This is a genomic window from Streptomyces antioxidans (genome assembly GCF_000968685.2).
In the GTDB taxonomy this organism is placed as follows: Bacteria; Actinomycetota; Actinomycetes; order Streptomycetales; family Streptomycetaceae; genus Streptomyces; species Streptomyces antioxidans.
Genome location: NZ_LAKD02000012.1, coordinates 1 through 45773, shown reverse-complemented (window position 1 = coordinate 45773; position 45773 = coordinate 1). Strand labels below are relative to the sequence as shown.

37 protein-coding genes and 1 pseudogene are annotated in these 45773 nt (G+C 71.2%); 29 read left to right on the top strand and 9 right to left on the bottom strand.

Features of this window, described 5'->3' with window-relative positions:
• The first annotated feature begins 459 nt into the window (after window positions 1-459).
• Together dcd and VT50_RS07135 are read left to right on the top strand one after the other, a co-directional pair.
• Window positions 460-1035 carry a dCTP deaminase gene (gene dcd / locus VT50_RS07140; protein ID WP_020869751.1) on the top strand — a complete coding sequence of 192 codons (576 nt, stop codon included), beginning with the start codon at window positions 460-462 and terminating at the stop codon, window positions 1033-1035.
• 5 nt (window positions 1036-1040) lie between these two features.
• A complete protein-coding gene (locus VT50_RS07135; RefSeq protein WP_046090064.1) occupies window positions 1041-1538 on the top strand; it encodes a phosphoribosyltransferase in 498 nt (165 codons plus the stop codon).
• A 159-nt stretch (window positions 1539-1697) separates the two neighbouring features.
• On the opposite strand, the gene VT50_RS07130 is transcribed toward VT50_RS07135, so the two are convergent.
• Both VT50_RS07130 and VT50_RS07125 read right to left on the bottom strand, forming a co-directional pair.
• On the bottom strand, window positions 1698-2654 hold the full coding sequence (locus tag VT50_RS07130; protein ID WP_046090065.1) for a Yip1 family protein: 957 nt from the start codon (window positions 2652-2654) through the stop codon (window positions 1698-1700).
• Window positions 2655-2879: 225 nt separating this feature from the next.
• A complete protein-coding gene (locus VT50_RS07125; protein WP_053048818.1) occupies window positions 2880-4553 on the bottom strand; it encodes an FG-GAP repeat domain-containing protein in 1674 nt (557 codons plus the stop codon).
• A gap of 458 nt (window positions 4554-5011) precedes the next feature.
• Here VT50_RS07125 and VT50_RS07120 point away from each other — a divergent pair, with 458 nt between their 5' ends.
• Entirely contained in the window at window positions 5012-8119 is a 3108-nt protein-coding gene (locus VT50_RS07120; RefSeq protein WP_240529072.1) for a SpoIIE family protein phosphatase, read from the top strand.
• Between the two features lie 66 nt (window positions 8120-8185).
• Here VT50_RS07120 and VT50_RS07115 read toward each other — a convergent pair whose 3' ends face one another.
• On the bottom strand, window positions 8186-10477 hold the full coding sequence (locus VT50_RS07115; protein WP_046087491.1) for a (Fe-S)-binding protein: 2292 nt from the start codon (window positions 10475-10477) through the stop codon (window positions 8186-8188).
• A 332-nt stretch (window positions 10478-10809) separates the two neighbouring features.
• Between VT50_RS07115 and dnaK the strand changes: the two genes are divergently transcribed.
• The 6 genes from dnaK (at window position 10810) to proP (ending at window position 17317) form a co-directional block, all read left to right on the top strand.
• A complete protein-coding gene (gene dnaK, locus VT50_RS07110; RefSeq protein WP_046087492.1) occupies window positions 10810-12681 on the top strand; it encodes a molecular chaperone DnaK in 1872 nt (623 codons plus the stop codon).
• Entirely contained in the window at window positions 12678-13334 is a 657-nt protein-coding gene (gene grpE / locus VT50_RS07105; protein ID WP_046087493.1) for a nucleotide exchange factor GrpE, read from the top strand. Before dnaK ends, grpE begins: the two co-directional genes overlap by 4 nt.
• Window positions 13335-13379: 45 nt before the next feature.
• The gene (dnaJ, locus tag VT50_RS07100) at window positions 13380-14570 is read left to right on the top strand and encodes a molecular chaperone DnaJ (RefSeq protein WP_046087494.1); all 1191 of its coding nucleotides are present in this window, start codon (window positions 13380-13382) and stop codon (window positions 14568-14570) included.
• 1 nt (window position 14571) lies between these two features.
• Window positions 14572-15045 carry a heat shock protein transcriptional repressor HspR gene (locus VT50_RS07095; RefSeq protein WP_046087495.1) on the top strand — a complete coding sequence of 158 codons (474 nt, stop codon included), beginning with the start codon at window positions 14572-14574 and terminating at the stop codon, window positions 15043-15045.
• Window positions 15046-15277: 232 nt separating this feature from the next.
• The gene (locus VT50_RS07090; protein WP_046087496.1) at window positions 15278-15649 is read left to right on the top strand and encodes a cupin domain-containing protein; all 372 of its coding nucleotides are present in this window, start codon (window positions 15278-15280) and stop codon (window positions 15647-15649) included.
• A gap of 129 nt (window positions 15650-15778) precedes the next feature.
• Window positions 15779-17317 carry a glycine betaine/L-proline transporter ProP gene (gene proP / locus VT50_RS07085; protein ID WP_206269359.1) on the top strand — a complete coding sequence of 513 codons (1539 nt, stop codon included), beginning with the start codon at window positions 15779-15781 and terminating at the stop codon, window positions 17315-17317.
• Window positions 17318-17348: 31 nt separating this feature from the next.
• Here proP and VT50_RS07080 read toward each other — a convergent pair whose 3' ends face one another.
• Window positions 17349-17756, bottom strand: a complete 408-nt coding sequence (locus tag VT50_RS07080) for a pyridoxamine 5'-phosphate oxidase family protein (protein ID WP_046087498.1) — start codon at window positions 17754-17756, stop codon at window positions 17349-17351.
• 118 nt (window positions 17757-17874) lie between these two features.
• Here VT50_RS07080 and clpB point away from each other — a divergent pair, with 118 nt between their 5' ends.
• Both clpB and VT50_RS07070 read left to right on the top strand, forming a co-directional pair.
• The gene (gene clpB / locus VT50_RS07075; protein WP_046087499.1) at window positions 17875-20466 is read left to right on the top strand and encodes an ATP-dependent chaperone ClpB; all 2592 of its coding nucleotides are present in this window, start codon (window positions 17875-17877) and stop codon (window positions 20464-20466) included.
• A gap of 118 nt (window positions 20467-20584) precedes the next feature.
• Complete coding sequence (locus VT50_RS07070) at window positions 20585-21121, top strand: YbjN domain-containing protein (RefSeq protein WP_046087500.1); 537 nt, start codon at window positions 20585-20587, stop codon at window positions 21119-21121.
• Between the two features lie 163 nt (window positions 21122-21284).
• Here VT50_RS07070 and VT50_RS07065 read toward each other — a convergent pair whose 3' ends face one another.
• The 3 genes from VT50_RS07065 to VT50_RS07055 all read right to left on the bottom strand — a co-directional run bounded on the left by VT50_RS07065 (window position 21285) and on the right by VT50_RS07055 (window position 23802).
• Window positions 21285-22457 carry a pyridoxal phosphate-dependent aminotransferase gene (locus tag VT50_RS07065; protein WP_240529071.1) on the bottom strand — a complete coding sequence of 391 codons (1173 nt, stop codon included), beginning with the start codon at window positions 22455-22457 and terminating at the stop codon, window positions 21285-21287.
• A 199-nt stretch (window positions 22458-22656) separates the two neighbouring features.
• Window positions 22657-23124: an SUKH-3 domain-containing protein gene (locus VT50_RS07060; RefSeq protein WP_046087502.1), complete on the bottom strand. Its 468-nt coding sequence runs from the start codon at window positions 23122-23124 to the stop codon at window positions 22657-22659.
• Between the two features lie 87 nt (window positions 23125-23211).
• A complete protein-coding gene (locus VT50_RS07055) occupies window positions 23212-23802 on the bottom strand; it encodes a hypothetical protein (RefSeq protein WP_143645186.1) in 591 nt (196 codons plus the stop codon).
• A gap of 205 nt (window positions 23803-24007) precedes the next feature.
• Between VT50_RS07055 and VT50_RS07050 the strand changes: the two genes are divergently transcribed.
• The 17 genes and pseudogenes from VT50_RS07050 (at window position 24008) to VT50_RS06970 (ending at window position 42098) form a co-directional block, all read left to right on the top strand.
• Window positions 24008-24952 (top strand): DUF5996 family protein, encoded by a 945-nt coding sequence (locus VT50_RS07050; protein ID WP_046087504.1) that lies wholly within the window; start codon window positions 24008-24010, stop codon window positions 24950-24952.
• A 201-nt stretch (window positions 24953-25153) separates the two neighbouring features.
• A complete protein-coding gene (locus VT50_RS07045) occupies window positions 25154-26086 on the top strand; it encodes an alpha/beta fold hydrolase (RefSeq protein ID WP_046087505.1) in 933 nt (310 codons plus the stop codon).
• 294 nt (window positions 26087-26380) lie between these two features.
• Entirely contained in the window at window positions 26381-26545 is a 165-nt protein-coding gene (locus VT50_RS39920) for a hypothetical protein (protein WP_206269358.1), read from the top strand.
• A 376-nt stretch (window positions 26546-26921) separates the two neighbouring features.
• A pseudogene (locus VT50_RS07035) lies at window positions 26922-27437 on the top strand (DUF2617 family protein); the annotation flags it as partial.
• A 260-nt stretch (window positions 27438-27697) separates the two neighbouring features.
• Window positions 27698-29272, top strand: a complete 1575-nt coding sequence (locus tag VT50_RS07030; protein WP_046087506.1) for a polyamine aminopropyltransferase — start codon at window positions 27698-27700, stop codon at window positions 29270-29272.
• Window positions 29273-29510: 238 nt separating this feature from the next.
• Window positions 29511-30407 (top strand): SRPBCC domain-containing protein, encoded by an 897-nt coding sequence (locus VT50_RS07025; protein WP_046087507.1) that lies wholly within the window; start codon window positions 29511-29513, stop codon window positions 30405-30407.
• A gap of 25 nt (window positions 30408-30432) precedes the next feature.
• Complete coding sequence (locus VT50_RS07020) at window positions 30433-31248, top strand: aldose epimerase family protein (protein ID WP_046087508.1); 816 nt, start codon at window positions 30433-30435, stop codon at window positions 31246-31248.
• A gap of 125 nt (window positions 31249-31373) precedes the next feature.
• Window positions 31374-31919, top strand: a complete 546-nt coding sequence (pyrE, locus tag VT50_RS07015) for an orotate phosphoribosyltransferase (RefSeq protein ID WP_046087509.1) — start codon at window positions 31374-31376, stop codon at window positions 31917-31919.
• A 176-nt stretch (window positions 31920-32095) separates the two neighbouring features.
• Window positions 32096-33118 (top strand): class II fructose-bisphosphate aldolase, encoded by a 1023-nt coding sequence (gene fbaA, locus VT50_RS07010; RefSeq protein WP_046087510.1) that lies wholly within the window; start codon window positions 32096-32098, stop codon window positions 33116-33118.
• A gap of 108 nt (window positions 33119-33226) precedes the next feature.
• Window positions 33227-34816 carry an MFS transporter gene (locus VT50_RS07005; RefSeq protein ID WP_046087511.1) on the top strand — a complete coding sequence of 530 codons (1590 nt, stop codon included), beginning with the start codon at window positions 33227-33229 and terminating at the stop codon, window positions 34814-34816.
• A gap of 63 nt (window positions 34817-34879) precedes the next feature.
• Complete coding sequence (locus VT50_RS07000; RefSeq protein ID WP_046087512.1) at window positions 34880-35293, top strand: DUF3151 domain-containing protein; 414 nt, start codon at window positions 34880-34882, stop codon at window positions 35291-35293.
• 218 nt (window positions 35294-35511) lie between these two features.
• Window positions 35512-36354: a tryptophan 2,3-dioxygenase family protein gene (locus VT50_RS06995; RefSeq protein ID WP_046087513.1), complete on the top strand. Its 843-nt coding sequence runs from the start codon at window positions 35512-35514 to the stop codon at window positions 36352-36354.
• On the top strand, window positions 36347-37660 hold the full coding sequence (gene kynU / locus VT50_RS06990; RefSeq protein ID WP_046087514.1) for a kynureninase: 1314 nt from the start codon (window positions 36347-36349) through the stop codon (window positions 37658-37660). The genes VT50_RS06995 and kynU overlap by 8 nt, the downstream gene beginning before the upstream one ends.
• Window positions 37661-37663: 3 nt before the next feature.
• On the top strand, window positions 37664-38557 hold the full coding sequence (locus VT50_RS06985) for an alpha/beta hydrolase (protein ID WP_046087515.1): 894 nt from the start codon (window positions 37664-37666) through the stop codon (window positions 38555-38557).
• Between the two features lie 133 nt (window positions 38558-38690).
• Window positions 38691-40073, top strand: a complete 1383-nt coding sequence (locus VT50_RS06980; RefSeq protein ID WP_075200413.1) for a sensor histidine kinase — start codon at window positions 38691-38693, stop codon at window positions 40071-40073.
• Window positions 40070-40774, top strand: a complete 705-nt coding sequence (locus VT50_RS06975; protein ID WP_046087516.1) for a response regulator — start codon at window positions 40070-40072, stop codon at window positions 40772-40774. Before VT50_RS06980 ends, VT50_RS06975 begins: the two co-directional genes overlap by 4 nt.
• Before the next feature lie 100 nt (window positions 40775-40874).
• A complete protein-coding gene (locus tag VT50_RS06970) occupies window positions 40875-42098 on the top strand; it encodes a cytochrome P450 (protein WP_046087517.1) in 1224 nt (407 codons plus the stop codon).
• 155 nt (window positions 42099-42253) lie between these two features.
• Here VT50_RS06970 and VT50_RS06965 read toward each other — a convergent pair whose 3' ends face one another.
• Window positions 42254-43906 (bottom strand): ABC transporter permease, encoded by a 1653-nt coding sequence (locus VT50_RS06965; protein ID WP_046087518.1) that lies wholly within the window; start codon window positions 43904-43906, stop codon window positions 42254-42256.
• Entirely contained in the window at window positions 43903-44823 is a 921-nt protein-coding gene (locus VT50_RS06960; protein WP_046087519.1) for an ABC transporter ATP-binding protein, read from the bottom strand. The genes VT50_RS06965 and VT50_RS06960 overlap by 4 nt, the downstream gene beginning before the upstream one ends.
• Before the next feature lie 92 nt (window positions 44824-44915).
• Between VT50_RS06960 and VT50_RS06955 the strand changes: the two genes are divergently transcribed.
• Complete coding sequence (locus VT50_RS06955; RefSeq protein ID WP_078840796.1) at window positions 44916-45479, top strand: GbsR/MarR family transcriptional regulator; 564 nt, start codon at window positions 44916-44918, stop codon at window positions 45477-45479.
• Window positions 45480-45773 lie beyond the last annotated feature (294 nt).

Here is a 45773-nt window from a genome sequence, read left to right as displayed (position 1 = left end):
GGTGAGGTGGGGGATGTTTTGAGGGGGAGTTGGTGTGGTTTTGGGGTGGATTTTTGGGGTGTCCGGGGGGTGGAAGCGGCTGTTGGGGTGGGGGAGTTGGGCGTACGGTGGGGGTGCGGAGTGCCGCGTAGAGCAGGGTGTGGTTGATCCCCTAATGTGGCTTTTGTCGTCCACGCCGTCCACGTTCTTGGGGAAGGGACTCATGGAGCGCACCGTTGTCCGTTGTGCTGAGGGACATGTGTTCAGCACCTCCTCGTTCCCGATGCAGCACCTCACCGTCGATCGCATCGGCCCCGGCCGGTTGCTGCGGTGTCCGCGTTGCGCTCGGCTTCGGCACGCGGTGCCGGTAGGAGCCGATAAGCGGTGAGCGGTAGCTGATGAAGTCGCAGGGTGCGGGCCCGGTCCGGTGGGGCCGGGCCTGTGCCGTGGGGGTGTCTGTGATGTGCGTATCCTCTTTGGGTGCTTCTCTCAGACAAGGACATCCGGGCCGAGATCGACGCCGGGCGGGTGCGGATTGATCCGTACGATCCGGCGATGGTGCAGCCGTCGAGCATCGATGTAAGGCTGGACCGGTTCTTCCGGGTGTTCGAGAACCACCGCTATCCGCATATCGACCCGGCGGTGGAGCAGCCCGATCTGACGCGGCTGGTGGAGCCCGAGGGTGAGGACGCGTTCATCCTGCACCCCGGGGAGTTCGTGCTCGCCTCGACGTACGAGGTCGTCTCGCTGCCGGATGACATCGCCTCGCGGCTCGAGGGGAAGTCGAGTCTGGGGCGGCTGGGGCTGCTGACGCACTCCACGGCGGGCTTTATCGACCCCGGGTTCTCCGGGCACGTCACGCTCGAGCTGTCGAATGTCGCGACGCTGCCGATCAAGCTCTGGCCGGGGATGAAGATCGGGCAGCTGTGTATGTTCCGGCTGACCTCGCCCGCGGAGCATCCTTACGGTTCCGCCCGTTACGGCTCCCGCTACCAGGGGCAGCGCGGGCCGACGCCCTCGCGGTCGTTCCAGAGTTTCCACCGGACGAAGGTGTGAGCGGCGTGGGGGAGCAGCGGGAGAACCTTACGTACGAGCGGTTCGGCGCCGCGGTCCGCGAGCTGGCGGAGAAGATCGCCGGGGATGGCTACGAGCCCGACATCGTGCTCTCCATAGCCCGCGGCGGGGTCTTCGTGGCCGGTGGGCTGGCGTACGCGCTCGACTGCAAGAACATCCACCTGGTGAACGTGGAGTTCTACACGGGTGTGGGGACCACCCTCGACATGCCCGTGATGCTCGCGCCCGTGCCCAACGCGATCGACTTCTCCGACAAGAAGGTGCTGATCGCCGATGATGTGGCGGACACCGGCAAGACGCTGAAGCTGGTCCGGGACTTCTGCCTCGGGACGGTCGCCGAGGTGCGCAGCGCGGTGATCTACGAAAAGTCCGCGTCGCTGGTGAAGTGCGAATACGTCTGGCAGCGCACCGACCAGTGGATCAACTTCCCCTGGAGCGTGGAACCGCCCGTGGTGCGGCGGGAGGGGCAGGTGCGGGAAGCCTGACATCGGCCACTGCGCACGAGACGCATGGGATGCATGAGCTGAGGGGCCCGCCGGTGCGGGCCCCTTGTCGTGGTGCCTGTCTTACGGCCTGTGGTGCCGGTGGTGCGGGCCTTACAGCGTCCCCGCCTTACAGCGCTCCCGCCATACTGCGTTCCCGCCTTACAGCGTTCCCAGCTTCAGCAGGCTCAGCAGCGCGATCAGCTGGAGCGCCGACGCGCCCAGCGCCTTCTGCCACGGCAGGTCGTGCGACTTGCTCACCATCGAGGTGAAGAGCGCGCCCGCCGCCAGCCAGGTCACCCAGCCCAGCACCTTCACCAGCGAGCTGTCCCCGCCCAGGAAGAGCGCGAACACCAGCCGCGGCGCGTCCGTGATCGACATGATCAGCATCGACAGGCCGATGGTGGGCGCCCAGGTGCCGTCGCCGCCCAGCTGGCGGGCGAGGGTGTGGGTGACGGCGCCCAGGATCAGCCCACTGATCACCATGGCGACGCCCGCGGTGAGCACCCACGGGATGCTGTTGGACATGGGGGCGTTGAGGACGTCCTTACGGGCGTCATCGAAGCTGAAGACCGCCAGCAGACCGTAGACGAAGGTCACGATCAGCGCCGGGCCCCACACCGCGTAGTCCCGCATCTGCCAGAAGGTGGCCGACGGGCGCAGCACGATGCCGCTCAGCAACTGCTGCCAGTGCAGCCGGGGGCCGACGGGCGGGGCCGTGGAGGAGCCCGCGCGGTACGTCTGCCCGCCGTAGCCGTCGTCGTACGAACCGGGGCCCTGGCCGTACGGGTCGTACGCGTCGGGCGCCTCGCCGACGCTGAACTGCTGCGTATGGCCCGAGTTGTTGTCGGCGTACGTGCCGCCGCCCTGTCCGTACGGTCTCTGCCCCTGGCCGTAGCCTCCGGGGCCGGGGCCCTGCCCGGGCCCGGGGCCGTAGTGGGGGTCCTGGCCGCCGAAATACTCCGGCTCTCCCTGTGAGGAGGGCTGCTGCCACTGCGGCTGCTGCTGACCGCCGTACGGGGCGTTCTGCCCGTATGGCGGCTGCTGCGGCCGCTGCTGCTGCCCTTGTTGCGCGGAGTGGGAGTCCCGTCCGCGTCCGATCCTGAATCCAGCCACCATTCGAACGTACCCGTTCGTCGGGGGGCCGGTGGGGGAGCTGTATGGGCGACCCGGGCATTGCGGCCGAGCTGTGACATCCCCTAGGGGGTCCCTTATGGGTTTTCCGCCGGTGGGGGGTGGGGGTGGCTGGGGGGGTGCCGAGGGCGGCCGGTGGGCATGCGCGGCGCGCCTCCCCTGGTCCGCGTCCGCGTCCGCGTTCGCCGTTCCGAGCCCGCGCCCGCGCTCCTAGTCCGCGTCCGCCTTCGCCTTCGCCTTCGCCGCGAACGGCTTGCTGCTGAAGGCCGTCTTGTCCGTCGTGCCGTCCGTGATCCACCACCACTCGGGACGTTCGCCGTACCGCGAGAAGGCCAGACCGGGGCCCCACGCCAGGACGACCTCGTCCTTACCGTCGCGATCGAAGTCCGCGACGCCGTAGAGCCGGGCCGCGCGTTCGCCCTTACGGATGGTCTTGCCGTCCACGACGGCGGGTGCCGCGCGGGTCAGCAGATGACGTCCGGCGATGCGGGTCGTGGCGGGGTGGGAGCCCCGCAGGGTGAGCAGTTCGACGCCGCCCCGCCCGAGGGAGACGGCCAGTTCATCGGTGCCGTCTCCATTGGTGTCGGCGGCGGCCAGGGTGCCCGACATCCCGGGCACCTTAAGGGGGTGCGGAACCGAACCGGCCGCCTGCGCCGCCCCCTTGTGGTAGACGCTCACCGTCTTGCCGATGTCCGGCCGCTCCGTCTCCACGCCCGGCTCGTCGTCGCGCGTGCCGCTGTCGCCGACCGCGACATCGCGGCGGCCGTCGCCGTCGAAGTCGCCGAAGGTGATCGAGTTGCCCTCGCGCAGCCTGCGGCTCGTATGGCTGAGGCCGTGGGACCCGGCGGTGAGGAGGGCGGAGCCGGACTGGTCGTTGTCGTTGACCGCGTGCACCACCAGATCGGTGGCGCGGGGGCCGTCCGCGGTGTCGGCGATGGTGTCGGCGATGAGATCGCCGATCTCGCCGTGGCCCTCCAGCGGGCTCGCGTACGGCACGGTCCGGGTGGCCTCGCCCGCCCGGTTGAACGGCCCGTACAGCACCAGCAGCGAGTGCCGGTCCGCGCGGACCAGGGCCAGGTCGTGGTGGCCGTCGCCGTTGAAGTCGCCGACGGTCGGGCTCTGGGCGTCCACGCCGTCGTTCGGGCCGGTCAGCTGGACGCGGGCGGCGGAGCGGGCGCGGTGGGGGCCGCCGGGGCCGCCCCAGGAGACGTAGGGGACGGTCCGGACGGTGGCCTGGGTGCGTTCGGTCTCCTGCTTGCCGAGCGGCTCGCCCGCCGTGGTGGTGACGTCGGCGTAGCCGTCGCCGTCGAGGTCGGCCGTGGCCACCTCGGTCGCGCCCGCGACGGTGACGTCCTGGGACGGCAGCCCGAGGTCGCGGTGGCGGAGCACGGTCCGGGTGGCGGGATTCAGCCCGTGGGAGGAGCCGTGGACGAAGGCGATCCAGCTGGGCAGGCCCCCTTTGCCGGACGGGACGGGGACGCGCAGATCGGGGTAGCCGTCACCGTTGACGTCATCCGGCAGCCGACTGCCCTTGCCGTGGGGGACGGGCGCGGTCGCGGTGGGGGTGATGACGGGCCCGGCGGAGCCGTCGCCCTGGCCCTTGGCGCCGTCGTCGGGGCCGCAGGCGGTGAGCAGCAGCGCCAGACAGGCCGTACCGGCGGCGACGGACGTGGCGACGGACGTGGCGACGGAGGTGGTGGAGGTGGTGACGGACGTGGTGACCGAAGCGGCGGCGGAGGCGGCGGCAGGGGCTGTGGGGGCGCCGGGGACGCGGGAGACGCCGGGGATACGGGCGCGGGGGATACGGAGGCCGCAGGGGAAGGAGCGGCGCCGGGGGCCCGGGACGCGGCCGGGTGGTGCTGTGGGGGGATGTGCTGGCGTCATCGGGCCACCTCAACCCATCAGGGCCGCTGACGCCAAGGGGCGCGGCACTTCGTTACGAGGGTGATGCCTGCTGTCCGGGCCGGATCGCGCTCGCTGATCTTTCCGGATGGGGCGGGATCAATCGTTCCGCTTGGCTGTAAAGATGACCTTTAGTGCACAAGGGCCGTCCAGGACATTTACGGATGCGGTGTTGGGCATGATCCTGTAGTGAATTCGCAACGTCGTTGTGAGAAGGGGTACTTCACGGCCAGTATCGGTACGTCCGGCGCGGAACTTCGATGCGGAAAAGCGGGGGCAACCATGTGCTTGACGCACGGTGTGCGGATGATGGGTGGAGCGACGAGACCGGTGAAAGAGGGCACGGGCGGGGTGTAGCCGCGATGTCGGACGGGAGTGCTCGGTCGGCGGCGGATGACGCCGCTCGCCCGCCGCTGAGCGAGGGTGCTAGAAATAACGACATGGCCGGACTCTTCGGTCGACCACGGGCTCCGCTGGCCCGCACGATGACCGACTGGCGCCCGCGCGGTCGGCGTGAGGGGCCCCGTTCGGCATGGGAGCGGCGCGATCAGCGCGGTCAGCGCGATCAAGCCGATGTGCAGGGCTCGCCGGGCCCCGATGACCACTGGGCCCCGCAGGGTCGGCAGAGCACATACGCCCAGCTGAGCCCGCCCGGGCGGCCACCGGTGCGCACCGGCTGGAGGGGCCGCGGATCCAGCCCTGACCGCGGCTCCGGCCCCGGCCCTGGCCGCGGTTCCGGCTCCGGCTCCGGCGGCGGTCCCGGTGATCCCCACGGCCGCGGCTATCGGCGGCGCCCCCGCTGGAGCCCGGTGCGCGGCGTGCGCACCGTGGCCGGGCAGGTCTTCGTCCTGCAGGTCGGCGTCGTGCTGCTGCTGGTCGTGGCCGCCGTCGTGGCGCTCGTCCTGCAGTCCCGCTACGACAGCGAGCGGGAGGCCAGTAACCGCTCCATGGCGGTCGCCGAGAGCTTCGCGAACGCGCCGGGCATGGTGAGCGCGCTGCGCGGCCGGGATCCCAGCGCCGTGCTGCAGCCGCTCGCCGAGCGGGCCCGTAAGGGCTCCGGGGTCGACTTCGTCGTGGCCATGACCCCGCAGGGGATCCGCTACACCCACCCCAACCCGAACCGCATCGGCAAGCACTTCATGGGCAGCATCCGCCCGGCGGCCGAGGGCCGGACGGTCCAGGAGACCTTCACCGGCACGCTCGGCCTGTCCGTACGGTCCGTGGTGCCCGTCAAGGACGGCCAGGGGAAGGTCGTCGGCCTGGTCTCGGCCGGTATCACGATCAAGAAGGTGAGCGGCGCCGCCGACCACCAGCTGCCGCTGCTCTTCGGCGCGGCCGCCGCCGCCATGGCGCTCGCCACGGCGGGCACGGCCCTGGTCAGCAGGCGGCTGCGGCGCCAGACCCACGGGCTGGACCCGTCCGAGATGACGCGGATGTACGAGCACCATGACGCGGTGCTGCACTCGGTGCGCGAGGGCGTGCTGATCGTCGGCGGCGACCGACGGCTGGTGCTGGCCAACGACGAGGCGCGCAGGCTCTTCGACCTCCCGCCGGACGCCGAGGGCCGCCTGGTGTCCGAGCTCGGTTTCGATCCGCACACCGCCGCGCTGCTGGTGTCCGGGCGCCCCGCCACCGACGAGGTCCATACGGCGGGTGAGCGGCTGCTGTCCGTCAGCCACCGCCCCACCGACCGCGACGGCGGCCCGCCGGGCAGCGTCGCCACCCTGCGCGACACCACGGAGCTGCGGGCGCTGTCCGGAAAGGTCGACCTCGCTCGCAACCGCCTCAAGCTGCTGTACGACGCGGGCGTCTCCATCGGCACCACGCTGGACGTGGTGCGCACCGCCCAGGAGCTGGCGCAGTACGCGGTGGCCCGGTTTGCCGACTACGTCTCGGTGGACCTCGCGGACTCGGTGCTGCGCGGTGAGGAGCCCCCGGACGGGGTCTCGGGCACCAGCGCCCAGGAAGCGGGCTCGGGTGACGCCGTGGCGGCCGCGGACGGCGACCGTACGGTGCTGCGCCGTACGGCCCTCAGCGGCATCCGCGACGACGGCCCGCTCTACCCCCTCGGCATGCTGATCGAGTTCGGCCCGAGAGCGCCCCAGGCCCGCGGCTTCCGCAGTGGAGCGGTCACGGTCGAGCCGGTGCTGGGCGACTTCAGCGGCTGGCAGGAGCAGGACCCCGACCTCGCCCGCCGGATCGTGGACTACGGCATCCACTCGATGATCACGATCCCGCTGCGGGCCCGGGGCGTCGTCCTGGGCGTGGCCAGCTTCATGCGCGCGGAGAAGCCGGAGCCCTTCGAGGAGGACGACGTCTCCCTCGCGGAGGAGCTGGTCACCCGGGCCGCCGTGAGCATCGACAACGCCCGCCGCTACACCCGTGAGCACACCATGGCGGTGACCCTCCAGCGCAGCCTGCTGCCCCGGATGCTGCCGGAGCAGAACGCGCTGGACGTGGCGTACCGCTATCTCCCTGCGGAGTCGGGGGTGGGGGGTGACTGGTTCGATGTCATTCCGTTGCCGGGGGCGCGGGTGGCGTTGGTGGTGGGGGATGTGGTGGGGCATGGTCTGCATGCGGCGGCCACGATGGGGCGGTTGCGGACGGCGGTGCACAATTTCTCCACGCTCGATCTCCCGCCGGATGAGATCCTTTCCCACCTTGACGATCTCATCGCGCGGATCGACCAGGACGAGGGTCCGGGCGGGCCGGACGGCGACGGCAGCGGTGGCGGCGGTGGCAGTGAGGGCATCACCGGGGCGACGTGTCTGTACGCGATCTACGATCCGGTGACGCGGCGTTGCACGATGGCGCGGGCCGGTCATCCGCCGCCCGCGCTGGTGCGTCCGGACGGTTCGGTGGAGTTCCTTGACCTGCCCGCGGGGCCGCCGCTCGGCCTGGGCGGGCTGCCGTTCGAGACGTCGGAGCTCGAGCTGCCCGAGGGCAGCCATCTGGTGCTCTACACGGACGGGCTGATCGAAAAGCGCGACCGCGACATCGACACCGGTCTGGAGATGCTGCGCGGCGCCCTGTCCCACCCCGGCCGGACGCCTGAGGACGCCTGTACGGCGGTGCTTGACGCGCTGCTGCCCGATCGGCCGAGCGATGACATCGCGCTCATCGTGGCCCGTACGAGGGTGCTGGAGCCCGGTCTGACCGCCGACTGGGAGGTGGCGTCCGATCCGGCGCGGGTGGCCGGGGTGCGCGCCGCGGTGGCCCGGAAGCTGGCGGAGTGGGACCTGGGCGATGTCGCGTTCACGACCGAGCTCATCCTCAGCGAGCTGATCACCAACGCGATCCGCTACGCGACCGGCCCGATCCGGGTACGGCTGCTCTGCGACCGCAGCCTGATCTGCGAGGTCTTCGACACCAGCAGCACCTCCCCGCATCTGCGGTACGCGGGGACGACGGACGAGGGCGGCCGGGGGCTGTTCCTGGTCTCGCAGTTCGCCGACCGCTGGGGCACCCGCTACACGGCGGACGGCAAGGTCATCTGGACCGAGCAGGCGCTGCCGCCGTCGAAGAACAACGGCAAGCCGAGGCCGTAGACGTACCGTGACGAGGCCCGCCCGCGCACTGCGCGGGCGGGCCTCGTCACGGTCGGCGCGGGGGCGTCACTTCACCGGGGCGGGCTCCGGGGCCTCGGCCGACTCGCCGTCGCCCTCCGGCTCGGCCGGGGTCTTCACCGAGTCAAGGAGCAGCTGCGACACATCCACGACCTGCAGCTCCTCCTTCGCGCTTCCCTCGTTCTTCTTGCCGTTGACGGAGTCGGTCAGCATCACCAGGCAGAACGGGCAGGCGGTGGAGACGATGTCCGGGTTGAGGGACAGCGCCTCGTCCACGCGCTCGTTGTTGATGCGCTTGCCGATCCGCTCCTCCATCCACATCCGGGCGCCGCCCGCGCCACAGCAGAAGCCGCGCTCCTTGTGGCGGTGCATCTCCTCGTTCCGCAGCCCCGGCACCTTGGCGATGATCTCGCGCGGCGGGGTGTAGACCTTGTTGTGGCGGCCCAGGTAGCAGGGGTCGTGGTAGGTGATCAGACCCTCGACCGGGGTGACCGGGGTGAGCTTGCCCTCGTCGATGAGGTGCTGCAGCAGCTGGGTGTGGTGGATGACCTCGAACTCGCCGCCCAGCTGCGGGTATTCGTTGGCGATGGTGTTGAAGCAGTGCGGGCAGGTGGCGACGATCTTCTTCGCCGACTTCGGCTTCCTGGACGACTCGTCCTCACCGTCCTCGCCGAAGGCCATGTTCAGCATCTCGACGTTCTGCTGGCCGAGTTGCTGGAAGAGGAACTCATTGCCCAGGCGGCGGGCGGAGTCACCGGTGCACGCCTCGTCGCCACCCATGATCGCGAACTTGACGCCCGCGATGTGCAGCAGCTCCGCGAAGGCCTTGGTGGTCTTCTTGGCCCGGTCCTCCAGGGCGCCCGCGCAGCCGACCCAGTACAGGTAGTCGACCTCGGTGAGGTCCTCGATGTCCTTGCCGACGACCGGCACCTCGAAGTCGACTTCCTTGGTCCACGCCAGCCGCTGCTTCTTGGCCAGCCCCCAGGGGTTGCCCTTCTTCTCCAGGTTCTTGAGCATCGTGCCCGCCTCGGACGGGAACGAGGACTCGATCATCACCTGGTAGCGGCGCATGTCCACGATGTGGTCGACGTGCTCGATGTCCACCGGGCACTGCTCGACGCACGCACCGCAGGTGGTGCAGGACCACAGCACGTCCGGGTCGATCACGCCGCCCGCGGCGAAGCCGCCGTCGGACGCGGCTTCCAGCGGGCCGATCAGCGGCCGCTCGGCCTCCGCCAGCGCCGCCGCGGGCACACCGGCCAGCTGCTCCTCGCTCGCTTTCTCCTCGCCCTCCGCCGTCTTGCCGCCACCGGCGAGCAGATACGGGGCCTTGGCGTGCGAGTGGTCGCGCAGCGCCATGATCAGCAGTTTGGGCGAGAGCGGCTTGCCGGTGTTCCAGGCGGGGCACTGCGACTGGCAGCGGCCGCATTCGGTGCAGGTGGAGAAGTCGAGGATGCCCTTCCAGGAGAAGTGCTCGATCTGCGAGACGCCGAACTGGGCGTCCTCGTCCGGGTCCTCGAAGTCGATCGGCTCGCCCTCGCTCACCATCGGCTGCAGCGCGCCGAGCGCCACCTCGCCGTCCGCGTTGCGCTTGAACCAGATGTTGGGGAAGGCGAGGAAGCGGTGCCAGGCGATGCTCATGTCGAGGTTGGTGCTGACCGTGATCATCCAGATCATGGTCGTACCGAGCTTGATCATCGCGAAGAGGTAGGTCAGGTTCTGCACCGTGTCCACGCTGAGCCCGTCGAAGAGCTGGACCAGCGGATACGAGGCGAAGTACGCGGGCTCGTAGGCGTCGACGTGGTGGAGTGCGCCCTCGGTGCCGCGCAGCGCCATGATCGCGAGGCCGATGATGAGGATGACGTACTCGACGAAGTACGCCTGCCAGGCGGTGGAGCCCGCGAATCGGGACTTGCGCCCGGCCCGGCTGGGCAGGTTCAGCAGCCGGATCGCCATCAGCGTCAGGATGCCCAGGGTGGTCATCGTGCCGATGAACTCGATGTACAGCTCGTAGGGGAGGAAGCCACCGAGGACCGGCAGCGTCCAATCCGCCTGGAAGAGCTGGCCATAGGCGTTGATGATGGTCGGCGGCAGGGTCAGGAAGCCGATCGCCACGAACCAGTGGGCGACGCCGATGACGCCCCACTTGTTCATGCGCGTGTGCGCGAGGAACTCGCGGACCAGGGTCACGCTGCGCTGCCAGGGATTGTCGGTCCTGGCCCCCGCCGGGACCGGCGCGCCGAGCTTGAAGAAGCGCACGAACTGCGCGACGGCCCGGCCGAGCAGGGCAACGCCGACCGCGGTGAGGACCAGCGACACGATGATCGCGGCGAGTTGCATAAGGGGCTCCTCGAACCTGCGAGAGCTGGATTACTAAGCAATACCTGATTACTAAGCAGTAACTTAATGTGGCTTGACCGAGATTACCCGCCCGGACGGGAACCCATGTAGTCGACCAGCCGGTGATCTGCGTCGCTCACATGGCCCCGCGCCACCTCTTCCACCCCTCCTCCACCCCCTCCCACGCCTCGTCCGTGCCTCGTCCGCGCCCGCTTGGGCATAAGCCTCATATAAAAGTTGAGCCCTGTCGACTCAGGTCTGTTGACAGCGGTGGAGCGGCTGATGCACGCTTGAGCCTGTTCCACTCAATGCTGTAGCTGGAGGATCCCGAAATGGCACGTGCGGTCGGCATCGACCTGGGTACGACGAACTCCGTCGTCAGTGTTCTCGAAGGCGGTGAGCCCACCGTCATCACCAACGCCGAGGGCGCCAGGACCACGCCGTCCGTCGTCGCGTTCGCGAAGAACGGCGAGGTGCTGGTCGGCGAGGTCGCCAAGCGCCAGGCGGTCACCAACGTGGACCGGACCGTTCGGTCGGTCAAGCGCCACATGGGCACCGACTGGAAGATCAACCTTGACGGCAAGGACTTCAACCCGCAGCAGATGAGCGCCTTCATCCTGCAGAAGCTCAAGCGGGACGCCGAGTCCTACCTCGGTGAGAAGGTCACGGACGCGGTCATCACCGTCCCGGCGTACTTCAACGACGCCGAGCGCCAGGCCACCAAGGAAGCCGGTGAGATCGCGGGCCTCAACGTCCTGCGCATCGTCAACGAGCCTACCGCCGCCGCGCTCGCCTACGGGCTGGAGAAGGACGACCAGACCATTCTGGTCTTCGACCTCGGTGGCGGCACCTTCGACGTCTCGCTGCTGGAGATCGGCGACGGAGTGGTGGAGGTCAAGGCCACCAACGGTGACAACCACCTCGGTGGTGACGACTGGGACCAGCGCGTCGTCGACTACCTGGTCAAGCAGTTCAACAACGGCCACGGCGTCGACCTGTCCAAGGACAAGATGGCCCTGCAGCGCCTCCGCGAGGCCGCTGAGAAGGCGAAGATCGAGCTCTCCAGCTCGTCCGAGACCACCATCAACCTGCCCTACATCACGGCGTCCGCCGAGGGCCCGCTGCACCTGGACGAGAGGCTCACCCGCGCCCAGTTCCAGCAGCTCACCTCCGACCTGCTGGAGCGCTGCAAGACCCCGTTCCACAACGTCATCAAGGACGCGGGCATCTCGCTGTCCGAGATCGACCACGTGGTCCTGGTCGGCGGCTCGACCCGGATGCCCGCCGTCGCCGAGCTCGTCAAGGAGCTGACCGGCGGCAAGGAGGCCAACAAGGGCGTCAACCCGGACGAGGTCGTCGCCATCGGTGCCTCCCTCCAGGCCGGTGTCCTCAAGGGCGAGGTCAAGGACGTCCTGCTGCTGGACGTCACCCCGCTGTCCCTCGGCATCGAGACCAAGGGCGGCATCATGACCAAGCTGATCGAGCGCAACACGACCATTCCGACCAAGCGCTCGGAGATCTTCACCACGGCCGAGGACAACCAGCCGTCCGTGCAGATCCAGGTCTACCAGGGCGAGCGCGAGATCGCGGCGTACAACAAGAAGCTCGGGATGTTCGAGCTGACCGGTCTGCCCCCGGCGCCGCGCGGCGTGCCGCAGATCGAGGTCACCTTCGACATCGACGCCAACGGCATCATGCACGTCGGCGCGAAGGACCTCGGCACCGGCAAGGAGCAGAAGATGACCGTCACCGGCGGCTCCGCGCTGCCGAAGGACGACATCGACCGCATGATGCGCGAGGCCGAGCAGTACGCGGAGGAGGACCACAAGCGCCGCGAGGCCGCCGAGACCCGCAACCAGGCCGAGCAGCTGGTCTACCAGACGGACAAGTTCCTCAAGGACAACGAGGACAAGGTCCCTGGCGAGGTCAAGACCGAGGTCGAGGAGGCCCTCACCGAGCTGAAGGCGAAGCTCGAGGGCGAGGACACCGCCGAGATCCGCACCGCGACCGAGAAGGTCGCCGCGGTCAGCCAGAAGCTGGGCCAGGCCATGTACGCCAACACCCAGGCGGACGGCGCGGGCGCGGCCGGTGCCACCGCCGGTGACGCCGGCGCCGAGGGCCAGGCCAAGGCCGATGACGATGTGGTGGACGCCGAGATCGTCGACGACGACAAGGCCGACAAGGGTCAGGGTGGTGCCGCGTGACGGAGGAGACCCCGGGCTTCGAGGAGCAGCCCGACGTCCCCTCCGAAGCCGCGCAGACCCCCGACGACGCGGCGAAGGGCGCCGGGTCCGCCGACAAGGCGGGCCCGGCAGCCCCGGCCGGGGACCTCGAGCAAGTGGCCCTTCAGGCACAGCTGGACCAGGTCCGTACCGCGCTCAACGAGCGGACGGCCGACCTCCAGCGGCTCCAGGCGGAGTACCAGAACTATCGGCGCCGGGTCGAGCGGGACCGGGCGACGGTCAAGGAGATCGCGGTCGCGAGCCTCCTGTCCGAGCTGCTGCCCGTGCTCGACGACATCGGCCGCGCCCGTGACCACGGCGAGCTCGTCGGCGGCTTCAAGTCCGTCGGCGAATCGGTGGAGTCGGTGTCGTCCAAGCTGGGCCTCCAGCAGTTCGGCAAGGAGGGCGAGCCCTTCGACCCGCTGATCCACGAGGCCCTGATGCACTCGTACGCGCCGGATGTCACCGAGACCACGTGCGTGCAGATTCTGCAGCCGGGGTATCGAATCGGCGAGCGAACGATCCGCCCGGCGCGGGTCGCCGTCGCCGAGCCCCAGCCGGGGGCCTCCTCCGGCCAGGACGAGGGCGAGACCGCGGCGCCGGACGAGGAGAGCGGTGGCCCGGAAGAGGGCTGACGCGACGGTGACCGCGAGAGCAGCAGGAGAGGAGGGACGTCGGGGATGAGCACCAAGGACTTCGTGGAGAAGGACTACTACAAAGTCCTCGGCGTCCCCAAGGACGCCACCGAGGCGGAGATCAAGAAGGCGTACCGGAAGCTCGCCCGCGAGTACCACCCGGACGCCAACAAGGGCGACGCCAAGGCCGAGGACCGGTTCAAGGAGATCTCCGAGGCCAATGACATCCTCGGGGACCCCAAGCGGCGCAAGGAGTACGACGAGGCCCGCGCGCTGTTCGGCAACGGGGGCTTCCGCCCCGGGCCGGGCGGGCCGGGCTCCACCGGCAGCTTCAACTTCGACCTGGGCGACCTCTTCGGCGGGGGCGCGCAGGGCGGCGGCGGTGGCGGTGGCGGCGCCGGTGGCTTCGGCGGCGGGCTCGGGGATGTCTTCGGCGGGCTGTTCGGCCGCGGCGGGGCCACCCGTGCCCAGCCGCGCCGGGGCCAGGACATCGAGTCCGAGGTGACGCTCAGCTTCACCGAGGCCGTCGAGGGGGCCACGGTCCCGCTGCGGATGTCCAGCCAGGCCCCGTGCAAGGCGTGCTCGGGCACCGGCGACCGGGACGGCACCCCGCGCGTCTGCCCGACCTGTGTCGGCACCGGCCAGGTCAGCCGGGGCGGCGGGGGCGGCTTCTCGCTCACCGACCCGTGCGTGGAGTGCCGCGGCCGCGGGCTGATCGCGCAGAACCCGTGCGAGACCTGCAAGGGCAGCGGACGGGCCCGTTCCGCCCGCACCATGCAGGTCCGGATCCCCGCGGGGGTCAGCGACGGCCAGCGGATCCGGCTGCGCGGCAAGGGCGCCCCGGGCGAGACCGGCGGCCCCGCGGGCGATCTGTACGTGGTGGTGAATGTGGACCCGCATCCGGTCTTCGGCCGTAAGGACGACAACCTGACCGTCACCGTGCCCGTCACCCTTCCCGAGGCGGCGCTCGGCGGCGAGATCAAGGTCCCGACCCTGGGCGGCCCGCCGGTCACCCTGAAGCTGCCGCCCGGCACGCCCAACGGGCGGACCATGCGCGCCCGGGGCAAGGGCGCGGTGCGCAAGGACGGCACCCGCGGCGACCTGCTGGTCACCGTCGAGGTCACGGTGCCGAAGGACCTGAACGAGTCGGCGCGGGGCGCGCTGGAGTCGTATCGCGAGGCGACCGTGGGGGAGGACCCACGGGCGGAGCTGTTCAAGGCCGCGAAGGGAGCATGAGATGGACGGCCGAGGAGGATTCGGAGGCAGGGCCGCTGGCCGACCCCGCAACCCCTATGAGCTGACTGAGGATTCGCCGGTCTACGTCATCTCGGTGGCCGCCCAGCTCTCCGGGCTGCACCCGCAGACCCTGCGTCAGTACGACCGCCTCGGCCTGGTCTCCCCCGACCGTACCGCCGGGCGCGGCCGCCGGTACTCCGCGCGCGACATCCAGCTGCTCCGCCAGGTCCAGCAGCTGTCCCAGGACGAGGGCATCAACCTCGCCGGGATCAAGCGCATCATCGAACTGGAGAACCAGGTCGCGGCCCTCCAGTCGCGGGTCGCCGAGCTCCAGGCCGCGGTCGAGGGCGCCGCGACGGCCATGCAGCAGCGCGAGGCCCAGGTCCACGCCTCCTACCGCCGCGACCTGGTCCGCTACCAGGACGTCCAGCAGAGCAGCGCCCTGGTGGTTTGGCGGCCCAAGCGCCCGGAGTAGCGCCCGGCGCACGGCACCCGGCGCCCTGCGCACGGGGCTTGTGCGCGGGCTGATCGCGGGCCCGGTGACCGTCCTCACGGTCACCGGGCCTTTCGCACGCCGGGACCCATGCCGGGCACGGGCCCGGACACGCCAGGGACCGGCCCGGTGACCGCCCGGCGGGCCTCCTGGCCGGGCGCGCCGAAGGGGGCCGCCGGGCGCACCATGGAGATATGTGGGAGGAGGTATCGCCATGGTGGAAGTCAAGATGATCGAGAAGCCTGATGAGCGGCGTGATTTTCCCGGGGGCCACATTGAGGCCCTGCACCTGACCGGGCTGGATTTCGCCGTGGGCACCTTCGAGCCCGGATGGCGCTGGCGGGAGTCGGTGCGGCCGATCGTGGGGACGGACCTGTGCGAGGTCCACCACCGAGGGATCGTGGTCCAGGGCCGGATGCGGCTGCGCGCGGCCGATGGCGCCGAGGCCGAGGTGGGGCCCGGGGACGTCTATGTGGTGCCGCCCGGCCATGACGCCTGGGTCATCGGCGATGAGCAGGTCGTGGTGTACGACGTCGGCGGGCAGATGGCGGAGACCTATGCGAAGTCCAGTGACGCCGGGGTCTGAGCCCGGGGGCGGGGGCGGCGTCAGATAGCGGTTCAGCCGGCGGCAGGGGACGAGATGACTACTGGTCCGAGACCACCGCGCGGCCCCCGCCGCGGAGGTTGGCCGCACGGCAGCGCCCGTACCGACCAGTTGATCCGCACCCTGCTGCGCCGCCGCAAGGAGCCGCTGGCGATCGAGGACGTCACGGTCGTCGACAAGTCGGGCATGCGCCGCGCCGTCGCGGCGACGGCGATCGGCAACACCATGGAGTGGTTTGACTTCGGTGTCTACGCCTATGTCGCCGTCACCTTGGGCAGGGTCTTCTTTCCCGCCGAGGACCCCGCCGCCCAGGTGGTCTCCACGTTCGCCACCTTCGCGGTGGCGTTCCTGGTGCGGCCCCTGGGCGGCCTGGTGTTCGGGCCGCTGGGCGACCGGATCGGACGGCGGCTGGTGCTGTCGACCACCATGATCATGATGGCGGCCGGCACCTTCGCGGTGGGCCTGCTGCCCGGCTACTCCCAGATCGGCTTCGCCGCCCCGGTGCTGCTGCTGGTGTGCCGGGTGGTGCAGGGCTTCTCGACCGGCGGGGAGTACGCGGGGGCGACCACGTACATCGCCGAGTTCGCACCGGACCAGCGCCGTGGCTTCCTCGGCAGCTGGCTCGACTTCGGCACCTTCATCGGCTATTCGCTGGGCTCCGGCCTGGTCACCGTGCTCACCGCCGCCATCGGCGAGGCCGGGATGGTGGACTGGGGCTGGCGGGTGCCGTTCCTGGTGGCGGGGCCGCTGGGGCTGATCGGTCTCTATATGCGGCTGCGGCTGGAGGAGACCCCGGCGTTCCAGCAGGTGGCCGAGCGGGCGGCCGAGGAGGCCGAGGCGGCGGAGGCGCGCGGTGAGACCCTGCCGATCGAGGAGGCGCGGCAGTCGGGGCGGGGGCGGCTGAAGGAGATCTTCACCCGGCACTGGCAGGCGGTGCTGATCTGCATGGGGCTGGTGCTGATGTACAACGTCACCAACTACATGGTGACGTCGTACCTGCCGACGTTCATGACCTCCACGCTCGGCGATGACGCCACCAAGGCCCAGGTGCTGGTGCTGGGCACGATGCTGTTCGTGGTGCTGGCGATCACGGTGGTCGGGCGCACCTCCGACCGCTGGGGGCGGCGGCCGCTGTTCCTGTTCGGCAGCGTGGGCATGATCGTGCTGGCCATTCCGGCGGTGCTGCTGATCCGGGAGGGCGGCGTCCTGAGGCAGGCGATCGGCTGTCTGATCCTGGGCGCGATGCTGGTCACCTTCGCGGGGACGAGCGCAGCGACGCTCCCGGCGCTGTTCCCGACCCGGCTGCGCTACGGGGCGCTGTCGATCTCGTACAACCTCTCCGTTTCGCTGTTCGGCGGGACCACACCGCTGCTGGCCTCGTGGCTGGTGGCCACCACCCACAACACGCTGGTGCCCGCCTTCTACCTGATGGTGGCGGGCGCGATCGGGCTGGTCTCCACGGTGTTCCTGCGCGAGACGGCGGGGAAGCCGCTGCGCGGTTCCGGGCCCATGGTGGAGACCGAGGAGGAGGCGCGTACGGCGGTGGCCGAGAGCCGCACGGAGGCCGGGCGGCACGCCCGCGACGTCTGGATCCGGTTGCGCCACCCGTGGGCGGGGGCGGGGCACCGCCAGGAGGAGGACGAGGGGTGACCGGGGCCCCGGCTCAAGTCCTGTCCGCGGCTCAGGCCCGGCCCATGGCCCGGGTGAGCGCGATCTCGATGACGACGCGGTCCGGGTTGGGGCGGGGAGCGCGCTGATAGCGCTCCGCATAGCGGCGTTCGGCGTCCGCGATCAGCTCGGGCTCCTCCCGAACCACCGCGACCCCCTCCAGCGTGGCCCACCGCCTGCCCGCCGTCTGGCAGACCGCGACCCGCGCACCGCCCGCGCCCGCCGCCGACAGGACATGGGCGACCTTACGGCTGTGACGGCTCGCGATGACGCGGGCGAGCCCGGCCTCCGGGTCGTAGGTGACGCCGACCGGTACCACGTGCGGGGTGCCGTCCGGGCGCGGAGTGGTCAGGGTGCACACATGGCGTTCGCGCCAGAAATCGAGGTACTCGGGATCGGGGTCGCGAGGATCGACGGACATGGTCCCGAACCTAAGGCCAGAGGAGTGGCGTTCGCGAGGTTGAGTGGAATAGACTCAACTTTACGGAGGTTGGGTAGGGCAGGGATGGAAAGATCGGAGCGAGGAGGAGCACAGGGACGTGGATGCCGAGCTGACCAACAAGAGCCGGGCGGCGCTGAGCGCCGCCAATGACCGGGCGGTGTCCTCCGGGCATGCGGACATGACGCCCGCGCATCTGCTGCTCGCCCTGCTGCAGGGCCGGGACAACGAGAACGTGATGGATCTGCTGGCCGCCGTCGAGGCCGACGCGGCCCTGGTGCGCGACGGCGCCGAGCGGCTGCTCGCCGCGCTGCCCAGCGTCCAGGGCTCCACCGTGGCCCCGCCGCAGGCCAGCCGCGACCTGCTGGCCGTCATCGCGGACGCCACCCAGCGGGCCAGGGAACTCGGGGACGACTATGTCTCCACCGAGCACCTCCTCATCGGCATCGCCGCCAAGGGCGGCCAGGCCGGGGAGCTGCTCGGGAAGCAGGGGGCGGGCGCCAAGAAGCTGCTCGCCGCGTTCGAGAGGGTCAGGGGTGGACAGCGGGTGACGACGCCCGATCCGGAGGGCACGTACAAGGCCCTGGAGAAGTTCGGCACGGACTTCACCGCCGCCGCGCGCGAGGGCAAGCTGGACCCGGTCATCGGCCGGGACCAGGAGATCCGCCGGGTGGTGCAGGTGCTCTCCCGGCGCACCAAGAACAACCCGGTGCTGATCGGCGACCCGGGCGTCGGCAAGACGGCCGTCGTCGAGGGGCTGGCCCAGCGGATCGTCAAGGGCGATGTGCCCGAGAGCCTGCGCGACAAGCGTCTGGTCGCCCTCGACCTCGGCGCGATGGTCGCGGGCGCGAAGTACCGCGGTGAGTTCGAGGAGCGGCTGAAGACCGTCCTGGCCGAGATCAAGTCCAGCGACGGCCAGATCATCACCTTCATCGACGAGCTCCACACCGTCGTCGGCGCGGGCGCCGGCGGCGACTCCGCGATGGACGCGGGCAATATGCTCAAGCCGATGCTGGCCCGCGGTGAGCTGCGCATGGTCGGCGCCACCACCCTCGACGAGTACCGCGAGCGGATCGAGAAGGACGCCGCGCTGGAGCGCCGCTTCCAGCAGGTGCTGGTGGCCGAGCCGACCGTCGAGGACACCGTCGCCATCCTGCGCGGGCTCAAGGGCCGCTACGAGGCCCACCACAAGGTGCAGATCGCCGATGGCGCGCTGGTGGCCGCGGCCGCCCTCTCCGACCGGTACATCACCTCCCGCTTCCTGCCCGACAAGGCCATCGACCTGGTGGACGAGGCGGCCTCCCGGCTCCGGATGGAGATCGACTCCTCGCCCGTGGAGATCGATGAGCTCCAGCGGTCGGTGGACCGGATGCGGATGGAGGAGATGGCCCTCGCCCGGGAGACCGACGAGGCCAGCAAGCAGCGGTTGGAGAAGCTGCGCCGCGACCTCGCCGACAAGGAGGAGGAGCTGCGCGGCCTGACCGCCCGCTGGGAGAAGGAGAAGCAGGGTCTCAACCGCGTCGGTGAGCTCAAGGAGAAGCTGGACGAGCTGCGCGGCCAGGCCGAGCGCGCCCAGCGCGACGGCGACTTCGACACCGCCTCCAAGCTGCTGTACGGGGAGATCCCGGCCGTCGAGCGGGAGCTGGCCGAGGCGTCGGAGGCCGAGGCCGAGGTCCAGGGGGACCGCTCGACGATGGTCAAGGAGGAGGTCGGCCCGGACGACGTGGCCGATGTGGTCGCCTCCTGGACCGGTATCCCCGCGGGCCGGCTGCTGGAGGGCGAGACAAAGAAACTGCTGCGCATGGAGGACGAGCTGGGCAAGCGGCTGATCGGCCAGACCGAGGCCGTACGGGCCGTCTCGGACGCCGTGCGCAGGACCCGGGCGGGCATCGCCGACCCGGACCGGCCCACCGGCTCGTTCCTCTTCCTCGGCCCCACCGGCGTCGGCAAGACCGAGCTGGCCAAGGCGCTCGCCGACTTCCTCTTCGACGACGAGCGGGCCATGGTCCGCATCGACATGAGCGAATACGGCGAGAAGCACAGCGTGGCCCGGCTGGTCGGCGCCCCGCCCGGCTACGTCGGCTACGAGGAGGGCGGCCAGCTCACCGAGGCGGTGCGCCGCCGCCCGTACAGCGTGGTGCTGCTTGACGAGGTGGAGAAGGCCCACCCCGAGGTCTTCGACATCCTGCTGCAGGTCCTCGACGACGGACGGCTCACCGACGGCCAGGGCCGGACGGTGGACTTCCGCAACACCATCCTGGTGCTCACCTCCAACCTGGGCAGCCAGTACCTGATGGATCCGCTGCTCGGCGAGGAGGAGAAGAAGCGACGCGTCCTGGAGACCGTGCGCACCTCCTTCAAGCCCGAATTCCTCAATCGCCTGGACGACCTCGTGGTCTTCTCCGCGCTCAGCGGCCCGGAGCTGGCCCGGATCGCCGAGCTCCAGATCGCCATGCTGGCCCGCCGCCTCGCCGACCGCAGGCTGACCCTCGACGTCACCCCGGCCGCGCTGGAGTGGCTGGCCGAGGAGGGCAACGACCCGGCGTACGGGGCGCGCCCGCTGCGCCGCCTGATCCAGACGGCGATCGGCGACCGGCTGGCCAAGGAGATCCTCGCCGGGGAGGTGCGGGACGGCGACAAGGTCCGGGTGGACCGGGTCGGCGACGAGCTGCTGGTGGGCCCCGAGCAGTAGATCCATCCCCTGTTCACCCGGCCCCGTTCGACCGGATCGGGCAATGCACGGCCGGGGTTGCACGGCGGGGGCGGGTGTGAGGGAGGATGGCGGTATTCCATACGAAGGGAAATCCACGGTGAGCATCGACCCGTCCTCGATTCCGAATTTCGGGGGTCAGCCCGAGCCCGAACCGACGGGTCCGAGCGGCCCCGTGCTGCCCGACCAGGACCTGGTCAAGCAGCTGCTGGAGCAGATGGAGCTGAAGTACGTCGTCGACGAGGAGGGGGACCTCGCCGCGCCGTGGGAGCAGTTCCGTACCTACTTCATGTTCCGCGGGGAGGAAGAGCAGCAGGTCTTCTCCGTCCGCACGTTCTACGACCGGCCGCACGGCATCGATGAGAAGCCGCGGCTGCTCGAGGCGATCGACGACTGGAACCGCCGCACCCTGTGGCCGAAGGTCTACACCCACACCAATGACGACGGCACGGTCCGGTTGATCGGTGAGGCGCAGATGCTGATCGGCACCGGCGTCAGCCTGGAGCACTTCGTGTCCAGCACGGTCAGCTGGGTACGGGCTTCGATCGAGTTCGACCGCTGGCTGGTCGAACAGCTCGGTCTGGAGGCCGACATCGAGTCCGACGGCGAGGAGAAGCCGGGCGACGACGAGGCGTAGGCGGCCGAGCCGCATACCGGTCGGGGAAGCCGTACGGCGCTCGCGAAGGCCGTACCCCGGTCGGGCCCGCCCCAGCTCCATGGAGGCGGCGTAGAGACAGGAGAGCCCGGCCGCGCACCGCTGCCCACCAGGGGAGGCGGCGCGCGGCCGGGCTTTTGCCGCGTCAGCCCTGGCCGAGGGTCTTGAGGCGCGCCACGGCGTCCGTAAGGATCTCTTCGCGCTTGCAGAAGGCGAACCGGACGAAGGGGGAGCCCTGGTCCTGGTGGTCGTAGAAGACCGCGTTCGGCACCGCGACCACGCCGCAGCGCTCGGGGAGCGAGCGGCAGAAGGCGAAGCCGTCGGTCTCGCCGAGGGGCCGGATGTCGGTGGTGATGAAGTACGTGCCCGAGGGGCGGAAGACGTGGAAGCCCGCGTCGGCCAGGCCATCGGCCAGCAGATCGCGCTTGGCGCGCAGATCGTCCCGGATGCCGTGGAAGTAGGCGTCGGGAAGGGCCAGCGCCTCGGCGACCGCGTACTGGAAGGGCCCCGCCGAGACGTAGGTGAGGTACTGCTTGGCCGAGCGCACCGCCGTGACCAGCTCGGGAACGCCGGTCACCCAGCCGACCTTCCAGCCCGTGAACGAGAATGTCTTTCCGCTGCTGCTGATGGTGACCGTCCGCTCGCGCATCCCGGGGTAGGAGACGAGCGGGGTGTGCCCGGTGCCGAAGACCAAGTGCTCGTAGACCTCGTCGGTGACCACCAGCAGATCGCGCTCGACGGCGAGCTCGGCGACCGCGGCCAGCTCATCGTGGGTGAGCACGGTGCCGGTGGGGTTGTGCGGGGTGTTGAGCAGGATGAGCCGGGTGCGGTCGGTGACGGCGGCCCGCAGCTCGTCCAGGTCCAGCCGGAAGGTGTCGCCGTCGGGACGGAGGGTGACGGGCACGCGGACACCGCCCGCCATGGCCACACAAGCGGCGTACGAGTCGTAGTACGGCTCCAGCGCGATCACCTCGTCGCCCGGCTCCACCAGCGCCAGCAGCGACGCCGCGATGGCCTCGGTGGCGCCCGCGGTGATCAGCACCTCGGTGTCGGGGTCAAAGCCCAGGCCGTACCAGCGCCGCTGGTGCTCGGCGACGGCGGCGCGCAGCTCGGGCACGCCGGGGCCGGGCGGATACTGATTCCCCCGGCCGTCCCGCAGCGCACGGACCGCGGCCTCGCGAACCTCCTCGGGGCCGTCGGTGTCCGGAAAGCCCTGCCCCAGATTGATCGCGCCGGTGCGCACGGCGAGGGCGGACATCTCGGCGAAGATCGTGGTCCCGAAGGCGGCCAGTCGGCGGTTGAGCGGCGGTCGTCCCATGGCGCCCATACTCCGCCGAACCGTCGGCCGCCATCAACTCTCCCCCTGACTCCCCTGCCCGTGCCGGGTCAGGGCCAGACCTTGGCCTGCGCCCGTCTCGATGTCCCGAGCTGGACGTCCTCGCCGAGCACGTGCGGACCGTGACCGCTGCCCACGTGGTCACCGGCCTGCAGGGCGACCGACTGCCAGAGTGACCTGGTCAGCGGGCGCGATCCGACCGTCTGGGTTCGTCCTCGATCCTGCGGGGCAGCACGCCGAGGATCAGATTCTCGAGGGCGTGCGGCATGGGACCGAAGCTGGCGACCCAGGTCTCGACGAGGTAGATCTCACTGCCCTCGTCGATACCCAGAAAGAACCGTCCGTGATCGAGCTCGCCGAGCGGGAACAGACGTATTCCCAAGGAGTCGCTCCACTCGGAGAACCGGTCATCCTCTCCACAAGCCAACTCCGGGTCCAGTGCGAACGGTTCCCGGGCGCAGCTGAGCCCCGGGCCACCGATGCGTACGGACAGCCCCCCGAACTCCTGGAGGAATGTCTCCGCGGCGTCGTGCATGACGATGCCGACCGCTTCGAACATGGACCGCCAGTGGGCCGTGTCGACCCGCCTGCCCGCTGTCCATCCCGAAGCCGCCAGGACCTCACGTACCTCCGGCGACCACTCGCTCATGACAGGCCCTGCCCTCCGTCGCCGGGTTCGGGCAGTACTCGACGATCGCAGACGCGGAAAATGGTGCTGAGAATTGACACGGTCAGTTCAGACCAAGCTGTTGAAACCATAAAAGACGATGCGTTGGTCGTCGTTCAGTTCCTCCTCCAGTTCCTCGATGTGCTCGTCGAATTCTTCCTCTGCCAGTCCCTGGCCCACGTGGTGGGCGGTACCGTCCGCGAGATCGATGAGCACACAGGCGTCCTTGGAGAGCAGTGGAGGTTCGAGCTGGGGCCATGCGAGGTCGTCCCAGTCGATCGTCACCCGCACCTCCTCAGGCCGCTTGTTCACCAGCTCGGGGAGCACGGCTCCCTCGAGGTCGCGCTCGGAGAAGCGCTCGTAGCCGCTTCCCGGCTCGGGGAGACCACCGAGCATTCGCCCTTGATCGTCGAAACGGAACTCGGTGAAGCCAGGGATCTTCACCGTCGTCAGCGGATAGACGGACTGGTCCCAGACCAGTTCACCGTGCTGGTACACGCGGATTTCGCAGGTGTCAAAGGGGCCGCCGATCCACTTGCCTTCCCTGACGTAGCGGGCAGCCGCCCGCATGACATCAGCCCGATCACGGCTGACCTCGATGAATTCCCAACCGCCGCCACCTTGTATGAGCGATCCTTCGAACAAGTAGAAGCTGGACAAAAAGTCTCCCGACTCCGGACCGACCGTCAGTGGTGTGAGATTAGCCCGCGGCGTCCTGGGCTGCGGTTCGGGTGACGCGGCGGTCGTCCCTTGCCGTGCCGGATTTTTCCGCGTCCGTTTTGGGCGGTGGGAGGGGCGGGTACTCGGCCGGGTCGGACGCCGTCGACTACGCGCCGCCGAGGTGGTGCGTCCCGCGGGAGGCGAGATGGCCGAGCAGAAGACACGGGAGGCCGGTGCCTGGCCGCGGCTCCGGCTGGAGGACTGGGCCGAGACCCGGGACACCCTGCACATGTGGACCCAGATCGTCGGCAAGATCCGGCTGGACCACGCGCCACCGGCCAATCAGTGGTGGCAGGTGACCTTGTATGTCACACCGCGCGGGCTGAGTACGTCCACCGTTCCGTATCGGACCGGGGCATTCGATATTGAGTTCGATTTTATCGACAACCGGCTGGGGATCAGGGTCAGCGACGGGAGCCGGCGCGAGCTGGTGCTGGAGTCCAAACCGGTGTCGCAGTTCTACTCGGAGATCATGGGTGTGCTGGGGGAGCTGGGCATCCAGACCCGGATGTACCCCCGGCCGAACGAGGTGCCCGTGGCGATCCCGTTTCCGGAGGACCACCGGCACGCGGCGTACGATCCGCGCGCCACCCGGCTCTTCTGGGAGCAACTGCTCAACGCACAGCGGGTGTTCGGGGAGTTCCGGTCCCATTTCGTGGGCAAGGCCAGTCCCGTGCACTTCTTCTGGGGGGCGATGGACCTGGCCGTCACCCGCTTCTCCGGCCGCACCGCGCCGCCGCATCCCCCCGGCGGGGTGCCGAACCTGCCGGACCGGGTGACGCAGGAGGCGTACTCCGTCGAGCTCTCCAGCTGCGGCTTCTGGCCCGGCGGCGGTGAGGAGGGAGGCTTCTACTCCTACGCCTACCCCGAGCCCGCGGGCTTCGCCGACCAGCCGGTCCGGCCCGCGACGGCCTCGTACCGGCGGGACGTCGGCGAGTTCGTACTGCCCTACGAGGCGGTCGCCACCGCGCCCGATCCGGACCGGACGCTGGGCGAATTCCTGCACAGCACGTATGAGGCGGCCGCCGAACTGGCCGACTGGGACCGCGCGGTCCTGGAGGCCGACCCCGTGCACTGGGAGCACCGTTAGGGGGGCCCGGCGGATCGTGACGCCTGCGGTGGGCTGATCTCCTCCCCGCCGCGGTTGTGGGCTCCTGGCTGAGGGGGCTGTCCCCCGGGCGAGCTACGGGCAGGTGTCCTCCCTGCGGTGACGATTCCGGGGCTCCGGGTCCCTAGCGTCTGAGACGCCCGCGCGTTGCGGGTGACCCAGACTCTCCCAGGGGGAAGAACGATGATCCGCAGTGCCAGGGTGTCCGCTGTGATCGCGCTGTCCTGCGCCGTGGCCGGTGTGGGGCTGGTCGGCTGTGAGGACTCCTCGAAGGCGGAGTCGGAAGCGTCCGCCACCGCGTCCGCCACCTCGTCCGCCGCCGGTTCCAAGCAGGCGGGCGATCAGGCCTTGCTCACCGGCACCAAGAAGATCGAGGTCGGCGGCCGGTTGGTGAACGTGTCCTGTTCGGGGACTTCGGCGGACGGCAGGCCGGTCATCATGCTGGTGGTCGGTGGCGGCGACGGCCTGGAGAAGATGGCCGGGCTCCAGAAGACCCTGAGCGAGAAGAACCGGGTCTGCTCCTACGACCGGCTCGGTGAGGGCGCCAGCGACAAGCCCGACGGGCCGCAGACCCTCAAGAGCACGGGGAAGGTGCTGACCGCGGTGCTCGACCGGGTCGCCGGTGACGCTCCGGTCGTCCTGGCCGGGCATTCGCTGGGCGGGCTGATCGCCGCCCGGTACGCCCCCGACCACCAGGACAGGATCAAGGGGCTGGTCCTGATGGACGCCACCTCTCCGACCCAGACCGCCGACCTCAACAAGGGAATCCCCGAGTCCGCCACCGGCCCGGCGGCCGAGCTGCGTGATCAGACCCTCGCGATCCTTCGCGGAGGGGAGCCGGAAAAGCTCACGGTGCCCGACGGGAAGGTCCGTTCCGCCGGGGACATCCCGGTGGAGGTGATCCACCACGGGAAGCAGTACCTCGCGGAGGTGCCCGACTACGGGCCGGGCCTGGAGCGGGCGTGGACCAACGGCCAGCGCAAGTGGCTCGCGGTCTCCAGCCGCTCCAAGCTGAGCCCCGCCAAGAACAGCGCCCACTACATCTACGTCGACCAGCCTGACGTCGCCGTGCGCGCGATCGAGCGCGTCACCTCCCAGGCCGCGGACCACGCCTAGGACGCGTGCTGGACCGCGCGTGAGGCGCGCGCCGAACCTCTGGACTTCCTCAACTCCGCTTTGACCCCCCATGAGGTCGGGCATGGGACCCGGCAGGTACGAAGCTGTACCTCGCTACGGGGGTTGGAAGGAGAGTGAGGACCATGGGTCCTGTTGTCATCTTCATCGTGCTGGCGTTCACGGTCACGGCGCTCGCCGCGCTGGGTGCCGGTCGGTCGAAGGGATACAGCGGGCGGCGCAGGCGGTCCTGGGGGGCAGGGTCCAGCGGGGCCGCGGGTGGCGGCTGGTGGGCCGGTGGCGACAGCGGTGGTGGTGGCCATCACGGGGGTGGTCACCACGGCGGCGGTGGCTGCGGCGGCGGAAGCGGCTGCGGTGGCGGAGGTGGCTGCGGTGGCGGCGGTGGTGGTGGCGGCGGTGGCTGTGGCGGGGGTGGCTGACCCGCGGTTCCCGCGGCCCTGACGGCTGCCGTCTCGTTCTTACGGCCGCCATGACCTTCTTACGGGAGGCGTCACGCCGTCCTTACGGTCGCCATGACCTTCTTACGGTTGCCAGGCCGTCCTTACGGTCGTGAAGCAAAGCAGTGAGCCAGCGCCCGGCGCGCCAACGTGCGCCGGGCGCTGGCTTGTTGAACACTTGACCTAAGGAGCGCCCTAGAGGGTGGAAACCCGGCGAAGGTGGGTAAAAACGATGTGGCGCCCAGCATTTCATGATTCCGTATACCACCAATCGACCTTACGGCCCCACGTGGGCACGAGCCGCCGTATGCGCATGCCCCTGGTCCCCCGCGGGGCGAGCTGGCCCATCTCTTTCCACTGCGTGCTTGCGGAGCCGATCCATGCTCACGACCCTCAAGACTGCCTACACCGATACCCGCGCCGCTGACCTCGCCTGGGGGCTGGGACGGGAGCCGCTTCCCGCCCTCGCCGTGCTCGATCTTCAACTCCACGACTTCGCCATCCAGTTGCGGCTTCTGGGCGCCTCCCACCAGGTCCTCCTCGAAGGGGAGGGCAGCCGTTGCTCGGAGACCGTGGCCTGCATGTCCGGCAACAGCACCCCGCTTCCGCTGGGGGTTTCCACCCTCGTCGACGGCCGCGAGTACGAATTCGCGGCGCGCGTCGAGGAGTTGTCGCAGGGCGCCTTCTCCGGGCGCGCGCAGGAACTGCTCGCCCTGGTGGCCGACCATCCGCACGGTCTGGCCGGTACGTTCCCCGGCAGTCCGAACGCGTTCACGGCGCTGCTCGCGCAGTGGAACGAGGGGACGGTGGGGTGGCGGACCTGGCATGCCTACCCCCAGGAGGGGCGGTTGGTCACCACCCGCACCTGTGTGGGGGCCCGGGTGCCGCCCGCGCTCAGGCCGCCGGGCGCGGGCGGGCTCGATATGGGTGACCTGCCAAGTGACCTGCCGGGCGGTCTGCCGAGTGGCCTGCCGAGTGGCCTGCCGGGCGGTCTGCCGGATGGGTTGCCGGCTGGGGCGTCGGATGGGCTGTCAGGTGGGGCGTCGGGTGGGGGGCCACCCCAAGTCCCCTGCGCCTGAAGGGCGCAATGCACTCGTGTGGGGGACGAGACGTAAGCGATATGTGACGTAGCGTTCCCTTTGTGATCGATTCGCCCATGCCCGTCGTCTCGGATGCGCCGTCGTCGCCGGAATCCGGCCCTCCGGTGTGGCTGCCCGTGCGGGCGGGGCTCGGCCGCTTCCTCGTGCTCGGCACGGTCTTCGTCTGCGCCGCCTGCGGCCTCGTCTACGAGCTCGAACTCGTCGCCCTGGCCTCGTACTTGGCGGGTGACTCGGTCACCCAGGCCTCCGTCGTGCTCTCCGTGATGGTCTTCGCCATGGGCGTCGGCTCGCTGCTGGCCAAGCGGCTGCGCTGCCGGGCCGCCGTGGGCTTCGGCGCGGTCGAGGCGGTGCTCGCGCTCGTCGGCGGCTGCTCGGCGATGGCGCTGTACGCGTGCTTCGCCTGGGGCGGTCACTCGCGCTCCGCGCTCGTCGGCTTCTCGTTCGCCATCGGTGTGCTCATCGGGGCCGAGGTGCCGCTGTTGATGACCCTGATCCAGCGGGTGCGCCGACAGGACGCGGGCGGCGCGGTGGCCGATCTGTTCGCGGCGGACTATGTGGGTGCGCTGGTCGGCGGGCTCGCCTTTCCCTTTCTGCTGCTGCCCGCGTTCGGCCAGCTGACCGGCGCGCTGGTCACCGGCGCGGTCAACGCGGTCGCGGGCGGCGCGCTGGTGCTCTGGCTGTTCCGCCGCGATCTGAGCGTACGGGCGCGGTGGACGCTGATCGTCGCCAATGGGCTGGTGCTCGCCGCGCTGGCCGCCGGTGCCGTGCTGACCCCCTCCTTCGAGCGGGCCGCCCGGCAGGCGGTCTACGGACCGGGGGTGCGGGTCGCGCTGAGCACGGGCGAGCAGGAGATCGTGCTGGTGGGCGGGGGGACGAGCGGGCGGCCGCTGTCCCTGTTCCTCAACGGGCGGCTGCGGGTCAGCGGGCGCGACGAGGTCCGCTACCACGAGGCGCTGATCCACCCGGCCATGGCCGCCGGACCGCATGCCCGGGTCCTGGTGCTGGGCGGCGGCGACGGGCTCGCGGTGCGCGAGGTCCTGCGGTACGCCGGGGTCCGGTCGGTGACCGTCGTGGAGCGCGACGCGGAGGTGGTGCGGCTGGCCCGGCGCGATCCCGGTCTGGCCGCGCTCAACGGCGGCGCCTACCGCGATCCGCGGGTGCGGGCGGTGACGGCGGACGCCTTCGACTGGCTGCGCCGGTCCATGGCGTACGACGTGGTGGTCTGCGATCTGCCCGCCCCCGAGCTCACCCCGAGCACCAAGTACTACTCCCAGGAGTTCTACGGCCTGGCCGAGCGGGTGCTGACGCCCGGCGGCCGACTGGTGGTCCACGCCGGGCCGCTGCGGCCCGATCCGCGGGCGTTCTGGACGGTGGACGCCACGATGCGCTCGGTCGGGCTGCGGACCACTCCGTATGTGATCGGCGCCCCGCGCCCCGGGCGCGGCAGCCCCCACGACTGGGGCTTCGTCCTGTCGGCGCGCTCTCCCGTCGGGCTGCGGCTGGCCCCGCACCGGCCGCGGCCCCGCTCGCTGACCGAGCAGGGGCTGTGGGCGGCCCGTCGCACGGCCGAACGCGGCCGGGAGCGGGGGCTGCCCCCGTCGACGCTCATGCGTCCGCGCTATGGCGAGTGACGCTTCGGGGCGGCCCGGGGGCGGGCAGCGACACCGCCGCCGAGCCCGCGGACGCCGCCGCCGAGCCCCGCGGACACCGCCGCCGAGTCCCGGGGGCGGACCACGTGGGGCGCCGCCCACCCGCGTACGGGGCGTGTTCGCGCGCCGGGGGCTCGTATCGGCGGCGTACCTCAGCGGCACGCGGAAAGTTGTGCGGGAACGGGTCTCAGGGAACGTGCGATGGGTACTGTTTTGACCTATGGAGCATGAGGTGTTCGTTCCGTTTCCCGTCGACACCGTCCGGCTGGCGCTCGCGGAGCCCGCCCGCGTCGCTCGTTGCGTTCCCGGGCTCCAGCAGGACGCCGATGAGGCCGCAGGTCCGCTCGCCGGGCGGCTGCGACTGCGCATCGGCGGGTCCACCATCACCTATCGCGGTGTGCTGCGCGTCGTACGGCGCGGCGATGCCTTCGAGGTCGAGGGCGAGGGCGGCGAGGCGCGCGGCAGCGGCTCGGTGAAGCTCGCGCTGACCATCACACCGGGGCCCGTCGAGGGCGGTACGGAGCTGAAGTGCTCCGGGACGGTCCACAGCGAAGGGCGGCTGGCCGAGTTCGACGACGAGGCGTCCATCACCGTGGCCCGCCGCATGCTGGACCGGTTCGCCACGGCGCTCACGGCCGGGCTGGAGACGTCCCCGATCAGCGCGCCCACGGAGGGCGAGGCCCCCGGCGAGGTCCCGGGCGGGGCTGATGGCGGGAGCGCCGACGCGGGTGCGGGAGCCGCCGCGGAGGAGACCGGGCTGCCGACCGAGGCCGAGCTTCCGCTGTCGGCCGACGACATGGACATCGAGGACGCCGGCGACCTGGAGGACATCGACGAGGTGGACGCCGTCGAGGAGCCCGTCGGCTTCGGCGAACTCGGCGATCTCGAGGACCTGGACGAGGAGCCCCCGGCCGAGGCCGCCCACGCCCGCCGCACGATGATCGGCCGCTCCACCGAGGAGGTCGACCACGCCCCGCCGCGCGGTCGCTACGCCCCGGTGCCCGCGCCCGAGACCGTCTCCACCAGCGCCACGCTGCGCTGGGCCGCGCCCGCCGCGGCCGTCGTGCTCGCCTCCGTCGTCGTCGTGGGCCGTCGCGTACTTCGCCGCCGCCGATGAGCCAGGGCGCATAGGCTCGGTGTTTGTGACCACCGAAGACACAACGGAGACCAAGGGCGTACGGCTGACCGCCGGGGACGCCGAGCTGACCGTCTCACCCGAGAGCGGCTGCCGTATCGGCTCACTGCGCATCGGCGGTACGGAGCTGCTGCGGCAGGGCCCGCGGTTCGGGTCGTTCCCGATGGTGCCGTGGTGCGGCCGGACCGGCCTCGGCCGGTTCCGCAACGGCGGGCGGATCCACCAACTGCCCGTCAACTCCCCGCCGCACGCGATCCACGGCACCGGCCGGAACGTCGCATGGGCCCCCGTCAGCGCGGGGGAGTCCAGCGCGGCCTTCACCTACGACCTCGCCGACCCCTGGCCGTACGAGGGCCGGGTCACCCAGGCCTTCGAGCTCGCCCCGGGCAGCCTGACCGTCACCATGAGCGTGGAGACCGAGGGCGACTCCTTCCCGGCGCAGGCGGGCTGGCATCCATGGTTCCTGCGGAACCTCGGCGACGGCGGCCCCGGTGCCGAGATCGCCTTCGACGCCGCATGGCAGGAGGAGCGCGGCGAGGACCACCTCCCCACCGGCCGCCGGATCGCGCCGAAGCCCGGCCCCTGGGACGACTGCTTCGGGATGCCGCAAGGGGTGGACGTCACGCTCACCTGGCCCGGTCGGCTGGAGCTGAAGGTCACCAGCCGGACGGAGTGGGTGGTCGTCTACGACGAGCAGGCGGAGGCGGTGTGCGTGGAACCGCAGTCCGGCCCGCCCAATGGCCTCAACCTCCTGCCACGGCTGGTCACCCCCATCGATCCGCTGGAGATCGCCATGACCTGGACCTGGCGCACACTGGCCTGACGCGGTCGGTTCGTCGACTGACGCGGTTCGGTTCGTCGACTGGTGCGGTCCCGGTCTCACGCTGACGCGCTCGATCTCACGGTGTGGAGCGGCTTGGGGGGTTCCGAGGGCCACCGCATAAGCTCATGCGCATGAGCGATGCCCGTGACGCCCTGCTGCGACAGATCAAGGACAAGGCCGTGGTCCACGGCAAGGTGACCCTCTCCTCCGGGCGTGAGGCCGACTACTACATCGACCTGCGCCGGATCACTCTGGACGCCGAGGCCGCGCCGCTGGTCGGACAGGTCATGCTCGAGACCACGGCCGAGCTGGAGTACGACGCGGTGGGCGGGCTGACGCTGGGCGCCGACCCGGTGGCCACGTCCATGCTGCACGCCGCCGCCGCGCGCGGGCGTCGGCTCGATGCCTTCGTGGTGCGCAAGGCCCAGAAGACCCACGGTATGCAGCGGCGGATCGAGGGCCCGGACATCGCGGGCCGCCGGGTGCTGGTGGTCGAGGACACCTCCACCACCGGTGGTTCACCGCTGACCGCGGTGGAGGCGGCACGGGAGGCGGGTGCGGAGGTCGTCGCGGTCGCGACGATCGTCGAGCGCGGCGCCGCGCCCGCGATCGCGGACGCCGGGCTGCCGTACCTCCCGGCGTACTCGCTCGCCGACCTCGGGCTGAGCTGAGTCACGCGGTCTGGGGAGGCGGGGGGTTTCACGTGAAACCACCCACCCCCGTCCGTGTGGTCTCGGCGTGCGCCGTGTGGAGCAATCGGCGGAGTCTGGGATTATGGCCCCGACGATGACGTCGCCCCTAGGTCAGGGCCAAGTACGACTAACCCGCACATACAAGGAGCGGTCAGATGCCCATCGCATCCCCTGAGATCTACAACGAGATGCTCGACCGGGCGAAGGCGGGCAAGTTCGCCTACCCGGCGATCAACGTGACCTCGACGCAGACTCTGCACGCCGCCCTGCGCGGCTTCGCCGAGGCGGAGAGCGACGGCATCGTCCAGATCTCCACCGGTGGTGCCGAGTTCCTGGGTGGCCAGTACAAGAAGGACATGGTGACCGGTGCGGTCGGCCTCGCCGAGTTCGCGCATGTCGTGGCCGAGAAGTACCCGGTCAACATCGCCCTCCACACCGATCACTGCCCGAAGGACAAGCTGGACGGCTATGTCCGTCCGTTGCTCAAGATCTCGCAGGAGCGCGTCGCCAAGGGCCAGAACCCGCTGTTCCAGTCCCATATGTGGGACGGCTCCGCCGAGACTCTCGCCGACAACCTCGCCATCGCGCAGGAGCTGCTGGCCGAGGCGGTCAAGGCGAAGATCATCCTCGAGGTCGAGATCACCCCGACCGGTGGCGAGGAGGACGGCGTCACCCACGAGATCAACGACAAGCTGTACACGACGGTGGACGACGCCCTGCGCACCGCCGAGGCCCTGGGCCTGGGTGACAAGGGCCGCTACCTGCTGGCCGCGTCCTTCGGCAATGTCCACGGCGTCTACAAGCCGGGCAATGTCGTCCTCCGCCCGGAGCTGCTGCGTGACCTCCAGGACGGTGTGGGCGCGAAGTACGGCAAGCAGGACCCGTTCTTCTTCGTCTTCCACGGCGGTTCCGGCTCCACGGAGCAGGAGATCCGCACCGCGCTGGAGAACGGCGTGGTGAAGATGAACCTCGACACGGACACCCAGTACGCCTTCACCCGCCCGATCGCGGACCATATGTTCCGCAACTACGACGGGGTGCTGAAGGTCGACGGCGAGGTCGGCAACAAGAAGACGTACGACCCGCGGAGCTGGGGGAAGCTGGCCGAGGCGGGGATGGCCGAGCGGGTCACCAAGGCCTGTGGGAATCTTCGGTCCACCGGGACCAAGCTGAAGTAGTTCATCGGCTCGGCCACTCGGGCCCGGCCTCTCGCCTCGCGGCGAGTCGCCGGGCCCGTTTGCGTTCTGGGCTGGCCCCGGGGGCGCTGACCGGGGGATCATCCAGGTATGGCAGGTGTGCGGCTAACCGCGGCGGCCGGGCGCTGGCTGGTGTTCACCACGGTGCTGGGTTCCGCCATGGCCCTGCTCGACAGCACCGTCGTCAATGTCGCCCTGCCGCGCATCGGGCTCGACCTGGGCGCCGACCTCCCCGTACTGCAGTGGACCGTCAACGCCTACATGCTCACCCTCGCCGGGCTGATCCTGCTCGGCGGGGCGCTCGGGGACCGGTTCGGGCGGCGGCGGGTGTTCGTGATCGGGGTGGTGTGGTTCGCGCTGGCCTCGCTGGTGTGCGGGCTGGCGCCGAACGCCGGGGTGCTGATCGCCGCGCGGGCGTTCCAGGGCATCGGCGGGGCGCTGCTCACCCCCGGGTCGCTGGCGCTGATCCAGTCGGTGATCCACCCCGATGACCGGGCGCGGGCGATCGGGCTGTGGTCCGGCTTCGGCGGAATCGGGGCGGCGATCGGGCCGTTCCTCGGCGGCTGGCTGGTGGACGGGCCCGGCTGGCGCTGGGTGTTCTTCATCAATGTGCCGCTGGCGGCGGTGTGTGTGCCGGTCGCTTTGCGCCACGTACCGGAGACCCGCGATCCGCGGGCGCACGGCCGGTTCGACATCCTCGGCGCCGTGCTGGGCGCGGCGGCCCTCGCCCTGGTCACCTATGCGCTGATCGCCGCGCCGCAGCGGGGCGCCTCGCCCGCCGTGGTGATTCCGGGCGTCGCCGGGCTGGCGCTGGGGGCGGTCTTCATCGCCGTGGAGCGGAGGCTTCGGGAGCCGATGCTGCCGCTGTCCATCTTCGCCTCCCGCCAGTTCAGCGCCGTCAATGTGGTGACCCTGTGCGTCTACGCGGCCTTCGGCGGCTTCTTCTTCCTCTCGGTGCTCGACCTCCAGGTGGTCGTCGGCTACTCCGCGCTCGCCGCCGGTACCGCGCTGCTGCCGACGACCACGCTGATGCTGCTGCTGTCGGCCCGTTCGGGGGAGCTGGGCAAGCGCATCGGCCCCCGGATCCCGCTGACCGTCGGCCCGCTGCTGTGCGCGGCGGGGATGCTGCTGATGACCCGGGCCGGGGTGGGGGCGGTGTACTGGCGGGACATCCTGCCCGCGCTGCTGGTGCTGGGCCTGGGCATGGTCGTGGTGGTCGCCCCGCTCACCGCGACCGTGCTGGCCTCGGTGGACGTCGCCCGCGCGGGTCTGGCCAGCGGTGTGAACAACGCGGCGGCCCGGGCGGCCGGGCTGGTCGCGGTGGCGGCGCTGCCGCTGCTCGCGGGGATGGGCCCGGAGGCGTACCGATCGGCGGACGCCTTCTCGAGCACCTTCCGGCGGGCGATGCCCATCTGTGCGGGGGTGCTGGTGCTGGGGGCGCTCCTCGCCTGGCGCACGGTGCGCTCGGACGCGCTGGAGCAGGCGGGCGCCGGGGTGGGCGCGGAGCCCGGGAGAGCCGGGGCCGCGGAGGGCGCGGAGGGTGCGGAGGGTGCGGTGCCCGTGGAGGGCGCCGGGGGCGTCGCGCGGGCGGCCGGGCCGCCGTGCCGCCCCGAGTGCGCCTACCACTGCGGGGTGTCCGCGCCGCCCCTGGACCCGGGCGAGCGAAGCCCCCGTACCTGACCCGCGTCCCCCTCATGGCTTGAGCGTGTCGGGTGGGCCCCGGGACCAGGCAGACTGGAACCCATGGCCATTCACGAGAACCTGCTCGGGGGACCGCCCCCGACCCATCTGCCCGATGACCCGGAGCCGCGCGAACTGCTCGCCTCCGGCGCGGCCCCGGCCGAGGTCGCCGCGAAGTACCCGGCCTCCTCGCTCGCCTGGGCGCAGCTCGCCGACGAGGCGTTCGAGTCCGGCCGGGTGGTCGAGTCCTACGCGTACGCCCGCACCGGCTACCACCGCGGGCTCGACGCCCTGCGCCGCAGCGGCTGGAAGGGCCACGGTCCGGTGCCCTTCGAGCACGAGCCCAACCGGGGCTTCCTGCGCGCCCTGCACGCGCTCGCGCGCGCCGCACAGTCCATCGGCGAGCAGGAGGAGTACGAGCGCTGCTCGACCTTCCTGCGGGAGAGCTCCCCGACCGCGGCGGACACGCTCTCCTGATCTCCCCTCCGCTGATCCGCTGGGACAGCGGGAGGCGCACCGGGCCTGTGGGGTGTGTTATGCCCCACAGGCCCCTTCCGTACTTGCCGATTGTCCGTGCTGCGCGGATGATGCGGTTTGGGGCCCCTTCGGCTGTGGGTCCCGAGGGGACCGGGGCTCCGAGACCGAAAGGAAGGGGCGGACCGCTACCCGGTAGCGAGCAGTACTCAGGAGACGCGATGTCGCAGCAGCCTGTCCCCGATCACGCCGAGTCCGACGCCCCGAATCTGGACTTCGACGGCACCACGCCGTACGAGGACTACGTCCAGGCGTCCGTGCTCACCCACCTCCAGCATCCCCTCTCCGACGACCCCGGCGAGATGGTGTTCCTGGTCACCACCCAGGTCATGGAGCTGTGGTTCACCGTCATCGTCCATGAGTGGGAGACCGCCGCGCAGGCGCTGCGCGAGGACGATCTGCCCACCGCGATGGCCGCGCTCCAGCGCTCGGCGTACGAGCTGGAGTCGCTCAACGCCTCGTGGACGCCGCTGGCCCATCTCACCCCCGGCCAGTTCAACGCGTACCGCTCCGCGCTCGGCGAGGGCTCCGGCTTCCAGTCGGCGATGTACCGGCGGCTGGAGTTCCTGCTCGGTGAGAAGTCCGCGTCCATGCTCGTCCCGCACCGGGGCGCGCCGCGGGTCCACGCCGAACTGGAGAAGGCGCTGACCGAGCCCAGCCTCTACGACGAGGTGCTGCGCCATCTCGCGCGCCGCGGCCTCGCCGTCCCGGCCGCGGTGCTGGCCCGCGACCCCGCCGTGCGCCATGAACCGGACCCGGGGGTGGAGCGGGTCTGGGAGGAGATCTACGCCGGCCCGCGCGACAGCGAGCTGACCCGGCTCGGCGAGGCGCTCACCGAGGTCGCCGAGCTGGTGTGGCGCTGGCGCAATGACCACCTGGTGGCGACCCGGCGGGCGATGGGCTCCAAGACCGGTACGGGCGGCTCGGCCGGGGTCGCCTGGCTGGAGAAGCGCGCGGCCAAGAACGTCTTCCCCGAGCTGTGGACGGCGCGCAGCCATGTCTGACGCGACGATTCCCACGGCGGAGGCGGCTGGCGGCGAGCCGATCGGGCCCGAGCGGACCGCCTTGGCCGACGAGGCCGCCGGGCTCGACGCGGCCGATCCGCTGCGCGCCAAGCGCGCCGCCTTCACCCTCGACGACACGGTCTACCTCGACGGCAACTCACTGGGCGCGCTGCCCCGCGCCGTCCCGCCCCGGCTGGCCGATGTGGTCGCCCGCGAATGGGGTGAGCTGCGCATCCGCTCCTGGGAGGAGAGCGGCTGGTGGACCGCGCCGGAGCGGATCGGCGACCGCGTCGCCCGGCTCATCGGCGCAGGCCCCGGCCAGGTCGTGGTGGGCGACTCGACCAGCGTGAACGTCTTCAAGGCGGTGGTCGCGGCCGTACGGATCGCCCAGCAGCGCGGCGCCCACCGCGATCAGATCCTGGTTGACGAGGCCACCTTCCCCACCGACGGCTATATCGCCGAGTCCGCCGCCCGGATGACCGGCTGCACCGTGCTCCCGGTGGCCGCGGGCGACGTCCCGGCCGCCGTCGGCGCCCGCACCGCGGTCGTGCTCGTGAACCACGTGGACTACCGCACCGGCCGCCTCCATGACCTGCCCGGGACCACGGCCGCCGTGCACGCGGCGGGCGCGCTCGTGGTGTGGGACCTGTGCCACAGCGCGGGCGCCCTGCCGGTCGGGCTGGACGCCCATGGGGTGGACCTCGCGGTGGGCTGCACCTACAAGTACCTCAACGGCGGGCCCGGCGCGCCCGCGTATCTGTATGTCGCCCGGGCCCATCAGCCCCGCTTCGACTCGCCGCTGCCCGGCTGGAACTCGCATGCCGACCCCTTCGGCATGGCCTCCGCCTACACCCCGGCCGGCGGCGCGGTCCGCGGCCGCGTCGGCACCCCGGACATCCTCTCGATGCTGGCGCTGGAGGCCGCGCTCGAGGTGTGGGACGACGTGCCGATCGAGGACGTCAGGGCCAAGAGCCTGGCGCTGACGGACTTCTTCCTCCGCTGCGTCGAGCGCTATGTCCCGGCGGGCCGCGTCCGGTCGATCACCCCCACCGCACACGCCGAGCGCGGCAGCCAAGTGGCCCTGCGGTGCGCGGCGGCGGGGGAGGCCGGGGAGCCTGGGGGCGCCGGGGTGACCGCGGAGGCCGGAGGGGCCGGAGAGGTGATGACGGAGCTGGTGCGGCGCGGTGTCGTGGGCGACTTCCGGCGCCCCGATGTGCTGCGCTTCGGCTTCACCCCGCTCTATACGGGCTTCGCCGAGGTGGAGCGGGCGGCGCGGGTGCTGGCCGATGTGCTGAGGGAGGGCTGACCGATGGGCGGGGCGACGGCGGGGGCGGCGGCCGAGGAGGCGTCGGTCTTCGGGCTCCCACCCGTGGATCCGGCCAGGACCGCCGTGTACGGCGAACACCCGGACCAGGTGGTGGACTTCTACCTTCCGCCACCCGGGACGGACGGCGCCGCGCGCCCCGCCCCGCTGGTCCTCCTCTTCCACGGCGGCGCCTGGCGCGCCCCCTACGACCGCCGCCATGTGTCGCCCTTCGCCGCCTTCCTGGCGGGGCGGGGCCTGGCGGTGGCGTCCGTGGAGTACCGGCGCGGTGGGGCGGACTCCGCGCGGGCCGGGCGGTGGCCGGAGACGTTCGACGACATCGCGGCGGCCGTGGACACCGTGCCGGGTCTCGCCCGGGGGCTCGGGCTCCCCGGGATCGACCCGGACCGGGTGGTGCTCACCGGGCACTCCGCGGGCGGACACGCCGTGCTGTGGGCGGCGGCCCGGCATCGGCTGCCGTCCGGCACTCCCTGGCATCTGGCCTCCCCCTCCCCGCACCGCGGTGTCGTGGCCCTCGCCCCCATCGCGGACCTCGCCACGGCCCGTGCGCTGGACGTCTGCTCCGGCGCCGTGGACGAACTCCTCCAAGAGGAGGGTGGGGGCGGTGACGATGAGCTGACGGTCCGGCTGGGTCTCGCCGACCCCGCCGCGCTGCTGCCCACCGCGATCCCCACCACCGTGGTGCAGGGCGGCACCGACATCGTCGTGCCAGCGGCGGTCGCGGACGCCTTCGCGGAGGCGGCGGCCCGCGCCGGACAGGACGTACGGCTGATCAGGAGCGACGGCGGCCACTTCCCGCCCATCGACCCGACGACGCCTGCCGCGCACACCGTCGCCGAGGAGATCGCCCAGCTGGCGGGGGCGCAGACCGCCCCATAGCACCGGGCCGGAGCCCGCCACGTAACATCACCGGGCCGCGCCCCGCCGCGTAGTACCCGACCCCGTAGTACTTGAGACGGACGCCGCACAATCCGCATTCCCGGGGACGACGCCGCGGCGTCCGCTGCCTACCGTGGTCGGCGTGACTGAGACGATTCCGCGGACCGAACTCCGCACCATCCGCCGGGCGCTGTCCGATCTGCGGAAGGACTTGATCACCGACGCCTTCGCCCTCCGCCCCCTGCCGCCGCTCGGCGCCACGCATCCGCTGGTGCGCGCGTTGCCCCCGTGGGCCCGGCCGTACGCGCCGTGGCTGCCGCACGCCGCGCTCACGGCCTTCGCCCTCTACCTCATGGCCGTGGCGGGCGAAATCGACGGCGTCGGGATGGCCCTGCTCAGCAGCGTGCCCCTGCTGATCGCGCTCTACCGGCCGATCGGCGCCTGGTGGCTGTCGTTCGGGGGGAGCGTCGTCTGGGGCCTGGGCGTCGCCGAAACGGCCGCGGGCAGCATGTGGCCCTGGCCGCCGACCCTCTTCGCCTCGCACATCGCGGTGATGGTGATCGTCGCGTTCCGTAACCCGCCGCGCGTGGCCGGGCAGATGCTGCTGCTCACGGCCGGATTCGGGTTCGCCTGCGATCTCGCCGTCGGCTGGCGGCCGACGAACGCCTTCCCCATGGTGATCACCTCCTGCGTCATCGTGGGCGCCGTCGTCGCCCGGCGCAGTCTGCGCGAGACCAAGCAGCAGGTCGCCGTGGAGCAGTCGGCCACCCATGAGGAGCGCTCCCGCCGCACCCTGCTGGAGGAGCGCGCCACCATCGCCCGTGAGCTGCACGACGTCGTCGCGCACCATATGTCGGTGATCGCCATCCAGGCGGAGGCGGCGCCCTACCGGGTGGCGGACCCGCCCGAGGAACTGGCCAGCAGCTTCGCGACCATCCGCGAGAACGCGGTCGCCGCGCTCACCGAACTCCGCCGCGTCCTCGGCGTCGTCCGCGCCGATGACCCCGATGCCTACGCCGACGCCGACCCCGAGGCGCCCCAGCCGACCCTCGCCACCCTCGACACGCTCTTCGCGGGGGTCCGGGCGGCCGGGCTGACCGTCGAGCACCTCACCACCGGCGCCGTACGGCCGCTGCCCTCCGGGGTGGAGCTGTCCGCGTACCGGATCGTCCAGGAGGCGCTGTCCAACGCGCTGCGGCACGCGCCCGGCTCCACCGCCCGCGTCGAAGTCGCGTATGTCCTCGGCGGACTGGGTCTGCGGATCGTCAACGGCCCGCCCACCCAGGCCGTACGGCCCTCGCCGGGGATGGGCCACGGGCTGCTCGGGATGCGGGAGCGCGTGGCCATGCTGAACGGGGAGATGACGGCGGGCGCGGTGTTGGAGGACGGCGGTTACGAGGTCGCGGTCTTCATCCCGGCCGCCGCGGTCCCCGAAGCGGAGGCTTCCGCCCCGGAGACACCGGCACCGGCACCGCAGCGGGGGTACGCCCCGGAGGGGGAGACGATGGAGCCATGACCACCGACGCCCCCTCCCTCCCCCCTCCCATCCGCGTGCTGATCGCCGACGATCAGGTGATGGTCCGCGAGGGCTTCTCCGTACTGCTGAACGCCCAGCCCGATATCGAGGTCATCGGCGAGGCGGTCGACGGGCGCCAGGCCATCGCCCAGGTGGCCGCCCTGCGCCCCGACGTCGTCCTGATGGACATCCGGATGCCGGAGCTCAACGGCCTCGAGGCCACCCGCGAGATCGTCGCGGCGGACGCCGACGCCAAGGTGCTCGTCCTGACCACCTTCGATCTGGACGAGTACGTCTACCAGGCGCTGCGCGCCGGAGCGAGCGGCTTTCTGCTCAAGGACGCCTCCGCCCGGCAGCTCGGCGATGCGGTACGCATTGTCGCGGCGGGTGAGGCGCTGCTCGCGCCGACCATCACCAAGCGCCTGATCAGCACGTTCTCGCGGATCGGCGAGGCGGCCGGATTCGGCGGTCCGCTGCCCTCCCCGCAGGGGCGGCTGGCCGAGCTGACCGAGCGGGAGAACGAGGTCCTGGTGCTGGTCGCCCAGGGCTGCTCCAATGCGGAGATCGCCGGGCGGCTGATCGTCGCAGAGTCGACGGTGAAGACGCATGTCAGCCGGATCCTGGTGAAGCTGGGGCTGCGCGACCGCACCCAGGCGGCGGTGTTCGCCTACGAGGTACGCCTGGTGACGCCCGGAGGCTGACCGGCCTGGTGCGCCCCGCGACGGCCCCCGGAGGCAGCGGGGCCCCGAAGCCATCCGGCGACCCCTGGAGACCGGGCGGCCCCGGCGGTACCGTCCCGGGATGAGCAGCAGTGCGGAAGCCCCCGCCTTCGACCCCTGGCGGCCGTCGTTCGTCGCGGACCCGTATCCGGCCTACGCCGAGCTGCGCGAGCGCGGCCGGGTGCACTGGTTCGAGCCCTCCCGCCAGTGGCTGATCCCGCGTCATGCGGACGTCGGCGCGCTGCTGCGGGACCGCAGGCTCGGCCGCACCTATCTCCACCGCTTCGGCCATGAGGAGTTCGGCCGCACCGCGCCGCCGCCCGAGCACGAGCCGTTCCACACCCTCAATGACCACGGCATGCTCGATCTGGAACCGCCGGACCACACCCGGCTGCGGCGCCTGGTCTCCAAGGCGTTCACCCCGCGGACGGTCGAGGCGCTGGTGCCGACCATCCGGCGGCTCGCGGAGGAATTCGTCGACTCCCTCGTCGGCTCGGGCGGCGGCGATCTCATCGCGACGGTCGCCGAACCGCTGCCGGTCGCCGTGATCGCCGAGATGCTGGGCATTCCGCCCGCCGACCGCCCCGCCCTGCGGCCCTGGTCGGCGGATATCTGCGGGATGTACGAGTTGAGCCCGGGCGAGGACACGGCGCGCCGGGCCGTGCGCGCGTCCGTCGAATTCTCCGCGTATCTGCGCGAGTTGATCGCGGCGCGCCGCAGGGCCCCGGGGGACGATCTGATCAGCGGGCTCATCGCCGCGTACGACGAGGGCGACCGGCTCACCGAGCAGGAGATGATCTCCACCTGTGTGCTGCTGCTGAACGCGGGCCACGAGGCCACGGTCAACACCACGGGGAACGGTTGGTGGGCGCTCTTCCGCCACCCCGAACAGCTCGCCCTGCTCCGCGCCGACCCCGACGCGCTGCTGCCCACCGCCGTGGACGAGCTGCTGCGCTATGACACCCCGCTGCAGCTCTTCGAGCGATGGGTGCTTGAGGACATCGAGGTCGGCGGCACGGTCATCCCGCGCGGCAGCGAGGTCGCGCTGCTCTTCGGCTCGGCCAACCGCGACCCGGCCCGCTTCGACCGTCCCGACGCCCTCGACCTCTCCCGCGCCGACAACCCCCACATCAGTTTCGGCGCCGGGATCCACTACTGCCTGGGCGCCCCGCTCGCCCGACTGGAGCTGATCGCCTCCTTCGGCGCACTGCTCCGCAAGGCGCCCGGGCTGCGGCTGGTCAAGGAGCCGGAGCGGGGGACGAACTTCGTCATCCGCGGTCTGCGGGAGCTCCAGGTCGAGCTCTGAGCGGAATCGGCGAAGCGACATCGGCGAAGACGGAAAGGGAGTCGGCGACGGCAGGGGCGGAGTCGGCGAAGGCCGCCGGGACAGATGAGCCCCCTGTTGTCCACAGCCTGTGGACAACAGGGGGCGGTTGCCGGGAGGCGATGGGCCGACGGGGGTCAGCCGCCGATGTCACGACGGCGCATGCCCACCAGTCCTCCGGCGGCGAGAACGGCCGAGAGCAGCAGCAGCCACAGGAACGGGGCGGCCGTCACCTCGTCGCCCGGCAGCTTCGGCAGATGGCTGAAGGGCGAGGTGTCCATGATGGAGTCGGACAGCTCGAGCGCCGGGCCCATCCAGCCCAGGGCGACCACCCAGCCGACGAACGCCCAGGCCGCGGCCGAGTACTTCGGCACCACGCCCACCAGGAAGAGCGTCACGCTGGTCAGCACCCACAGCGCCGGGAGCTGGGCGAGGGCGGCGCCCAGGCAGCGGGGGAGCTGGTCGGCCAGGTCGCCCGCCGCGACGCCGTAGCCCAGCCCCAGCGCCAGACCGCCGATGGCCAGGACGGCCACCGGGCCGAGGTACGCGATGACCAGGTGGCTCCCGGCCCAGCGCAACCGGCCGACGGCGTTGGCCAGCAGGGGCTCCGCGCGCTGGTCGGTCTCCTCGGAGCGCAGCCGCAGTACGGAGGTGGTGGTGTAGACGGTGAGGATGGTGCCGAGGACGCCGACCATGGCGGCCAGGAACGCGTCATTGAGCCCCTGGGCGCCGCCCATCCGCTGGATGATGTCGCGGGTCTGGTCGCTGTCGCCGAGGAAGTCGTCCGCACCGTCGGAGATGGATCCGAAGATGGCGCCCGCGAAGACGAAGCCCGCGGCCCAGCCGAACAGGGCGCCGCGCTGCAGCCGCCAGCCCAGGCCGAAGACCCCGTTCAGCAGCGGCCCCGCGGCCGGTGGGCCGGGGCGGCTGGCGTAGAAGCTGGCGCCCACGTCGCGCCGCCCGGCGAGGGAGTACGCGAGGGCGATCGAGGCCGCGGCGAGCACGGCGACCAGCAGCAGCGGCCACCAGCGCTCGTTCGCGTACGGCCGGGCGTACTCGGCCCAGCCCAGCGGCGAGAGCCAGACCAGGACATGGCCGGAGCCCTTGCTGCCGTCCTCGGCGGCGTCACCCGCCATGCGCAGCACGAAGGCGACGCCGACCGCGGCGGAGCTGAGGCCCCTGGCCAGCCGTGCGTTCTCGGTGAGCTGGGCGGCGACGGCGGCCAGCCCGCCGAAGGCCATACCGGACAGGCCGACGGCGAGGCCGAGGGTCAGCGCGCCGGTGCCGCCCTGGCCCGCGAGGCCGCCCGCGATGAGCAGGGTCACCGCGCCGTTGGCGATGGCCACGGCGAGCAGGGCCGAGGTGAGTCCGGCGCGGCGGCCGACCATACCGGCGGAGAGCGCCTCCTGGCGGCCGGTCTCCTCCTCCTCACGGGTGTGCCGGACCACGATGAGCAGGCTCATGATCGCGGCGAACACCGTAAGGAAGGCACCCACGCGCCAGACGGTGAGCGCGCCGAGCGTGTCGTCGAAGGCGGCGCCGAACAGGGCCCGGGTCGAGCCGTTCCCATTCATGTCCTGGACGAGGCTGGCGCGCCGGGCGGGGGTGTCGTACGCGCTCTTCAGACGGCCGACGGTGCTGCTGGCCGTGAGCCCCAGGCACAGCACCCACACCGGCATCATGATCCGGTCGCGGCGCAGGGCGAGCCGCAGCAGCGTGCCCGTGCCCGCCAGGTCGTGGGCCGATCCGCGGGCGCGGGGGGAGACCCGGGCGTCGGCTACGGCGGTCATCGGGCGATCGCCTCGGCTTCCGTACGGGTGATGTCGTCCTGGTAGTGGCGCAGGAAGAGCTCTTCCAGGGTGGGCGGGGTGGAGATCAGGCTGCGCACCCCGACCTGGGTGAGCTGCCGCAGCACGGCGTCGATCTTGTCGGAGTCGACCTGGAGCTTGACCTGGCCGCCCTGGATGTCCACGTTGTGCACGCCGGGGAGGCCGGACAGGCCGTTCGGCTCGCCGGCGAGCTCGGCGGTCACCGACGTACGGGTCAGGTGGCGCAGCTCGGTGAGGGTGCCGGACTCCACCCGGCGGCCCTTGCGGATGATGCTCACCCGCCGGCAGAGCGCCTCGACCTCGCTGAGGATGTGGCTGGAGAGCAGCACCGTACGGCCGCGGTCGCGCTCCTCGGCGACGCACTCGCGGAAGACCTCCTCCATGAGCGGGTCGAGCCCGGAGGTCGGCTCGTCGAGGATCAGCAGCTCCACTTCGGATGACGCGAACGCGGCGACCAGGGCGACCTTCTGGCGATTGCCCTTGGAGTACGTACGGCCCTTCTTGGTGGGGTCGAGCTCGAACCGCTCCAGGAGCTCGGCGCGGCGTGCGGTGTCCAGACCGCCGCGCAGCCGCCCGTACAGGTCGATGACCTCTCCACCGCTCAGGTTGCGCCACAGGGTGACGTCTCCGGGGACGTACGCGATGTGGCGGTGGAGGTCGACCGCGTCGTGCCAGGGGTCCTTGCCGAGCATCTGCACCGCGCCGGAGTCGGCGCGGAGCAGCCCGAGGAGGACCCGGATGGTCGTGGACTTCCCGGCGCCGTTGGGCCCGAGGAAGCCATGGACCTCACCTGCCTCGACTTCGAGGTCGAGGCCGTCCAACGCGTGGGTCCGGCCGAAGGACTTGTGGAGGCCGGACACGGAGATTGCCGTTTTCATGATTTCGAAGCTACGCTAGTTTCACAAATTTGTGAAGTTAAGGAACCATATAAACTTATGATGATGTGACGAAGAGAGGAGATGATGAAGCGGTGAGGGAGACGATCGAACCGGAGGGCGCGCCCGATGAAGCGCGCGGTGAAGCGGCGCGTGACGAGGGCCGTGACGAGGCGGCGGTGTCCAGGTTCGTCGAGCGGTTCGCGGCCGATCTGGCCGAGGCCGGGATGCAGCGCATGGCGGCGCGGGTCTTCGCGGCGCTCCTCGTCTCCGACTCCGGGGCCCTCACCTCGGCGGAGCTCGCCGAGCGGCTGCGGATCAGCCCGGCCGCGGTCTCGGGCGCGATCCGCTATCTGTCCCAGGTGGACATGGTGGTGCGGGAGCGCGAGCCGGGCTCACGGCGCGATCGCTACCGGCTCTACAACGAGGTCTGGTACGAGACGCTGACCCGCCGCGACCAGATGGTCGCCCGCTGGGAGAGCACCATGCGCGACGGCGCGAAGGTGCTCGGGCCCGGCACCCCGGCGGGGCTGCGGATCGCCGAGACCGCCGACTTCTTCGAGTTCGTCCAGCGGGAGCTGCCCAAGATGCTCGAGCGCTGGCGCGCCCAGCAGGCCGAACGCCGCGCCACAGAGTCCCCCAAAACCCAAACACCCTGACCCCCGGTCCGAGCACCGCCCGACCCGCCCACGTGCCACCCGGCCGACGGGCGGGGTGGCGGCGGGCGGGCCACATCGCCCGGCCCGTCCGTGCGCCGGGACAGCAGCAGGCAGGCCGCATCTCGCCCGGTCTGCCGCACTCTGGCGTTGCCTGGCCCGGCCGCGCGCTACCCGGCTTGCTCGCGGCCCCGGGCGCTGTCCGGCAGGCCGTGCGGCCCGCTCCGGTCGCCTGCGCGCCGCCCGTCCTGCGCGCGCCTCCGGCGCCGCCGGGCCCTCGCGCCACTCGGCCGACGG

Bases quoted from the DNA above. Each gene is read 5' to 3' on its own strand.
- VT50_RS06970 (WP_046087517.1), top strand. From the start codon at position 40,875: ATGAGCAGCAGTGCGGAAGCCCCCGCCTTCGACCCCTGGCGGCCGTCG.
- VT50_RS07080 (WP_046087498.1), bottom strand. From the start codon at position 17,756: ATGTCCGTCGATCCTCGCGACCCCGATCCCGAGTACCTCGATTTCTGG.
- VT50_RS07050 (WP_046087504.1), top strand. From the start codon at position 24,008: ATGGCCGAGCAGAAGACACGGGAGGCCGGTGCCTGGCCGCGGCTCCGG.
- pyrE (WP_046087509.1), top strand. From the start codon at position 31,374: ATGCGCATGAGCGATGCCCGTGACGCCCTGCTGCGACAGATCAAGGAC.
- VT50_RS06995 (WP_046087513.1), top strand. From the start codon at position 35,512: ATGTCGCAGCAGCCTGTCCCCGATCACGCCGAGTCCGACGCCCCGAAT.
- VT50_RS07005 (WP_046087511.1), top strand. From the start codon at position 33,227: ATGGCAGGTGTGCGGCTAACCGCGGCGGCCGGGCGCTGGCTGGTGTTC.
- VT50_RS06985 (WP_046087515.1), top strand. From the start codon at position 37,664: ATGGGCGGGGCGACGGCGGGGGCGGCGGCCGAGGAGGCGTCGGTCTTC.
- VT50_RS07095 (WP_046087495.1), top strand. From the start codon at position 14,572: ATGGACGGCCGAGGAGGATTCGGAGGCAGGGCCGCTGGCCGACCCCGC.
- VT50_RS07065 (WP_240529071.1), bottom strand. From the start codon at position 22,457: ATGGGACGACCGCCGCTCAACCGCCGACTGGCCGCCTTCGGGACCACG.
- VT50_RS07120 (WP_240529072.1), top strand. From the start codon at position 5,012: ATGGCCGGACTCTTCGGTCGACCACGGGCTCCGCTGGCCCGCACGATG.
- VT50_RS07025 (WP_046087507.1), top strand. From the start codon at position 29,511: ATGGAGCATGAGGTGTTCGTTCCGTTTCCCGTCGACACCGTCCGGCTG.
- VT50_RS07115 (WP_046087491.1), bottom strand. From the start codon at position 10,477: ATGCAACTCGCCGCGATCATCGTGTCGCTGGTCCTCACCGCGGTCGGC.
- dnaK (WP_046087492.1), top strand. From the start codon at position 10,810: ATGGCACGTGCGGTCGGCATCGACCTGGGTACGACGAACTCCGTCGTC.
- VT50_RS07130 (WP_046090065.1), bottom strand. From the start codon at position 2,654: ATGGTGGCTGGATTCAGGATCGGACGCGGACGGGACTCCCACTCCGCG.
- kynU (WP_046087514.1), top strand. From the start codon at position 36,347: ATGTCTGACGCGACGATTCCCACGGCGGAGGCGGCTGGCGGCGAGCCG.
- VT50_RS07045 (WP_046087505.1), top strand. From the start codon at position 25,154: ATGATCCGCAGTGCCAGGGTGTCCGCTGTGATCGCGCTGTCCTGCGCC.
- VT50_RS07000 (WP_046087512.1), top strand. From the start codon at position 34,880: ATGGCCATTCACGAGAACCTGCTCGGGGGACCGCCCCCGACCCATCTG.
- VT50_RS07125 (WP_053048818.1), bottom strand. From the start codon at position 4,553: ATGACGCCAGCACATCCCCCCACAGCACCACCCGGCCGCGTCCCGGGC.
- dnaJ (WP_046087494.1), top strand. From the start codon at position 13,380: ATGAGCACCAAGGACTTCGTGGAGAAGGACTACTACAAAGTCCTCGGC.
- VT50_RS07060 (WP_046087502.1), bottom strand. From the start codon at position 23,124: ATGAGCGAGTGGTCGCCGGAGGTACGTGAGGTCCTGGCGGCTTCGGGA.
- VT50_RS06960 (WP_046087519.1), bottom strand. From the start codon at position 44,823: ATGAAAACGGCAATCTCCGTGTCCGGCCTCCACAAGTCCTTCGGCCGG.
- fbaA (WP_046087510.1), top strand. From the start codon at position 32,096: ATGCCCATCGCATCCCCTGAGATCTACAACGAGATGCTCGACCGGGCG.
- VT50_RS07090 (WP_046087496.1), top strand. From the start codon at position 15,278: ATGGTGGAAGTCAAGATGATCGAGAAGCCTGATGAGCGGCGTGATTTT.
- VT50_RS06975 (WP_046087516.1), top strand. From the start codon at position 40,070: ATGACCACCGACGCCCCCTCCCTCCCCCCTCCCATCCGCGTGCTGATC.
- VT50_RS06965 (WP_046087518.1), bottom strand. From the start codon at position 43,906: ATGACCGCCGTAGCCGACGCCCGGGTCTCCCCCCGCGCCCGCGGATCG.
- VT50_RS07030 (WP_046087506.1), top strand. From the start codon at position 27,698: ATGCCCGTCGTCTCGGATGCGCCGTCGTCGCCGGAATCCGGCCCTCCG.